General features: G+C 67.3%; 65 protein-coding genes and 2 tRNA genes (2 of these 67 cut by a window edge). 34 read left to right on the forward strand and 33 right to left on the reverse strand.

The window, feature by feature from the left end:
• Window positions 1-251: the 5' portion of a cupin domain-containing protein gene (locus ASE00_RS15585; protein ID WP_056382601.1), read on the reverse strand. The gene continues 145 nt to the left of window position 1, outside the view; 251 of the gene's 396 nt are visible here — the first part of the coding sequence; the start codon lies at window positions 249-251; its stop codon lies off the left edge, out of view.
• 47 nt (window positions 252-298) lie between these two features.
• On the reverse strand, window positions 299-631 hold the full coding sequence (locus ASE00_RS15590; RefSeq protein WP_056381989.1) for a TraR/DksA family transcriptional regulator: 333 nt from the start codon (window positions 629-631) through the stop codon (window positions 299-301).
• Window positions 632-935: 304 nt separating this feature from the next.
• Here ASE00_RS15590 and ASE00_RS15595 point away from each other — a divergent pair, with 304 nt between their 5' ends.
• Genes ASE00_RS15595 through ASE00_RS15620 form a run of 6 tightly spaced genes read left to right on the forward strand, consistent with a single transcriptional unit; the run spans window position 936 to window position 6,436 of the window.
• A complete protein-coding gene (locus tag ASE00_RS15595; protein WP_056381990.1) occupies window positions 936-1,973 on the forward strand; it encodes a zinc-dependent alcohol dehydrogenase family protein in 1,038 nt (345 codons plus the stop codon).
• Window positions 1,970-2,647, forward strand: coding sequence for a hypothetical protein (locus tag ASE00_RS15600; RefSeq protein ID WP_200957947.1), 678 nt, complete (start codon window positions 1,970-1,972; stop codon window positions 2,645-2,647). The genes ASE00_RS15595 and ASE00_RS15600 overlap by 4 nt, the downstream gene beginning before the upstream one ends.
• Before the next feature lie 28 nt (window positions 2,648-2,675).
• Entirely contained in the window at window positions 2,676-3,473 is a 798-nt protein-coding gene (locus ASE00_RS15605) for a universal stress protein (RefSeq protein ID WP_056382603.1), read from the forward strand.
• Window positions 3,474-3,495: 22 nt separating this feature from the next.
• The gene (locus ASE00_RS15610) at window positions 3,496-4,500 is read left to right on the forward strand and encodes an efflux RND transporter periplasmic adaptor subunit (protein WP_056381993.1); all 1,005 of its coding nucleotides are present in this window, start codon (window positions 3,496-3,498) and stop codon (window positions 4,498-4,500) included.
• Window positions 4,497-5,747, forward strand: a complete 1,251-nt coding sequence (locus ASE00_RS15615) for an ABC transporter permease (protein ID WP_056381994.1) — start codon at window positions 4,497-4,499, stop codon at window positions 5,745-5,747. The genes ASE00_RS15610 and ASE00_RS15615 overlap by 4 nt, the downstream gene beginning before the upstream one ends.
• Window positions 5,744-6,436, forward strand: a complete 693-nt coding sequence (locus ASE00_RS15620; protein ID WP_056381996.1) for an ABC transporter ATP-binding protein — start codon at window positions 5,744-5,746, stop codon at window positions 6,434-6,436. Before ASE00_RS15615 ends, ASE00_RS15620 begins: the two co-directional genes overlap by 4 nt.
• 37 nt (window positions 6,437-6,473) lie before the next feature.
• On the opposite strand, the gene ASE00_RS15625 is transcribed toward ASE00_RS15620, so the two are convergent.
• On the reverse strand, window positions 6,474-7,301 hold the full coding sequence (locus ASE00_RS15625; RefSeq protein WP_056381998.1) for a universal stress protein: 828 nt from the start codon (window positions 7,299-7,301) through the stop codon (window positions 6,474-6,476).
• Between the two features lie 94 nt (window positions 7,302-7,395).
• Complete coding sequence (locus ASE00_RS15630) at window positions 7,396-8,385, reverse strand: zinc-dependent alcohol dehydrogenase family protein (protein WP_056382000.1); 990 nt, start codon at window positions 8,383-8,385, stop codon at window positions 7,396-7,398.
• Window positions 8,386-8,462: 77 nt separating this feature from the next.
• On the opposite strand from ASE00_RS15630, the gene ASE00_RS15635 reads away from it, so the two are divergent.
• Window positions 8,463-9,002, forward strand: a complete 540-nt coding sequence (locus tag ASE00_RS15635) for a potassium channel family protein (protein WP_321164034.1) — start codon at window positions 8,463-8,465, stop codon at window positions 9,000-9,002.
• On the opposite strand, the gene ASE00_RS15640 is transcribed toward ASE00_RS15635, so the two are convergent.
• From ASE00_RS15640 to hemN, 3 genes are read right to left on the reverse strand one after another with little or no spacing between them, the layout of a single operon-like run.
• A complete protein-coding gene (locus ASE00_RS15640) occupies window positions 8,999-9,391 on the reverse strand; it encodes a group II truncated hemoglobin (protein WP_056382004.1) in 393 nt (130 codons plus the stop codon). The genes ASE00_RS15635 and ASE00_RS15640 overlap by 4 nt on opposite strands.
• A gap of 57 nt (window positions 9,392-9,448) precedes the next feature.
• Window positions 9,449-9,688 (reverse strand): hypothetical protein, encoded by a 240-nt coding sequence (locus ASE00_RS23760; RefSeq protein WP_056382005.1) that lies wholly within the window; start codon window positions 9,686-9,688, stop codon window positions 9,449-9,451.
• Window positions 9,678-10,997, reverse strand: coding sequence for an oxygen-independent coproporphyrinogen III oxidase (hemN, locus tag ASE00_RS15650; RefSeq protein WP_056382007.1), 1,320 nt, complete (start codon window positions 10,995-10,997; stop codon window positions 9,678-9,680). The genes ASE00_RS23760 and hemN overlap by 11 nt, the downstream gene beginning before the upstream one ends.
• Window positions 10,998-11,125: 128 nt before the next feature.
• On the opposite strand from hemN, the gene ASE00_RS15655 reads away from it, so the two are divergent.
• Together ASE00_RS15655 and ASE00_RS15660 are read left to right on the forward strand one after the other, a co-directional pair.
• Window positions 11,126-11,782, forward strand: coding sequence for an OmpW/AlkL family protein (locus ASE00_RS15655; protein ID WP_056382009.1), 657 nt, complete (start codon window positions 11,126-11,128; stop codon window positions 11,780-11,782).
• An 86-nt stretch (window positions 11,783-11,868) separates the two neighbouring features.
• Window positions 11,869-12,324 carry an SRPBCC family protein gene (locus ASE00_RS15660; RefSeq protein ID WP_056382011.1) on the forward strand — a complete coding sequence of 152 codons (456 nt, stop codon included), beginning with the start codon at window positions 11,869-11,871 and terminating at the stop codon, window positions 12,322-12,324.
• A gap of 72 nt (window positions 12,325-12,396) precedes the next feature.
• Here the strand turns inward: ASE00_RS15660 and ccoS are convergent, their stop codons facing one another.
• The 9 genes from ccoS to ASE00_RS15700 all read right to left on the reverse strand — a co-directional run bounded on the left by ccoS (window position 12,397) and on the right by ASE00_RS15700 (window position 20,776).
• Window positions 12,397-12,558, reverse strand: a complete 162-nt coding sequence (gene ccoS, locus ASE00_RS15665) for a cbb3-type cytochrome oxidase assembly protein CcoS (RefSeq protein ID WP_056382606.1) — start codon at window positions 12,556-12,558, stop codon at window positions 12,397-12,399.
• Window positions 12,555-14,675, reverse strand: a complete 2,121-nt coding sequence (locus ASE00_RS15670) for a heavy metal translocating P-type ATPase (RefSeq protein ID WP_056382013.1) — start codon at window positions 14,673-14,675, stop codon at window positions 12,555-12,557. Before ASE00_RS15670 ends, ccoS begins: the two co-directional genes overlap by 4 nt.
• Window positions 14,672-15,115 (reverse strand): FixH family protein, encoded by a 444-nt coding sequence (locus ASE00_RS15675; protein ID WP_056382015.1) that lies wholly within the window; start codon window positions 15,113-15,115, stop codon window positions 14,672-14,674. The genes ASE00_RS15670 and ASE00_RS15675 overlap by 4 nt, the downstream gene beginning before the upstream one ends.
• Window positions 15,112-16,557, reverse strand: a complete 1,446-nt coding sequence (gene ccoG / locus ASE00_RS15680) for a cytochrome c oxidase accessory protein CcoG (protein ID WP_056382018.1) — start codon at window positions 16,555-16,557, stop codon at window positions 15,112-15,114. The genes ASE00_RS15675 and ccoG overlap by 4 nt, the downstream gene beginning before the upstream one ends.
• A 2-nt stretch (window positions 16,558-16,559) precedes the next feature.
• The gene (ccoP, locus tag ASE00_RS15685) at window positions 16,560-17,429 is read right to left on the reverse strand and encodes a cytochrome-c oxidase, cbb3-type subunit III (RefSeq protein WP_056382020.1); all 870 of its coding nucleotides are present in this window, start codon (window positions 17,427-17,429) and stop codon (window positions 16,560-16,562) included.
• Window positions 17,422-17,586, reverse strand: a complete 165-nt coding sequence (locus ASE00_RS23065; RefSeq protein ID WP_082594746.1) for a cbb3-type cytochrome oxidase subunit 3 — start codon at window positions 17,584-17,586, stop codon at window positions 17,422-17,424. The genes ccoP and ASE00_RS23065 overlap by 8 nt, the downstream gene beginning before the upstream one ends.
• Window positions 17,583-18,317: a cytochrome-c oxidase, cbb3-type subunit II gene (gene ccoO, locus ASE00_RS15690; protein ID WP_056382022.1), complete on the reverse strand. Its 735-nt coding sequence runs from the start codon at window positions 18,315-18,317 to the stop codon at window positions 17,583-17,585. The genes ASE00_RS23065 and ccoO overlap by 4 nt, the downstream gene beginning before the upstream one ends.
• 12 nt (window positions 18,318-18,329) lie before the next feature.
• Window positions 18,330-19,979 carry a cytochrome-c oxidase, cbb3-type subunit I gene (ccoN, locus tag ASE00_RS15695; RefSeq protein WP_056382608.1) on the reverse strand — a complete coding sequence of 550 codons (1,650 nt, stop codon included), beginning with the start codon at window positions 19,977-19,979 and terminating at the stop codon, window positions 18,330-18,332.
• A gap of 77 nt (window positions 19,980-20,056) precedes the next feature.
• Window positions 20,057-20,776 carry a Crp/Fnr family transcriptional regulator gene (locus ASE00_RS15700; RefSeq protein WP_056382024.1) on the reverse strand — a complete coding sequence of 240 codons (720 nt, stop codon included), beginning with the start codon at window positions 20,774-20,776 and terminating at the stop codon, window positions 20,057-20,059.
• A 255-nt stretch (window positions 20,777-21,031) separates the two neighbouring features.
• On the opposite strand from ASE00_RS15700, the gene ASE00_RS15705 reads away from it, so the two are divergent.
• Window positions 21,032-21,928, forward strand: a complete 897-nt coding sequence (locus ASE00_RS15705; protein WP_056382026.1) for a ribose-phosphate diphosphokinase — start codon at window positions 21,032-21,034, stop codon at window positions 21,926-21,928.
• 10 nt (window positions 21,929-21,938) lie between these two features.
• On the opposite strand, the gene ASE00_RS15710 is transcribed toward ASE00_RS15705, so the two are convergent.
• Window positions 21,939-23,840, reverse strand: a complete 1,902-nt coding sequence (locus ASE00_RS15710) for a methyl-accepting chemotaxis protein (protein WP_056382027.1) — start codon at window positions 23,838-23,840, stop codon at window positions 21,939-21,941.
• A gap of 199 nt (window positions 23,841-24,039) precedes the next feature.
• Window positions 24,040-24,116 (reverse strand) — tRNA-Pro (locus tag ASE00_RS15715).
• Between the two features lie 136 nt (window positions 24,117-24,252).
• On the opposite strand from ASE00_RS15715, the gene yajC reads away from it, so the two are divergent.
• The 5 genes from yajC (at window position 24,253) to ASE00_RS15740 (ending at window position 27,884) form a co-directional block, all read left to right on the forward strand.
• Window positions 24,253-24,594, forward strand: a complete 342-nt coding sequence (gene yajC, locus ASE00_RS15720; protein ID WP_056382030.1) for a preprotein translocase subunit YajC — start codon at window positions 24,253-24,255, stop codon at window positions 24,592-24,594.
• 8 nt (window positions 24,595-24,602) lie between these two features.
• Window positions 24,603-26,198 carry a protein translocase subunit SecD gene (gene secD / locus ASE00_RS15725; protein ID WP_056382031.1) on the forward strand — a complete coding sequence of 532 codons (1,596 nt, stop codon included), beginning with the start codon at window positions 24,603-24,605 and terminating at the stop codon, window positions 26,196-26,198.
• A gap of 13 nt (window positions 26,199-26,211) precedes the next feature.
• Window positions 26,212-27,177 (forward strand): protein translocase subunit SecF, encoded by a 966-nt coding sequence (gene secF / locus ASE00_RS15730; protein ID WP_056382033.1) that lies wholly within the window; start codon window positions 26,212-26,214, stop codon window positions 27,175-27,177.
• Between the two features lie 5 nt (window positions 27,178-27,182).
• Window positions 27,183-27,572 carry an MTH938/NDUFAF3 family protein gene (locus tag ASE00_RS15735; RefSeq protein ID WP_056382034.1) on the forward strand — a complete coding sequence of 130 codons (390 nt, stop codon included), beginning with the start codon at window positions 27,183-27,185 and terminating at the stop codon, window positions 27,570-27,572.
• 123 nt (window positions 27,573-27,695) lie between these two features.
• A complete protein-coding gene (locus ASE00_RS15740; protein ID WP_056382036.1) occupies window positions 27,696-27,884 on the forward strand; it encodes a hypothetical protein in 189 nt (62 codons plus the stop codon).
• Between the two features lie 34 nt (window positions 27,885-27,918).
• Here the strand turns inward: ASE00_RS15740 and ASE00_RS15745 are convergent, their stop codons facing one another.
• From ASE00_RS15745 to infA, 6 genes are all read right to left on the reverse strand, one after another.
• On the reverse strand, window positions 27,919-28,362 hold the full coding sequence (locus tag ASE00_RS15745; protein WP_056382038.1) for a GFA family protein: 444 nt from the start codon (window positions 28,360-28,362) through the stop codon (window positions 27,919-27,921).
• A 119-nt stretch (window positions 28,363-28,481) separates the two neighbouring features.
• Window positions 28,482-28,557 (reverse strand) — tRNA-Phe (locus ASE00_RS15750).
• A gap of 66 nt (window positions 28,558-28,623) precedes the next feature.
• Window positions 28,624-28,797 carry a DNA gyrase inhibitor YacG gene (locus ASE00_RS23070; protein ID WP_235538707.1) on the reverse strand — a complete coding sequence of 58 codons (174 nt, stop codon included), beginning with the start codon at window positions 28,795-28,797 and terminating at the stop codon, window positions 28,624-28,626.
• Window positions 28,775-29,776 (reverse strand): hypothetical protein, encoded by a 1,002-nt coding sequence (locus ASE00_RS15755; RefSeq protein WP_056382040.1) that lies wholly within the window; start codon window positions 29,774-29,776, stop codon window positions 28,775-28,777. Before ASE00_RS15755 ends, ASE00_RS23070 begins: the two co-directional genes overlap by 23 nt.
• On the reverse strand, window positions 29,769-30,353 hold the full coding sequence (locus ASE00_RS15760) for a Maf family protein (protein ID WP_056382042.1): 585 nt from the start codon (window positions 30,351-30,353) through the stop codon (window positions 29,769-29,771). The genes ASE00_RS15755 and ASE00_RS15760 overlap by 8 nt, the downstream gene beginning before the upstream one ends.
• Window positions 30,354-30,378: 25 nt before the next feature.
• Window positions 30,379-30,597 carry a translation initiation factor IF-1 gene (infA, locus tag ASE00_RS15765; RefSeq protein ID WP_010162480.1) on the reverse strand — a complete coding sequence of 73 codons (219 nt, stop codon included), beginning with the start codon at window positions 30,595-30,597 and terminating at the stop codon, window positions 30,379-30,381.
• 162 nt (window positions 30,598-30,759) lie between these two features.
• Between infA and ASE00_RS15770 the strand changes: the two genes are divergently transcribed.
• Entirely contained in the window at window positions 30,760-31,248 is a 489-nt protein-coding gene (locus ASE00_RS15770; RefSeq protein ID WP_056382043.1) for a flavin reductase family protein, read from the forward strand.
• 66 nt (window positions 31,249-31,314) lie between these two features.
• Here the strand turns inward: ASE00_RS15770 and ASE00_RS15775 are convergent, their stop codons facing one another.
• On the reverse strand, window positions 31,315-31,905 hold the full coding sequence (locus ASE00_RS15775) for a peptidylprolyl isomerase (protein WP_056382045.1): 591 nt from the start codon (window positions 31,903-31,905) through the stop codon (window positions 31,315-31,317).
• Between the two features lie 111 nt (window positions 31,906-32,016).
• On the opposite strand from ASE00_RS15775, the gene ASE00_RS15780 reads away from it, so the two are divergent.
• Together ASE00_RS15780 and ASE00_RS15785 are read left to right on the forward strand one after the other, a co-directional pair.
• Window positions 32,017-33,672, forward strand: coding sequence for a tetratricopeptide repeat protein (locus ASE00_RS15780; protein WP_056382610.1), 1,656 nt, complete (start codon window positions 32,017-32,019; stop codon window positions 33,670-33,672).
• Complete coding sequence (locus ASE00_RS15785; RefSeq protein WP_056382048.1) at window positions 33,669-34,505, forward strand: 4-(cytidine 5'-diphospho)-2-C-methyl-D-erythritol kinase; 837 nt, start codon at window positions 33,669-33,671, stop codon at window positions 34,503-34,505. Before ASE00_RS15780 ends, ASE00_RS15785 begins: the two co-directional genes overlap by 4 nt.
• A 125-nt stretch (window positions 34,506-34,630) precedes the next feature.
• Here the strand turns inward: ASE00_RS15785 and ASE00_RS15790 are convergent, their stop codons facing one another.
• A complete protein-coding gene (locus ASE00_RS15790) occupies window positions 34,631-34,996 on the reverse strand; it encodes a hypothetical protein (protein WP_200957948.1) in 366 nt (121 codons plus the stop codon).
• A gap of 84 nt (window positions 34,997-35,080) precedes the next feature.
• On the opposite strand from ASE00_RS15790, the gene ASE00_RS15795 reads away from it, so the two are divergent.
• Window positions 35,081-35,347, forward strand: coding sequence for a hypothetical protein (locus ASE00_RS15795; protein ID WP_056382050.1), 267 nt, complete (start codon window positions 35,081-35,083; stop codon window positions 35,345-35,347).
• Window position 35,348: 1 nt separating this feature from the next.
• Here ASE00_RS15795 and sigJ read toward each other — a convergent pair whose 3' ends face one another.
• The 3 genes from sigJ to ASE00_RS15810 form a co-directional block, all read right to left on the reverse strand.
• Complete coding sequence (sigJ, locus tag ASE00_RS15800) at window positions 35,349-36,227, reverse strand: RNA polymerase sigma factor SigJ (RefSeq protein WP_056382052.1); 879 nt, start codon at window positions 36,225-36,227, stop codon at window positions 35,349-35,351.
• A gap of 1 nt (window position 36,228) precedes the next feature.
• A complete protein-coding gene (locus ASE00_RS15805; RefSeq protein WP_082594807.1) occupies window positions 36,229-36,660 on the reverse strand; it encodes a carboxymuconolactone decarboxylase family protein in 432 nt (143 codons plus the stop codon).
• 426 nt (window positions 36,661-37,086) lie between these two features.
• Window positions 37,087-38,736 carry an electron transfer flavoprotein-ubiquinone oxidoreductase gene (locus ASE00_RS15810; protein WP_056382056.1) on the reverse strand — a complete coding sequence of 550 codons (1,650 nt, stop codon included), beginning with the start codon at window positions 38,734-38,736 and terminating at the stop codon, window positions 37,087-37,089.
• Between the two features lie 108 nt (window positions 38,737-38,844).
• On the opposite strand from ASE00_RS15810, the gene ASE00_RS15815 reads away from it, so the two are divergent.
• From ASE00_RS15815 to moaB, 3 genes are all read left to right on the forward strand, one after another.
• Entirely contained in the window at window positions 38,845-39,612 is a 768-nt protein-coding gene (locus ASE00_RS15815; RefSeq protein WP_056382057.1) for a uracil-DNA glycosylase family protein, read from the forward strand.
• The gene (locus ASE00_RS15820; RefSeq protein WP_056382059.1) at window positions 39,612-41,378 is read left to right on the forward strand and encodes a lytic transglycosylase domain-containing protein; all 1,767 of its coding nucleotides are present in this window, start codon (window positions 39,612-39,614) and stop codon (window positions 41,376-41,378) included. Before ASE00_RS15815 ends, ASE00_RS15820 begins: the two co-directional genes overlap by 1 nt.
• Before the next feature lie 126 nt (window positions 41,379-41,504).
• Window positions 41,505-42,032, forward strand: a complete 528-nt coding sequence (moaB, locus tag ASE00_RS15825; RefSeq protein WP_056382061.1) for a molybdenum cofactor biosynthesis protein B — start codon at window positions 41,505-41,507, stop codon at window positions 42,030-42,032.
• Window positions 42,033-42,257: 225 nt separating this feature from the next.
• Here the strand turns inward: moaB and ASE00_RS15830 are convergent, their stop codons facing one another.
• The 4 genes from ASE00_RS15830 to radA form a co-directional block, all read right to left on the reverse strand.
• The gene (locus tag ASE00_RS15830) at window positions 42,258-42,809 is read right to left on the reverse strand and encodes a hemerythrin domain-containing protein (protein ID WP_056382063.1); all 552 of its coding nucleotides are present in this window, start codon (window positions 42,807-42,809) and stop codon (window positions 42,258-42,260) included.
• Window positions 42,810-42,889: 80 nt separating this feature from the next.
• On the reverse strand, window positions 42,890-43,978 hold the full coding sequence (locus ASE00_RS15835; protein ID WP_056382065.1) for a PA0069 family radical SAM protein: 1,089 nt from the start codon (window positions 43,976-43,978) through the stop codon (window positions 42,890-42,892).
• Window positions 43,979-44,113: 135 nt separating this feature from the next.
• Entirely contained in the window at window positions 44,114-44,674 is a 561-nt protein-coding gene (locus ASE00_RS15840) for a CvpA family protein (protein ID WP_056382067.1), read from the reverse strand.
• Window positions 44,675-44,811: 137 nt separating this feature from the next.
• Window positions 44,812-46,179: a DNA repair protein RadA gene (gene radA, locus ASE00_RS15845; protein WP_056382068.1), complete on the reverse strand. Its 1,368-nt coding sequence runs from the start codon at window positions 46,177-46,179 to the stop codon at window positions 44,812-44,814.
• Window positions 46,180-46,220: 41 nt separating this feature from the next.
• Here radA and ASE00_RS15850 point away from each other — a divergent pair, with 41 nt between their 5' ends.
• The 12 genes from ASE00_RS15850 to ASE00_RS15900 all read left to right on the forward strand — a co-directional run.
• Window positions 46,221-46,406, forward strand: a complete 186-nt coding sequence (locus ASE00_RS15850; RefSeq protein ID WP_056382070.1) for a hypothetical protein — start codon at window positions 46,221-46,223, stop codon at window positions 46,404-46,406.
• Between the two features lie 52 nt (window positions 46,407-46,458).
• Window positions 46,459-48,804: a patatin-like protein gene (locus ASE00_RS15855; RefSeq protein WP_056382072.1), complete on the forward strand. Its 2,346-nt coding sequence runs from the start codon at window positions 46,459-46,461 to the stop codon at window positions 48,802-48,804.
• 166 nt (window positions 48,805-48,970) lie between these two features.
• The gene (locus ASE00_RS15860) at window positions 48,971-49,309 is read left to right on the forward strand and encodes a YciI family protein (RefSeq protein ID WP_056382614.1); all 339 of its coding nucleotides are present in this window, start codon (window positions 48,971-48,973) and stop codon (window positions 49,307-49,309) included.
• Window positions 49,310-49,375: 66 nt separating this feature from the next.
• Window positions 49,376-49,663, forward strand: a complete 288-nt coding sequence (locus tag ASE00_RS15865; RefSeq protein WP_082594808.1) for a UvrB/UvrC motif-containing protein — start codon at window positions 49,376-49,378, stop codon at window positions 49,661-49,663.
• A gap of 20 nt (window positions 49,664-49,683) precedes the next feature.
• Window positions 49,684-49,956: a DUF3253 domain-containing protein gene (locus ASE00_RS15870; protein ID WP_056382075.1), complete on the forward strand. Its 273-nt coding sequence runs from the start codon at window positions 49,684-49,686 to the stop codon at window positions 49,954-49,956.
• Window positions 49,957-49,987: 31 nt separating this feature from the next.
• A complete protein-coding gene (locus ASE00_RS15875; protein ID WP_056382077.1) occupies window positions 49,988-50,293 on the forward strand; it encodes a lipopolysaccharide assembly protein LapA domain-containing protein in 306 nt (101 codons plus the stop codon).
• A complete protein-coding gene (pyrF, locus tag ASE00_RS15880; RefSeq protein ID WP_056382079.1) occupies window positions 50,290-50,970 on the forward strand; it encodes an orotidine-5'-phosphate decarboxylase in 681 nt (226 codons plus the stop codon). The genes ASE00_RS15875 and pyrF overlap by 4 nt, the downstream gene beginning before the upstream one ends.
• A 147-nt stretch (window positions 50,971-51,117) precedes the next feature.
• The gene (locus ASE00_RS23880) at window positions 51,118-51,285 is read left to right on the forward strand and encodes a DUF5818 domain-containing protein (RefSeq protein ID WP_200957949.1); all 168 of its coding nucleotides are present in this window, start codon (window positions 51,118-51,120) and stop codon (window positions 51,283-51,285) included.
• Window positions 51,286-51,347: 62 nt separating this feature from the next.
• Window positions 51,348-51,626 (forward strand): type II toxin-antitoxin system ParD family antitoxin, encoded by a 279-nt coding sequence (locus ASE00_RS15885; RefSeq protein WP_056382080.1) that lies wholly within the window; start codon window positions 51,348-51,350, stop codon window positions 51,624-51,626.
• A complete protein-coding gene (locus ASE00_RS15890) occupies window positions 51,623-51,919 on the forward strand; it encodes a type II toxin-antitoxin system RelE/ParE family toxin (RefSeq protein WP_056382083.1) in 297 nt (98 codons plus the stop codon). The genes ASE00_RS15885 and ASE00_RS15890 overlap by 4 nt, the downstream gene beginning before the upstream one ends.
• Before the next feature lie 181 nt (window positions 51,920-52,100).
• Complete coding sequence (locus ASE00_RS15895) at window positions 52,101-53,114, forward strand: sulfate ABC transporter substrate-binding protein (RefSeq protein WP_056382084.1); 1,014 nt, start codon at window positions 52,101-52,103, stop codon at window positions 53,112-53,114.
• 233 nt (window positions 53,115-53,347) lie between these two features.
• Window positions 53,348-53,408: the 5' end (the start) of a porin gene (locus ASE00_RS15900; RefSeq protein WP_056382086.1), read on the forward strand. Its footprint extends 1,475 nt past the window's final position; only the first 61 of its 1,536 coding nucleotides appear in the window; it begins with the start codon at window positions 53,348-53,350; its stop codon lies off the right edge, out of view.

Consider the following 53,408-nt stretch of genomic DNA (forward strand, 5'->3'; position numbering starts at 1 on the left):
TGCGCGCCCTGCGGAACGACGATGCCGTCGTCCGCCTTCACATTGTTGCACAGGCCATCGATCCAGACCTCGCCCTCACCGTCCTCGATCCGAAAGAACTGGTCGCGATCGGAATGGACTTCCTCGCCGATCTCCTCGCCCGCCGGGATCGTCATCAACACGAGTTGCAAATTGTGGCCGGTGTAAAGCACGCGGCGGAAGTCGTCGTTTTCCAAGGTGAGGCGCTCGATATTTTCCACGAAACCCTTCATGATGTTCATTCTCCTGCGGACGGCCGGCGTGAGGGGACAATGCTCTGTCAGGACGATGCGTTGCTCTGCGCGCATTCGATGCACAGCGCCGCCGCCGGCTGGGCTTCGAGGCGCGCCGCGCCGATCTCCGCGCCGCAGCCGGCACATAGGCCATAGTCATCCGTTTCGAGCCGCAGCAGCGCCCGCTGGATCGCGGCGATCTCCTCGCCCAGCATAGCGTCGACCGCGCTCAGGGCCTCGTCGTCCTCCAGATCGATCGCCTGCTCGGCGCTGTCCTGCTCGAGCGGATGCTGGAGATCCCGCTCGATCGCTTCGCTCCGCGCCTGGAGCTCGATGAGCCGCGACCGGAGTAGTGTCGCGATATCGTCATGGTCGCGCATGTCCTGTGGTCCTCCCGCTAATGATGCGGGAAGCGATAGGGCGGGCCGGACCGGCTCCCTATGGGGAAGAATACGGATGGGGAACGAGGAGCCCTGTTCCGCTTGCCCTTGCTGGTCGCACGCCCGCCACCCGGAGCGATTTCCAGGCAGATGGAAATATCGGCCGGCTCGGACATCGCGTCCGCCTTTTTCGAGCCTCCGAGCCGTCGCGTGTCGGGGAATCTACGAATGTTCGCCGCCGGGGCCGCGGGCCATCACGCCGCCATTCGGCCTCAGGGCCATCTGACATCGATGGAGCAGCGCGATGAAGGCGCTCGTTTATCACGGCCCTGGGCTGAAGAGCCTCGACGACCACGCCAGGCCAGACATCACGGCGCCCGGCGACGCCATCGTCAGGATCACGCATACCACGATCTGCGGGACCGACCTCCATATCCTCAAGGGAGACGTGCCGACCTGCACGCCCGGACGCATCCTCGGCCATGAGGGCGTCGGCATCGTCGAGAGCGTCGGGGCCGGCGTATCTTCCTTCCGTCCCGGAGATCATGTGCTGATCTCGTGTATCTCCTCCTGCGGCCGCTGCGAAGCGTGCCGGCGCGGCATGTATTCCCATTGCGAGACCGGCGGATGGATTCTGGGCAATGTGATCGACGGGACCCAGGCCGAATATGTCCGGATCCCGCATGCCGACACCAGCCTGTACCGCATACCCGCCGGCGCCGACGAGGAAGCGCTCGTCATGCTGAGCGACATTCTGCCCACCGGGTTCGAATGCGGCGTGCTCAACGGCAAGGTGGAGCCCGGCGCCAGCGTGGCGATCGTCGGGTCGGGCCCGATCGGCCTGGCCGCGCTGCTCACCGCCCAATTTTATTCCCCGGCGCGGATCGTCATGATCGACATCGACGATAATCGCCTCGACGTCGCGGCACGGTTCGGCGCGACCGACATCGTCAACAGCGGCCGGGAGGATGCCGCCGCCGCGGTGCGCGCGCTCACCGATGGACGCGGCGTCGATACCGCGATCGAGGCGGTCGGCATCCCGGCGACCTTCGAGCTTTGCCAGGACCTCGTCGCGGCGGGCGGCATCATCGCCAATGTCGGCGTGCACGGCCACAAGGCGGACCTGCACCTCGAACGGCTCTGGTCGCAAAACATCGCCATCACGACGCGGCTGGTGGATACCGCTACCACGCCGATGCTGCTGAAGACGGTCATGGCCGGCAAGGTCGATCCCCAGCGGCTGATCACCCACCGCTTCTCGCTCGCCGCGATCTTCGAGGCATATGATATCTTCAGCCGCGCCGCCGAAACCAACGCGCTCAAGGTTCTCATCACGCCATGACCCAACGCCTCGAAGCGCTGGCGGCGGAAATCGTCCGGCTGCAGGGCGAGCTCGATCGCGAGATCGAGCAGCGGCGCAAGGCCCTGGGCTGGTCGCTCAAGGGGCGCTTCACCGCTTTCGAGCAAGGACTGGTCGCGGAGCAGCGCAAGCTCCGCACGGGTCTGGCTTCCTATCTCCGCCGCTCCTCGGCCGGCGCGATACTGACCGCGCCGCTGATCTATTCGATGATCGTCCCGCTCATCCTGATCGACCTGTGGACGAGCCTCTATCAGGCCGTCTGTTTCCGGGCCTATGGTATCGTCCGCGTCCGGCGGTCGGACTTCATCGCTCTCGATCGCGGCGGGCTCGCCTATCTTAACGGCATCGAGGCGCTCAACTGCCTCTATTGCAGTTATGGCAACGGCGTCATCGCCTATGTCCGCGAGGTATCGAGCCGCACCGAGCAATATTGGTGCCCGATCAAGCATGCGGTGCGGATCAGCGCGCCCCACGATCGGTATCGCGCCTTCCTCGAATATGGCGATGCGGAAGGCTATCGCTCCCGGCTCGATGCTTTCCGCGCCGCGCTCCGCGACGATTCCGGTCAGGATCCCGGCGAGCCCTCGGCGCCCGGCGTCACGATGGCACCGGCATCCGTATCATCACGCATTTCTGGCGAACCAGGCGCCCCCTAGCCTGCGTGCGACCATGATGGAGGTAGCGATGAAGAATATCTTGTTGCTCGTTCACGACGATGCCGGCCAGGAAGCCCGGCTCCAGGCAGCGCTTGATCTCACCCGCGCGCTCGACGGCCATATGCACTGCATCGATGTGGTCGCGATGCCGGCCATCGTCGGCGACTATTACAGCGGCGCGGCCGATGCGATGCTGCTCGCCGATGAGCGCGACCGCGAGAGCGCGAACAAGGAAGCTCTGACCGCCCGGCTGGCACATGAGGACGTCCGATGGACCTGGTCCGACACGACCGGGGCCATCGCGGAAAGCATCGTCGCGGCCGCGACCATGGCGGACATCATCGTGCTCAACCGCCAACTGGACACTTTCCCCTATCCGGACATGCACGACATCGCGAGCCAGGTCGTCATGCGCACGCGCAAACCGGTGCTGGCGGTGCCCGACACCCTCGACCGGCTGAAACTCGATCGCGCGCTGATCGCGTGGGACGGTCGGGCCTCGTCGGTGGCGGCGATGCGCGCTTGCGTACCGCTGCTCGCGCTGGCCAGCGAGGTGGAGATATTCACGGCGGGCGATGGCGGCGGGGACGCCGAGCCGGCCGAGGCCGCCGAATATCTTTCGCGCCACGCCATTCATGCCACGATCCGCTCTACTGATGACGGCTTCCATAGCGTCGACCGGCTGATCGCCGAAGAGGCCGCACGCTGGCGCGCGGACTATGTCATCATGGGGGCCTACAGCCATGGCCGCCTGATGGAGAGCTTCGGCGGCGTGACCAAACGCATGCTGTCGAACAGCAAGTTGCCCCTGGTGCTCGGCCACTGACGAGACGCCGCGGAGGGCGGACATGCAAAGACGGTCCGTCCTGCTCGGGCTTACAATCGGCCTCGGGGTCGTGCTGGCGTGCACGACCCTGTGGTGGTGGCGCGATCGGCCGCTCGCCGTGCGCCTTGTCACGCCGGGGCGCGGACCGGCGGCCGAACTCGTCTATGCGACCGGCTTCATCGAGCCCGTCGCACCGGTCTCGATCTCATCGCGGCTGACCGCGCCGGTGGCCCGCGTGCTGGCCGATGAGGGCGACCGGGTGCACCGGGGAGATCCGCTCCTGATCCTCGACGACCGCGAACTGCGCGGCAGTCTCGCCGAGATCAAGGCGGAGAGCACGGGGGCGACCCTGGCCGAAGCCCGCGCGACGACGCTCTACCGCCAGGGCTGGGTGACCCGCGCTGCTCTCGACCTCGCCGTCGCCAATGGCCGCGCGGCGCGCGCCGCCACCGATAGCGCCCGTGCCCGCCTCGACCATGCCGTGATCCGCGCCTCGATCGACGGCATCGTGACCCGGCGCGACGTCGAGCCTGGCGATCTCGCCACACCCGGCCAGGTCCTGATGACGATCGGCGATCCCTCGCGCGTCCGCATCACCGCCACCGTCGACGAGCGCGACATAGGCCGGGTCGCGCCCGGGCAGAGCGCCTGGCTGTCGAACGACAGCTGGGGCGGGCGGCAGCGGCGCGCACGCGTTACGACGATCACGCCCGGCGGCGATCCCACCCAGCGCGCCTTCCGCGTGCGGCTGTCGCCCGACGGCGGCGCGCTGCCGATCGGCATGACGGTGGAGGTCAACATCGTCACCCGTCAAAGCGACAACGCCCTGCTGCTGCCCGCAAGCGCGCTCGCCGGATCGATCGCCTGGATATCCGAGGCCGGACGCGCGAGGCCACGCCGGCTGCGTCTCGGCATCGTCGGATCGGACAAGGTCGAAATCCTCGGCGGGCTCGCCGCCACCGACCGGGTGGTGGACCGTCCCCCCGCCGGCCTTGCCGAGGGACGGCGTCTGCGGGCGGCGCCATGAGCGGCCGCGCCGCGCTGCTCTTCGGCATCGCCACGCGCCATCTTCTCGGCCGCCGCCGGCAGACGATCGTCGCGATCGTCGGCGTCGCTGTCGGCGTCGGCTTCTTTCTTGCGGTCTCCGCGATGATGATGGGCAGCCAGCGCGACTTCATCGACCGGCTGATAGACGCCGCGCCGCATATCGTCATTTCAGACGAGCTGCGATCACCTCCTGCCCAGCCCGGAACCGTGGTCTACCGTGGCGGTGCGGTTGTGCTGCGCGGATACAAGACGCGCAACGAAGCCCGCGGGCTGCGCGGATGGCGGCTCATCCTCGACGTCGCCAGCCTCACCCCCGGCACGATCGCCTCACCCAGCCTGACCGGCGGCGTCACGCTTAGGCTGGGCGGGCGCCAGGAGGCCCTTGCCATCGTCGGGGTCGAGCCCGGCCTGGAGACGCGCGTCAGCACGATCAGCGACCGGCTCCGGGTGGGCCGCCTGTCCGATCTGGAAACGGTGCAGGGCGGCCTGATCATCGGCGAGGAGCTTGCGACGCGGCTGGGGCTCAATCCCGGCGACGTCATCGCCGCGACATCGCCGACCGGCCGCACGCGTACGCTCCGGATCGTCGGCCTCTTCAAACGCGGCCAGGCGGGGCTGACCGACCAGGCCGGCTATATGCTGTTGCGGGAGGCGCAGTCGCTGCTGGGCCGGCCCTTCATCGTCAATCGCATCGGCGTGCGCCTGGCCGATCCCAACCAGGCCGACCGCCTCGCGCGGGACCTGGAACAACGCTTCGGCTACAAGGCGGAGAGCTGGCAGGCGCGCTCGGCCGACCTGCTGTCGCTGCTCGTTACCCGCAACGTCATCATGTACAGCGTGGTCGGCGCCATCCTCCTCGTCGCCAGCTTCGGCATCTATACCGCGGTATCGAACAGCGTCATCGACAAGCGGCGCGACATCGCCATCCTGCGCGCCATCGGCCTCTCCGCGGCGGATCTCCAGCTGCTGTTCGTCACCGAAGGCCTCCTGCTGGCGATCACCGGCGTGTTGCTGGGCTGGCTGCTCGGCTATGGGTTGATGGAAGTGCTGGGATCGCTGCGCTTCCCGATCGCCGACGAAGCGGAAACCCTGCCGCTCGACCGGGGCATCCGGCAATATATGATCGCTGCGGCCGCGTCGCTGCTCGCGGGCGCGGTCGCGGCCTGGCTTCCGGCGCGCAAGAGCGCACGGGTCGATCCGGTCGACATATTGCGGGGCGCAATATGATAGCGCTCGAGGCGGATCGTCTCGGCCGATCCCTTCCCGGCTCTCCGCCGGTGACGCTGGTCTCCGATGCCTCGCTGCGGATCGAGCGCGGCAAGTTCACGACGATCGTCGGCCCCTCGGGATGCGGCAAATCGTCGCTGCTCTATCTGCTCGGGCTGATCGACAGGCCGAGCAGCGGCGCGCTTCGGATCGACGGCGTCGACGTGGAGGGCCTGGACGGCGACGCGCGGGCGCGCATGCGCCTGGAACGGTTCGGCTTCGTGTTCCAGTTCCATTTCCTGCTGCCCGAATTCACCGCGCTCGAAAATGTCCTGCTGCCGATCCACCGGCTGGGCATGCTCGACGCCCGCGAGGCGGACCGCCGTGCACGATCGCTGCTGCAACTGACCGGTCTCGCAGGGAAAGAGAGCAAGACGCCCGACAAACTGTCGGGCGGAGAGCGTCAGCGTGTCGCCATCGCCCGCGCGCTCGCCAACGACCCGGTCATCATCCTCGGCGACGAGCCGACCGGCAATCTCGACAGCCAGAACTCCGCCCGGGTGGTCGCGATGCTGCAATCGCTTGCGCACGAACAGGAGCGCGCGGTCGTCTGCGTCACCCACGACCCCCGCATCGCCGAGGCGTCCGACGTTCGCATCGCGATGCTCGACGGACGGATCGTCTCGATCGACGAATCGGGCGCGCAATAGCACCCGGGCGGCGCCGCCCGATCGCAGAAGCCGGATATCAGTGCGACAGCAGCACCGGCAGCGGCGGCGCGGCGATGACGCTCCGCGTTGCCCCGCCGAGCACGAACTCGCGCATCCGAGAATGACCGAAGCCGCCCATGACGAGAATGTCGGCGGCGCGCTGGTCGGCATGGGCGAGGAGGTCCGCGCCCACATCGTCGCCTTGCAGCGGCGCAAGGATCTTGCTCGCTTCGATCCCGTGCCGGCGCAGATGGTGCACCACGGCGCGCAGCGCGATATCCTCAGGTAGCGGCTTCTCTCCGGTGATCGTGACGACTTCCACCGAACGCGCGCGCCGGCACAGCGGAATCGCATCCGCCAGCGCCCGGGCGGCGGCGCGCGATCCATCCCAGGCGATCAGGACATTGTCCCAGCGATTGGCCTGGCGGCGCGGCATCAGCAGCACGGGGCGTCCGCTATCGAATATCAGCGCCTGGATCATCCATTGCTCGTCGGGATGCCCGTAGATCGGCAGCAGCGCGCCATCGAACAGCCGCGCATGGCGGGCGACCGGCCCGGGATCGGCGATATTAAAGCTATGCAAACGAACGAGACGGTGAGGATCGTCCGATCCGATCATCTTTCGGAACCGGGCGGCGAGCACGTTCGCCTCCGCCTCGCTCCGCGCATTTTCGGCGGCGATCGCCGCATCGGCTCCGACGAGCCGCCGGGAAAGCGCATTGGAACGGTCGGGGACGACGATGGTCGTCAGCACCCCGCTCACCTCGGCATCGAGATGCGCCGCGAACGACCCCGCCGCCGACATCGCCCAATCGGGCGTCGACGCCGGATTGCTGAATGCCGCCAGCATCATGTCTTTGACCATCAGCCGCCTCCTGGATGCCGTTCCGTGTCATCGGGCCGAGACTGACTCCCGCGACGGGCAGCGGCAATGCGTAGCTTTACCAAGGCCGATCGACCTAGGGCACCAGCACCGCCGCGCCATCGATCGCGCCATCGCGCACCGCCGCGATCGCCGCATTGGCTTCGTCGAGCGGAAAGACATGGGTGACCGCTTTCACGCGCATCGCGGCGATCGCCGCGAAAAAGGTCAGGCCGTCGTCGCGCGTCAGATTGGCGACCGAGAGGATCGAGCGCTCGCCCCAGAGATCGGCATAGGGAAATGCCGGAATGTCGGTCATGTGGATCCCGGCGCAGACCACGCGCCCGCCCTTGGCGACCGCCTTCAGCGCCAGCGGGACGAGCGCGCCGACCGGCGCGAAGATGAGCGCCGCGTCGAGCGGCGCGGGAGGCGCTTCATCCGAGCCGCCCGCCCAATGGCAGCCGAGCGCGCGTGCGAACGCCTGCCCCCTGGCGTCGCCCGGCCGGGTGAAGGCATGGACCTCACGCCCCTGGGCCAGCGCGACCTGCGCCAGCAGATGCGCCGCGGCGCCGAAACCGTAGAGTCCGATGCGCCGCCCCTGCCCCGCCAGCCGCAAGGCGCGCCAGCCGATGAGCCCGGCGCACAGCAGCGGCGCGGCGGCGACATCGTCGATCTCCGGCGGGATCGCGAAACAGTAGCGCGCGTCGGCGAGGCAGTGGCTCGCATAGCCCCCATCCACCGTGCATCCGGTGAATGACGGCGCGTCGCACAGATTTTCGCGGCCGCTCCGGCAGAAGCCGCACTGGCCGCAGGTGCCGCCAAGCCACGGCACGCCCACCCGGTCGCCCGGTGCAAGGCCGGACACCTCCCCACCCACCGACATTATCCGGCCGACGATCTCATGCCCCGGAATGATCGGGTAACGCGCCGGGATGTCGCCGTCGCACAGGTGCAGGTCGGTGCGGCACACCCCGCACGCGGCGACCGCGATCAGCACCTGATGCGGTCCCGGCGCCGGCAGGGCTTCGTCACAGGGTTCGAGCGGCACGCCCGGCCGGGCCAGGCGCATCACATGGCGCTGCTGCATATCGGCCTCGCTGATCCTTTTCCGGGCAAGGAAAACATCCCACAGGTGGGGCCGGGCTGCACGACGATAAATGCGTAATGTCCGCAGCGATCGGTCCGCCGCTCTACGTAGACTACACAGTTGGTCGTGCCGGCCCGGCCATCGACATTCGCGCCATGACCCTGTCCAGCCAGCTCGCGCTCGCCTCGCTCATCGTCGCGGCGATGGTGCTCTTCCACCTGAGCGGCCTCGCCGCGCTGCTGGCGCTGCTCCGCCGCCACCGGCGCGCCCGCTCCGCCGCCCGGGACATGGCGGTTTCGGTCATGGTCGTGATGACCGTCGCGTTCGGCCTGTTCGCGCTGCACACGATCGAGATCTGGGGCTGGGCGGCGGTCTATCGCGGCCTCGCGATCCTCGACGGCTGGGAAGAGGCGCTCTACTTCTCCACCACCACCTATGTCACGATCGGCTATGGCGATGTCGTCCTGCCGCATGGCAGCCGGGTCCTCGGCGCGATCGAAGGCGCGAACGGCATCATCCTGCTGGGCTGGTCGACCGCCTTCTTCTTCAACATCGTGGATCGGATGAAGCTGCTCGAGCGGCAGCTGGAGGATGATGTCCAGCGGAGCCGCGGCTAGCGCGCCATCGCGCCCGCCATGCGGGCGAATGCCTCGTTGAGCCGGCCCGCCAGGGTCGCGTCGACCTCGCAGTCGGCCATCGCGCGGGCCATCGCCGCGCACCACTGCTCCGCGCCGTCGCGATCGATCTTCAGCGCGCCATGCGCAGACATCATGCACTTGCCAGGATTCTGATCGAACCAGGTCCGCGGGCCGCCGCTCCAGCCCGACAGGAAGCCCGCCAGCGATGCGCGCATCGGCGCGAGGTCGGGCTCATGCATCGCGCGCAGCGTGGCGAACGCGGGATCGGAATCCATCAGATCGTAGAAACGGTTCACGAAGCGCGCGATACCGTCGGCACCGCCGAGCACTTCATAAGGTGAGGCCACGACTGACTGGGGTTCATTCATGGGATAACCTCTCGAGAGTTGCGGGCGCGCAAGCAGTGCCGCTGCGGGCCCGATCCGTCATGACTCGTCGCCGAGGAGCACGCCTTTGCGGACCAAACAGGCGGCGTGGCAGCCGCCGGGATAGGTAGGCTGGTCCTCCCCGGGTCGCGGCGCGCGCCTGAGCGGGATAGTCACCACCACGCCCGAACCGCACATAATGCTGCGCAGCATGGGCGACGCCGCCACCGGCGGATGACCGAACAGGGCCAGCGCCGCGAGCGCGGGCACGGCGCCGGCGCGGAGCAGTCTAGACCGCATGGCTGAACTGCCCTGTGCTGCACGAGCGGTAACGGTCGAAGCAACTCGCCACGGCGCGCGCATAGGGCAGCCCCGCAGGCAGCAGGCGGACGCTGGTCGGCCCGCACAGGATCAGGCCTCTGTCGGCGAAGGGGGCGAGCGCATGGCGCGCGCGGGACATTCTTGCCTGGCTCATCCGCGCTTCTCCCTGGCAGAGAAGCTGTTCGATCACCCGGCCCCGCCAGCGGTCGTCCTCCGGCCGCTCGACGCCGCGCCGCCCCGCGAGCTGATCCGCGCCGACGAGCATGCGGTAGCGGCCCGCCATCTTCTCATTCTGCACGATCAGGCCCGGAAACTGGCTGATCGCGCTCGCGCCCAGGCCGATCAGAATCTCCGATGGATCGTCGGTGAAGCCTTGGAAGTTGCGATGCAGACGGCCCTGAAGCGCCGCGACCGCCATCGGGTCGCGCGGCAGGGCGAAATGATCGAATCCCACCGGGCGATAGCCTGCGCCGGTCAGCATCCTATGGCCATGCGCCGCCTGCTCGAACCGCTGGCGATGGCCAGGCAGCGCATCGGCGTTGATCCGCCGCTGGCGGGGCAGCAGCGCTGGCAGGTGCGCATAGCCGAACAGCGCGATCCGGTCGGGCGCGAGCCGCACCGCCTCGACGAGAGTGGCGTCGAGATCGGCGGGCTGCTGGTGCGGCAGGCCGTACATCAGATCGAAATTGAGCGATTCGATCCCCGCGGCGCGCAGCCGGACGACGGCATCCTCGATCATCGCGAGCGGCTGGACGCGCCCGATGGCCTGCTGGATATGCGGCGCGCAGGTCTGGATGCCCAGGCTCGCCCGCGTGACGCGCGCGTCGCGCAACACGCCAAACCAGCAATCGTCGAGCGAGCGCGGATCGAGCTCGATCGAAATCTCCGCGCCCCCGGCGTCGAGCTCGGTCACGATCCGGTCGAGCAGCCGGACGAAGGCGAGCGGCGCGATCGCGTTGGGGCTGCCGCCGCCGAAGGCGATCCGCCTTATCCGCCCGCGGCCGCCGAGGTGGCGCGAGACGAGATGGATCTCGTCGTCGAGTGCCTCGAGATAGGCCGAGACGCGTCCGCCGCGATTGGCCGCGCCGGTGTTGCACCCGCAATACCAGCATATCTCCCGGCAATAGGGGATATGGACGTAGAGCGAGACATCCGCGTCCTGGGGAATCGCCTCGAGCGCCTCGGCCTGCGCGGCCGCGCCCACCATGTCGGAGAATTCGGCGGCGGTCGGGTAGCTCGTATAGCGCGGCACCGGCCGCTCGAGCAGATCGGGATGATAGGGCCACATGCCATATCTGTGGGCTGAAACCAGGCCCCGATCCTTGACCCAGGTCAAGCGAATCCTTGGCCCGCGTCAATTCGCCGCCCCCGCCCGCCGCCTAGAAGCGGGCATCGAAACGATGAAAGGGATTTGCGATGTACGGTAAGATGATGATCGCGCTGATGGCGGCGACAGCCATGGCGGCGCCGGCCTGCGCGGCCCAGGGCGATGTCCTGGTCCGCTTTCGCGGCATCATGGTCGCGCCGAACGAGAGCTCGGGCGGAATCAACCCCACCTTCCCCGGCGAGAAGGTCAAGGTCAGCAACAGTGTCATGCCAGAGGTGGACTTCACCTATATGCTGACGCCGAACGTCGGCGCCGAACTGATCCTCGCCACCACCAAGCACAAGGCGAGCGGACGGACCGGCACCACCGGGACGATCGGCAAGCTCGCCTCCACCTGGGTGCTGCCGCCCACGCTGACCCTGCAATATCATTTCGCGCCGGACGCTAAATTGCGCCCCTATGTCGGCGCCGGGGTGAATTACACGATCTTCTATTCGGAAAAGGCCTCCAAGGGTCTGGAGGCTGCGGTCGGGCCGACCGGCGTACGCATGAAGTCCAGCTTTGGCTATGCCCTGCAGGCCGGCGTGGACGTGCCGCTGAGCGACCGGACCTTCGTCAACCTCGACGTCAAATATATCGACATCGACACGGTGACCCGGCTGCGGACCACCGCGATCGGCACGCAGCGGGTCAAGGTCCATCTCGATCCGCTCGTCGTCGGCGTCGGCTTCGGCGTGCGTTTCTGAATGGGCCGCCCGAGCCCCGGGTCGCGGCGACCGCGCCCCGGGGCTCGGTCCTAAAATCATAAACTTTTCTAGGAGCGGAGACGATTATGTACAGCTTGTCCTATTCGATCGCGGTTAATCCGAGGGGCGCGTCACCGGTGCTGACGCGCGACCAGGTGTGGCGGGGGCTGGAGATGAAGGCCGCAAACGCGCTGCCCTTCGTCAACGGCATGTCGCAATGCGACGTGCTGGAGCGCACCGACGACACGATCACCCGCGAAGTCACCTTCCTCGGTTCGACGCACAGGGAGTTCATCACCCTGTTCGCGCCGGTCAAGGTGCAGTTCGAGCGGATGGACGGCACCGGCTGGATCGACAATGTGATCAGCGAGTCCGAGGACGGCCTTTTGCTGACCTTCACATTCGGCGTCACCTTCCCCGGCGTCGAGCCGGGCACGCCGCAAGAAGCGGCGCATGGCGACACGATGCGCGGCGCCTATATCGGCGCGGTCGGCGCGACGCTCGACCGCGTGCGCAAGATGGCGACGGCCGGCGAGATCTGAACCTTCCCCAGGCGATCACCCGACATGGAAGGCCGCGCCCCGGAGGTGCGGCCTTTCTGCCGCGCGTTCGGCTCAGGAGCCGATCGGGCCGCCGTCCTCGTCGTCGATCAGGATTCGTTCGCCCGCGCCTTCCAGATCGTCGAACTGGCCATGCGACAGCGACCAGATGAACGCGCCGAGGCCGCTCAGCCCCAGCAGCAATGCGATCGGGATAAGAAGGCCTATTCCGCTCATCGCGCGCACCTCGCCAGCCGGAGCGCGTTCGCCACCACGATGATCGATGAGGTGGACATCGCGATCGCCGCGATCAGCGGCGTCACCATTCCGAACAGCGCCAGCGGCACCGCCAGCACGTTGTAGCCGATCGCGAGCGCGAAATTCTGGCGAACGACGCGCATCGTGCGCCGCGCCGCCACGATCGCGATGGGCACCGGCAACAGGCTGTCGCCCATGAAGACGATGTCGGCGGCATTTTGGCCGACGTCGCTGGCCGAGGACGGCGCGATCGAGACATGTCCGGCGGCCAGCGCCGGGCCATCGTTGAGGCCGTCGCCGACCATCAGCACGCGATGCCCGGCACGGGACAGCCGCTGGATCGCCTTGAGCTTCTGATCGGGGGTCATGCCGACTATCGCCGGCGCAGGGACCATCGCCGCCACCGCGGCCACCGCCTCGCGGCGATCCCCGGAGAGAATAACGGGCTCCATTCCCATTCCCGCCAACCGCCCCACCGCCTGTTCGGCGTCGGGTCGCAGCCGGTCGGCGAAGCTCAGCAGATGCGGTGTCCGGCCATCGATCGCGAAGGCGCAGCCCAGCATCGCATCGCTGGTTGCCGCAGCGCCGACCCAGTCGGGACGCCCGAGCCGAACGCGCCGGCCGCCGGCCTGTCCTTCCATGCCCATGCCGGGAATTTCCCGCAGATCCTTTACCGGAGCCGCGTCCACGCCCGCATCGGCGAGCGCCCGCGCGAGGCTCCGCGACAGCGGATGGTTGCTCGCGCGCGCCAATGCCAGCGCCGCGCCGCGCTCTTCCGCGTCGAGCGCATCGACACTGACGACTTCGGGGCGGCCGAGCGTCAATGTTCCGGTCTTGTCGAGACAGACCCGGTCGGCCTCGGCCAGTCTTTCCAGGGCCGAACCGTCCTTGACGAGCAGCCCGCGCCGCATCAGCGCGCCCGAAGCGACCATCTGCGCGACCGGCACCGCCAGGCCCAGCGCGCAGGGACAGGTCACGATCAGCACCGCGACCGCGATGAGCAGCGACGCATGCCAGCCCGCGCCGGCGATCATCCAGCCGATGAACGACGCCGCCGCCAGGGTGTGCACCGCGGGCGCATAATAGCGCGCGGCCCGGTCTGCGATGCGCACATAACGCGATCGGCCCTGCCCCGCGGCCTCCATCAGACGCGCCATGCCCGCAATCGTGGTGTCGGGGCCCGTGGCGGTGACGCGCACCGTCAGCGGGCCGGTCAGGTTCAGCGATCCGGCGATGACCGCCGCGCCTTTCGCAACCGGCTCAGCGCGGCTCTCGCCGGTGATGAGCGAGCGGTCCACGGCGCTTTCGCCTTCGTCGATCAACCCGTCCGCGGCAAAGCGCTCGCCGGCGCTGACCAGCAGGGTCATGCCCGGCCTGATCTCCTCGGCCGTTCGCCATTCGCTGCCGCCGCCGGACAACAGGATGGTGCCGCCCGGCGCCATCTGCCGCATCAGCGCGCTCGCCCCGTCACGCGCGCGGTCGCGCATCGCGCTATCGAGGAAACGTCCGGCGAGCAGGAAGAAAATCAGGGAGACCGCACCATCGAAATAGGCGTGCGCGCCGCCGGTGATCGTCTCGAACAGGCTGAGGGCGGTCGCTAGCAGCACTCCGATCGAGATCGGCACGTCCATATTGGTGCGCCCATGGCGCAGCGCGCCCCACGCCGACCGGAAGAAGGGCTGCCCCGCATAGGCGACCGTCGGCATCGCTATCATCGCCGACAGCCAGTGGAACAGCTGGCGGGTCGCCCCCTCCGCCCCCGACCACACAGAAACCGACAGCAGCATGATGTTCATCGCCGCGAAGCCCGCGACGCCCAGCGCCTTGAGCAGCTGGCGGCTCTCGCGGCGATGGGCGAGGTTGTCGGCCTGAACGACGACCGGCTCGGCGGTGAAGCCGAGTGCGTCCAGCGCCGAACGCAGCGCGGGCACGTCGACATCGATGTCGTGATCGATCGCCACGCGCTTGGCGGTCAGATTGACCCGTGCGGCGCGCACGCCCGGCACGTGCGTCAGCCCGCGCTCGATCTTGGCGATGCACGCCGCGCAGCGCACGCCCGGCAGACTGAACTCGCTATGTTCGACGATCGCGCTCACGCCGGGACCTCCTCGACGAAGCTGCGAAGCTGCGCGCCGCGCCGCACATGCAGTTCGAGCCGCCAACGCCCTGTCGGCAGAGGCTCACGCGACCGGAATTGTCCGAGCGAAATCTGATCAAAATGCAGGCGTATGGCGGGCAGGCGGCCCAGCGGATGGATCGCCATCCCTTCGATCGTCGCGTCGTCGACGCCGGACAGAGTCAGATGGGCGCGGTCGCCGCGCCGCTCGGCGCGCACCTGCCAGCCAAGTGCCGCCTGCGCATCGGCCTCGGCGAGCCAGCGGTTGAACTTCTGACTGGCGACATAGCTGTTGTCGACGACGGTGCCGCCGAAGGTGCGGGTGGCGAGGGTCGCCATCACCATGTTGACGCTGACGACCACCGCGAAGAAGGCGACCGTCAGGCCGAGCATGTGGAAGCCGGTGAAACGACGGGTCATGGCTGCTTCTCCGGACGGTCGAACCGCGCCTCTTCCGCCGCCCGGTCGGGCGAGCCGTCGGTCGCGGCGACGGTGAAGTGGAAATCCTCGGTCGCGGGGCCATCGCCCGGCGCGCGGACATAGATGCGATGCTCCTCGACCCGATCCGGCGCGGCCGTCACGCTGAGCGTTCGCCCCGCCGCGCCAGCATCGCTGAGCGAATCCCACATCACGCCACGATCGAGCCCGTCCATCGTCAGCTGCAACGTCCGTGGCCGGGATTCCATATTGCGGATCTTGATCGTGTAGGCGTTGCGCACATCGCCGTCCGACAGCTGGACCCAGAGCGGGTTACGGTCGTGCGCCGTCGCGAGGTCGAGCCGCGTCCGCGCGCCGAGCGCGAAGATCATGGTCAAGCCGATCGCGCCCCAGATGCCGAAGTAGATCAAGGTGCGCGGGCGCAGCAGGCTGCGGATGACCGGCACCGGCGGCGCGCCGGCAGCCTCGGCCTTGCAATCCTCTAGCGTCGCATAGTCGATCAGGCCGCGTGGCCGCCCGACCTTGTCCATCACCTGATCGCAGGCGTCGATACACAGCGCGCAGGTGATGCAGGCGAACTGGGCGCCGTCGCGAATGTCGATCCCGACCGGGCAGACCTGGACGCATGCCTGGCAATCGATGCAGTCGCCGCTGTCCTCGCTGCGCTTCACGCCATGGCTGCGCGGTTCGCCGCGCCAGTCCTTGTAGGTGACGATCAGCGAGCGCTCGTCGAGCATCGCCCCCTGGATGCGCGGCCAGGGACACATGTAGAGACAAACCTGCTCGCGCATGAAGCCGCCGAACACATAGGTCGTCGCGGTCAGGATCGCGATCGTCGCATAGGCGACATAGGCCGCCTGTCCGGTCACCAGATCATGCGCCAGCGTCGGCGCGTCGGCGAAGTAGAAGACCCACGCGCCGCCGGTCACCAGTCCGACGAGCAACCAGCTGCCATGTTTGAGCAGCCGCCGGCCGATCTTGCCCGCGGTCCACGGCGCGCGCTTGAGCCGCAGTTGCGCGTTACGGTCGCCGTCGATCGCCCGTTCGATGTGCAGGAAGAGATCGGTCCACACCGTCTGTGGACAGGCATAGCCGCACCACGCCCGCCCCACCGTCGTCGTGACCAGGAACAGCCCGATCCCCGCCATCACCAGCAGGCCGGCGACATAGTAGAATTCGTGCGGCCAGATCTCGATCGAGAAGAAATAGAAGCGGCGATGGGCGAGATCGACCAGCACCGCCTGGTCGGGCGCATAGGGCCCGCGGTCCCAGCGCAGCCAGGGCGTCACATAATAGATCGCCAGCGTGACCGCCATCACCAGCCATTTCAACCGGCGGTAGAAGCCGTCGATCGCGCGCGGGAAGATGTCCGCACGTTTGGCGTACAGCTTGCGCGGCGCCGCTGGCAGGCCCGAGGGCGGCATGTTCACTCGCCGCCGCCCAGCGAATGCACATAGGCGGTCAGCATGTTGATCGTGGCCGGGTCGAGCATGTTCCCCCAGGCCGGCATCACGCCATAGCGTGCATTGGTGACCGTCGCGGTCAGCGTCTCGCGATCGCCGCCATAGAGCCAGATCGCGTCGGTCAGGTTCGGTGCGCCGAACTGCCGCATGCCCTTGGCGTCCGCGCCGTGGCAGACGGCGCAGTTGGCGGCATAGACCGCCGCGCCGCGCCGCGCCGATGCCCCGCCCTTTTCCTGATGCGAGACGAACCGGACATAGGACACCGCATCCTGGATCTCTTCGGGCTTGAGGATACCGTCGCGGCCGAACGCCGGCATCTGTGAGAGGCGCGTGGCGTCGTCACCCGGCTGGCGGATGCCATGCAGCAGCGTCTGATGGATATCGGCGCGGCTTCCGCCCCACAGCCAGTCGTCGTCGTTGAGGTTGGGATAGCCCTTCGTGCCGGCTGCGCCCGCACCATGGCACGCTGCGCAGTTGATCTTGAACGCGGCCCGCCCGCCCTCGACCGCCGCCTGCATCAACGGCGATTTCGCATCGAGCGTGGCTATGTCGACGCTGGCCAGCGCCGCGAGGGTCGAAGCGCGCGCCGCCTGGGCCCTGGCAGTCTCCTCGGCGAGCTGCTTATGGCTCGACCAGCCGAGCGTGCCTGCAGTCGCCCTTTCCAGCAGCGGAATCGCCGGATAGGCGATGCAATAGCCGATGGCGAAGACGATCGTCGCATAGAAGGTCCAAAGCCACCAGCGCGGCATGGGATTGTCGAGTTCCTGGATGCCGTCCCATTCATGGCCCATCGTGGGCACGCCGGTGGCTTCGTCGATCTTGGGTTCAGTCATCACGAGGATCCTCGTCGCGGAACGGGATTTGGGCGGCGTCTTCGTGGCGCGCGCGGGCCGAGGGCCGCAGCGCGAACCAGAGCGCCAGGAGGAAGATCAGCCCCAGGAACAACATGCCCCAGGTGTCGGCGGCGTGGCGGAGCAGGTCGTAGCTCATCGCGGCTTCTCCACCGCTTCGGCCGCCTTGGTGTCGACCAGGGTGCCAAGCATCTGCAGATAGGCGACGAGCGCATCCATCTCGGTCACCCGCTTGGGATCGCCGTCGAAGTCGCGCGCCTGCGCCTTGGGATAGCGCTTCTTCAGATCCGAGCTGTCGGCATCGGGGTCGGCCTGGGCGATCGCATCCTCGATCGCCTTGGCGATGTCGGCGTCGCTATAGGGCACGCCGACCCGCTGCATCGCGAGAAGATGCGCGTCGAGATGCTTCGCGTCGAGCTCACGATCCTTCAGGAAAGCGTAAGAGGGCATGATCGAGCCCGGCACCACGGCGCGGGGATCGACCAGGTGCTGGACATGCCACTCGTCCGAATAGCGGCCGCCGACGCGGGCGAGGTCCGGACCGGTCCGCTTCGACCCCCATTGGAAGGGGTGGTCGTACATGCTCTCCGCCGCCAGGCTGTAATGGCCATAGCGTTCGACCTCGTCGCGGAACGGGCGGATCATCTGGCTGTGGCAGTTATAGCAGCCTTCGCGAATGTATATGTTGCGGCCGGCGAGCTCGAGCGGCGTGTAGGGCCGCATCCCCCGGACCTTCTCGACCGTCGAGTCGATCCAGAAAAGCGGCGCGATCTCGACGATGCCGCCGATCGCGACGGTGATCAGCGAGAGGACGAGCAGCAGCGTGACGTTGCGTTCGATCTTGCCGTGATCGAATATCTTGGTGGCCATCGGGCGCGTCCTTCAAGCTGCCTGGGGCTGGAGCGGATGGTCCAGCGCCGGATTATGGGGAGTGGCGGCGAGCGCGGCTTCGTCGCGCAGGCGTCCACGGATCGTCTGGTAGACGTTCCACGCCATGATCACCGAGCCGCTGAGGTAGAGCAGGCCGCCGGCCGCGCGGATCAGATAATAGGGCTTCATCGCCATCACGACGTCGACGAAGGCGTAGACCAGATAGCCGTTCTGCCCATATTCGCGCCACATCAGGCCCTGCATGATACCCGCGACCCACATCGACGAGACGTAGAGGACGATGCCAAGCGTCGCGGTCCAGAAGTGCCAGTTCACCATCCGCAGCGAATAGAGCCGCTCACGGCCCCACAGGCGCGGCGTCAGGAAATAGATCGTCGCGAAGGTGATCATGCCGTTCCAGCCGAGCGCGCCGCTGTGGACATGACCGATCGTCCAGTCGGTATAGTGCGACAGCGAATTGACCGCCTTCACCGACATCATCGGGCCTTCGAAGGTGCTCATCCCGTAGAAGGCGAGCGCCAGCACCATCATCCGGATGATCGGGTCGGTGCGGACCTTGTCCCACGCGCCGTTGAGCGTCATCAGCCCGTTGATCATGCCGCCCCAGCTGGGCATCCACAGCATCACCGAGAACACCATGCCCAGCGTCTGCGCCCAATCGGGCAGCGCGGTGTAGTGTAGGTGGTGCGGGCCCGCCCAGATGTAGAGGAAGATCAGCGACCAGAAATGGACGATCGACAGCCGGTAGCTGTAGACCGGGCGCTCGGCTTGCTTCGGCACGAAATAATACATCATGCCGAGGAAGCCTGCGGTCAGGAAGAAGCCGACCGCATTATGGCCGTACCACCACTGGGTGAGCGCGTCCTGGACACCGGCGAAGGCCGAATAGCTCTTCGAGCCGACGAGGCTGACCGGGATCGTCAGGTTGTTGACGAGGTGCAGCATCGCGATGGTGATGATGAACGACAGGTAGAACCAGTTCGCCACATAGATATGTGGCTCGTTCCGCTTGACGATCGTGCCGAGGAATACCGCCAGATAGCTGACCCAGACGATCGTCAGCCAGATATCGGCATACCATTCGGGCTCGGCATATTCGCGGCCCTCGGTGATCCCGAGCAGATAGCCGGTGGCCGCCAGCACGATGAACAGCTGATATCCCCAGAATACGAAGTCGGCGAGCCTGGTGAAGGCCAGCCGTGCCCGGCAGGTGCGCTGCACCACGTAGAAGCTCGACGCGATCAGCGCATTGCCGCCGAAGGCGAAGATCACCGCGGACGTATGCAGCGGCCGCAGCCGGCCGAAACTGGTATATTCGATGCCGAGGTTGAGCTGCGGGAAGGCGAGCTGCAACGCGATATAGAGCCCGACCAGCAGCCCGGCCAGGCCCCAGAACACCGTCGCGATGACGCCGAGGCGGATGACGTCGTCATAATAGCCCGACGGTTTCGCGCGCGTGGCGAGGCCAGCCGCCGCGTCATAATCGGTCCGGACGAGCGTGACGGCCAGGCCGATCAGCGCCGCTGCGGCAAGGATCCACATCTGCGCCGCAAAGCCGGAATCGACCGCAAAGGCCGCGCCACCGACCGCGAGCAGCAGCGCGATCAGCCACCCGGCCGATTTCATCATCACTGTGTCCATCGTCATTCCCACCTGATAAAATCGGGGCCGCCATGCGCGGCATGGCGGCGCAATGCTTTGCGCCAGGTCAAAAATCCTCAGCCCGCCGCGATCCGCTCGAGCCCCGGCCGGTCGCGGAGCACCACCCGGCGTCCCCCGGGCAGGTCGATCAGCCCTTCGCGCTCGAAGCGGGTCATCGTCCGGCTCACCGTCTCGATCGCAAGGCCCAGCAGGTCGCCCATCTGCTGGCGGCTGAGCGGCAGCGAAATCGGCGCGCCGGGCGTGTCCCCCAGCCGGTCGATCATTTCGAGCAGGAGGCTCGCCACCCGTTCGGTCGCCGACATCCGGCCGAGCAACAGCATCCACCGCCGCGCCCGGTCGAGCTCGTCGAGCGTGCGCCGCAGCAGCGCGGCCTCGATCCCCGAATGCGCGCCGGCGAAATCGTCGAACGCGCCGCGGCGGAACACGCAGACGCGCGCCTCGGTCAGCGCGGTGACGCTGTGATGGCTGTCCTTGCCGAAGGGCCGGCCAATGAAATCGGATGGGAATACGATCCCGACGATCTGCTCGCGGCCATCGCCGGTGACCGTCGAGAGTTTGAGCATGCCCTCGAGCACATTGCCAACCAGGACCGACTCATCGCCTTCCCACAACAGGGTCTGTCCGGGCCGCAGATGAACCTTGCGCCCCATCCGGCTCAGCTCGTCCAGCCCCGGCACATCGAGCGAGCCACAGATCGCCGATGCGCGGACGGCGCAATCGGTGCAGCGTCCGCTTTCGGGCACCGCGCCCGGGCGAGAAGTCGCAAGCTGAAGCATCTACCGGCACCCCTTTCGAGGTCCCTGTCCAGGGGACCACCGGAGCGCTTTTCCCGGCTCTGCGGGCCAATCGATATACGCAGATGTACGAGGACCGGGCCGCGGAGATTGGCCTTTGGTCTAATAGGTAGCTTTCCCAATGGGGCGCGCCGGACCGGGTTTTTAGCCTTGGCGAATGAACCGACAGTATAGAGAAAATCAGGACGTCCGCCCCGGCGGCGCCGTTCCGCACATGGACAGGCCGGGGGACGGCGCATGACGATCGTCTGCGGCCTGCCGGGCAATGAAGCGATGGCGCAGCAACTCGCGACCATCCTGGAAGCCCAGCTGGGCCATATCGAGAGCCGGCGGTTTCCGGACGGCGAGAGCTATGTCCGCTTCGAGGAGGATGTCGATCGCAAGCATGTGGTGCTGGTCTGCACCCTCGCCCATCCGGACAGCCAGATCCTGCGCCTGCTGTTCGCCGCCGACGCCGCCCGCGATCTCGGCGCGCGGATGATCACGCTCGTCGCGCCCTACCTGGCCTATATGCGGCAGGACAGGCGCTTCCGCTCGGGAGAGGCGATCTCGTCGCGCAGCTTCGCGCGAGTGCTGAGCGGCAGCTTCGACCGGATCGTCACCGTTTCGCCGCACCTCCATCGTTACAAGGCGCTGAGCGATCTCTATCCGGTCGAGGCGCTGGCGCTCGATGCGGCCCCGCTGCTCGCCGCGTGGCTCGCCAGCCATGTCGCGCGGCCGCTGCTCGTCGGCCCCGACAGCGAGAGCGAACAATGGGTCGGCCGGGTCGCCCGCCTCGCGGGTGCGCCTTATGTCGTCGGGCGCAAGCTGCGCAGCGGGGATCGCGACGTGTCGGTCGAATTGCCGGGGCTGGACGCCTTTGCGGGCCGTCACGCAATCATCGTCGACGACGTGATCTCGTCAGGGGCGACCGTCGCGGCGACAGCGGGGCGACTCCGTGCGGCCGGGTTCGCCCGCATCGGCTGTCTTGCCGTCCACGGGCTGCAGAGCGGTCGGGACACCGCAACTTTGCTGGAGAAAGTCGATGCGCTCGTGACGACCGATTCGGTTGCGAACGATCATGGCGCGATCGGTCTGGCGCCGCTCATCGCGGAGGCCGTCGCCCAGTCGGCCGCCGCCAGCCTGGTCGTTTGACGCCGGGCGGTCAGGCTGCCCGCAGCTGGACGACGATCCGGTCGAGCTCGGCGTTGAGCCGGGTGGCATGATCGCGCACCCGCGCGCCGATCGACCGGGTGCCGTCGGCGCTGTCGCGCACCGCAGACAGCGACCGCGCGATCGTCTCTACCGAGGCATGGGTGTCGCCGGCATGCTGGCCGACCTGCTGGGTCATCTCGAGGATCGCGGCGGCGGTCGACTGCTGCTGCATCACCGCGCTGGCGGTGCTGTTGACCGTCAGGTTGAGGTTTTGGAGCAGGCCATGGACCTTCTCGACGAGCGAGGTCGTCGCCTTGGCGGCGGCCTCGACGCCGGCCACCCGCTCATGGATGTCGTTGGTGGTGCGGTGAGTCTGCGAGGCAAGGCCCTTCACCTCGCTCGCGACCACCGCGAAGCCCCGGCCCGCCTCGCCGGCGCGGGCGGCCTCGATCGTCGCGTTGAGCGCGAGCAGGTTCGACTGGGCGGCGATGTCCTCGATCAGCCGCGCCGCGGCCCCGATCGAATCGATCTGGAACAGCAGATCGCCATTGGCTTCGGTCGCCGCGCCCGATTCGGCGTCTGCCAGCCGCATCGCCTGCGCCATCCGCTCCGACTGCTGGTGGATATGCTGGGTCGCGCGCTCGAGCTCCTGGATATTGCCCTCGATCGTCTCGACCGCCGAGGCCGAGGCGGCGCTGCGCGTCTGCGCCAGCTCGGACGCCTTTTGCTGGGTCTCGACCGACGACAGCGTCACCGCGGCGCTGCGATCGAGTTCGTCGGCGCTCTCGACAAGCTGGGCGATCAGCGTGCCGATCGACGACGCCAGCCGGTCCGCCACGCCGTGCGAGATCGCGCTGAGCTGCTGGCGTTGCTGCGCCTGCTCCTCCGCTTCGGTCTGCGATATGAGCTGCAACCGGCGGTTGGCGTCCTCGGCCTGGATCAGCGCCTGTTCGGCGGCCTCGCGCGCTGCGCGGGCCTCGTCCAGCGCGGCCTCGCGCCCGGCCAGGCTTTCCTCGGCGAGCAGCGACTTGGTCTCGATCACCCGCTGGGTCGCGATCACCGATCGGATGATGGCCGCCGACAGCGCAAGGAACGCCACGCCCGCGACCACGATGATCCACATCAGGTCCCATAGCACGGCGGCGCCCGGCGAGACGCCGTGCCAGCGCAGATAGCCCAGCACATCGGCATCGGCGTCACGCAGGACCAGCGTCGAATCCTCGTCCCCGCCCGCGGTGCGGGACCAGGACAGGTCAGGGATCTGCAGCGTCCGGCTCCATTCGCGCAGCACGCGACGGTCAAGCGGCTTGATCAGGACGACATAGCGCAGCTCGCCTTGCGGCATGGCCGCGCCCTTGGTGAAGGGCAGGATCGCGGTCGCCGAGAAGATGGCGAGATTGCCGTCGCGCACCCCCGCCATCGTCACCGGGCCGGTCACCGCGCGGCGCGGCAATTTGTTCAGCAGCATCGGCAGCACGTCGGGCGCTTCCTGGTCGAGCCGCGGCGCGAAGCTGCCGTCGGGTTGCGCGGCGTACAACGTCCGGCCGCGGCCATCGATCACATAGAGCGGGATCGTGCCCTTGAAATTGGTGCTCAGCCATGCCTGGTCGACCCGGCCATAGACATGCGCGACCGCGTCGTCCCACCGCGCATAGTCCATCGTCGCGGCCGCGAGCGTGGCCTGTTCATAGGCAAGCGCATTGCGCACCATGCGCAGCTTCTCGTCCGCGGCATTGGCGTCCATCGCCATCGTCAACGACCCGAGCAGCGCGGCGGCGGTGACAACCGCGACCAGCATCAGCCCCAGGAACGAGAAGAGCGCGGACGGCATGCCGCCGATGACGGAGCGGACCCGCTCCACTTCGCGCTCCACGATGTCGCCGATCGGCGATGAGGATATGAAGGTGGACATGCTGCGCTCTATGCGCCGCGGCCCGTCACCAAAATCTTAACCATGACCGGTCTTTTTCATATCCGGCGGATTTCCGGGCAAGCGGAACCGCAACGGCATCGCCGGGCTAGCGGCCAATTCGCACGGGCGGCATTTTCCCGATGACATGTAAGATAGGGCTGACGGCCCGTGCGGCGCTGGGGGACTGCCGCAGATGTTCTGGTCGGGGCGACAGGATTCGAACCTGCGACCCCTTGACCCCCAGTCAAGTGCGCTACCAGGCTGCGCCACGCCCCGACCAAGGCTGCGCGCTTTAGGGTGGTCTTCCGCGCTTGGCAAGCGCCCGGTTGCACCTGCCATGCGGAACGTGATAGGCGCGCGCCACTCCGGGCCGCTTTCCAAGCCCGCACTCTTTTCCGGGATGCCTTGAACGATGTTCGCCTCACCCGCTTATGCCCAGGCCGCTGGCGCCGCTCCCGTTTCTGGCGGCGCCGCCGCCTTCATGCAGTTCGCGCCGCTGATCTTCATCTTCGTGATCTTCTATTTCCTGATGATCCGCCCGCAGCAGAAGAAGATGAAGGAACATCGCCTCGCGGTCGACGCGGTCCAGAAGAACGACCAGATCGTCACCGCGGGCGGCCTGATCGCCAAGGTGATCAAGGTCGACGCCAACGAGGTCGAGGCAGAGATCGCACCGAACGTCCGCGTGAAGATCGTCAAGGCCACCATCGCCGAGGTCCGTTCCGCGGGCTCGGGCAAGCCCGCGAACGACTGAGCCCCCAAATGCTAGACTTCCCCCGCTGGAAGATCATCTCGATCGTCGTCTCGCTGGCGATCGGCGTGCTGCTGTCCGTGCCGAGCTTCGTGCCGGCATCGATCACCGACCCCTTGGGGCTGACCAGCCTGCCGCGAGTCAATCTCGGTCTCGATCTCTCGGGCGGCAGCCATCTGATGCTGGAGGCCGACACCGCCGACCTCGCCAAGCAGAACATCATCAAGATGGAGGAGCAGGTCCGCACCGAAATGCGCCGCGCCGATCCGCCGATCGCGATCGGCGACATCTCGACGGCCGGCGGGCGGCTGTCCTTCTTCGTCCGCGACGGCAACCAGATCGACGCCGCGGTCGAGCGCATCCGCACCCTCACCCAGCCATCGGGGATGAGCGGCCAGCGCGACTGGAACGTGCAGGTGGTCGATTCGACCCGGATCGTCCTCACCCCCACCGATGCCGGGCTGCGCCAGGCGACCGACAGCGCGATGCAGGTCGCGACCGAAGTCGTCCGCAAGCGCATCGACGAAATGGGCACGCGCGAACCCAATATCGTCCGTCAGGGCAGCGACCGCATCCTCGTCCAGGTTCCGGGGCTTCAGGACCCGGCGGCGCTCAAGGCGCTGATCGGCCGCACCGCCAAGCTCGAATTCAAGCTGGTCGACCTGACCGCCGATCCGGCGGCAGTGACCCAGGGCCGCGCGCCGGTGGGCAGCGAAGTCCTGCCCTATGCCGACAATCCCGGCGGCTTCATCGCGGTGAAGCGCCGCGCGATGCTGACCGGCGACGAGCTGATCGACGCCAAGCTCAGCTATAACCAGCAGACCAACGAGCCGGTCGTCTCGATCACCTTCAACAGCGAAGGCGGCCGCAAATTCGCCCGCGTGACGCAGGAGAATGTCGGCAAGCCCTTCGCGATGATCCTCGACGGCAAGGTGCTGTCGGCGCCGAACATCAACGAGCCGATCCTTGGCGGCCAAGCGCAGATTTCAGGCCGCTTCACCACCGACAGCGCCAACCAGCTCGCCATCGCGCTGCGTTCGGGCAAGCTGCCGGTCGCGCTGAAGGTGGTCGAGGAGCGCACCGTCGGGCCCGAACTCGGCGCCGATTCGATCCGCGCCGGCACCCTCGCCAGTGCCATCGCGGTGATCGCGGTGATCGTCTTCATGCTGGTGACCTATGGGCGCTTCGGCGTCTATGCGAACCTCGCGGTGGTCATCAACGTGTTCGTCATCCTGGGCGTGATGGCGCTGCTCAACGCGACGCTCACCCTGCCCGGCATTGCCGGCTTCGTGCTGACGATCGGCGCGGCGGTCGACGCCAACGTGCTGATCAATGAACGCATGCGCGAGGAGCTGCGCCGCGGCCGTTCGATCACCCAGGCGGTCGAGCATGGCTATAAGGAAGCCAGCCGCACCATCTTCGAGGCGAACGTGACCCACGCCATCGCGGGCGGCATCATGTTTGTGCTGGGCTCGGCCCAGGTGAAGGGCTTTGCGGTCGTGCTGCTGATCGGCATCGCCACGTCGGTGTTCACCGCGGTCGTCTTCACCCGGATGCTCGTGTCGATCTGGCTGCGCCGGAACCGGCCCACCCACATCAATATCTGATCGGAACGGTCCCATGCGCCTGCTGAAACTGGTTCCCGACAACACCAATATCGGTTTCGTCCGGATCCGCGTCGCCTGCTTCATCGTCACCGCCCTGCTGACGATCGCGGCCCTCGGCCTCACCGCGACGCGCGGCCTCAACCTGGGTGTCGACTTCGTCGGCGGCCTGATGATCGAGGCGCAGTTCCCGGAAGCCCCGCCGCTCGGCAAGGTGCGCGCCACGATCGACGGGCTCGGCGTGGGCACCAGCTCGCTCCAGCAGTTCGGCGATCCGCGCACCGTGTCGATCCGCCTGCCGGTCGAGGAAGGGGCCGATCAGGGCGCGACCAACGCGATCGTCGGCAAGGTCTCCACCGCGCTCAAGCAACAATATCCCGGCATCCGTTTCACCCGCACCGACACCGTCTCGGGCAAGGTTTCGGGCGAGCTGATCCGCAACGGCATCCTCGCGGTGGTGCTGGCGGTGCTCGGCATCGCGGTCTTCTCCTGGCTGCGCTACGAATGGCAGTTCGGCGTCTCGACCTTCGTCGCGATCGTCCATGACGTGATCATGACGCTCGGCTTCTTCGCGCTGACGCAGATGGAGTTCGATCTCAACATCGTCGCGGCGGTGCTGACGATCATCGGCTATTCGATCAACGACAAGATGGTGATCGACGACCGTATCCGCGAGAATATGCGAAAATTCCGCCAGATGGACATGAAGGCGCTGATCGATCTGTCGGTCAACGAGACGCTGCCGCGCACCGTCATGACCTCGATCACCATCGCCCTCGCGCTGCTGTCGCTGCTGCTGTTCGGCGGCCATGTGCTGCGCGGCTTCTCGGCGGCGATGCTGCTCGGCGTCGTGGTCGGCACCTATTCGTCGATCTACGTTTCTTCCTCGCTGCTGATCACGCTGGGCCTCGAACCGCAGCGCTTCGGCAACAAGCCAGAGACGGCGCGTCCGGACGCCGAGCGGATCGGCCCGAAGGCCTGACCGTCATGGTCAGCTTCGATCGCGAGGAGGCCCCCGGCGGGCCGACGATTCGTGGCTTTTCGGGCACCGCCTTCCGCGTCGAGGACCGGATCGTACCCGGCGGCCTGTGGCTGACCCCGGACAATGCGCTCGACTGGAGCCCGCCCGCACTCGAGGCGCTGGCGCTGGGCGACGTCGCCGGTCTGCTCGCGATCCAGCCGCCGCCGGAATTCCTGCTGCTCGGGGTCGGCCCGGCGATGCGGCGCCCCACCCCCGCTTTCGTCAACGCGGTCGAGGCGCTCGGCTTCGGGGTGGAGGCGATGGACAGCCGCGCCGCCGCCCGCGCCTGGAACGTGCTGCGCGGTGAGGACCGCTGGGTGGTCGCGGCGCTGATGCCGCTCATATCTTCGTCGTAAGACTTCGGTCTAAGCCCCCCGTAATACTACGTTGGACCTTCCGATAATTGTCCGAATCGCCCGGAAAGCCTAGCCATGCTTCATGGTTAACGGCATCCGCCGGACCGAAGAGGGACGTTTCAAATGATCGGCTATCGCGTCTACATCATGGATTGCAACGGCATCCATATCGAGGATGTGGCGGCGATCATGGCCGACGGCGATGCCGATGCGATCCGCACCGCCACCCAGCGCCGCGACCGGCAGCCCTGGGAATTGTGGCAGGGCGGCCGTATGGTCGAAAAGAGCACGGGCCTGAAACTCGCGGCGTAGGGGCGAGAGCACGGGCACCCCGCTCCTTCTCCGGTCACGCACGGCCATCTCCCCCGAAGGCGTCTCCCCCCGCGCAGACCTCGCCATCTTCACGATCCCGGGCATATTGAACCACAGCAAGCGGCTTGAGCCAGGGCTGGCGGCGGATCGTCCAGCTTTCATATTGCGGCGGAAACATTCCCGCGCGGTCGAACTGGGTCGAGCACAACTCGACGGCGTCGTTCGTCAAGCTCGCTACGCGCGACCCGCATGCGGTACAGAAACAGCGGCTATAGGCGGCCGTGCTATGCCACGTGCGTAGCGGCCCGGTCAGCCTCACCTGATCGCGGCAAAAAACCACGAACGGAAAGAACGGGCCGCCATGGGCTCTTTGGCAGGTCAGGCAATGGCACAGCCCGGATCGAAGCGCCTTCCCCACCACGACGAAACGCACCGCACCGCAGGCGCAACCGCCCTCGCTGACCTCTGACTCATCCATCGGTCGACCCTCCTCGTCGACCGGTCAACGCACAATCTGGATCCGTGATCCTGCACCGCCAGAGGCGCAACAGCGCCACCGGGAGCGGCCGGCAAGCTGGACGACGCTAATCAGGAAAATGGTGCCCAGGGACGGGGTCGAACCGCCGACACTGCGATTTTCAGTCGCATGCTCTACCAACTGAGCTACCTGGGCACGATAGCGTTGGAGGCGTGCCTATAGAGGGGGGTTGCGCGGTCTGTCCAGCCCGCTTTTGCCAAATTATTCTGCGTCGGGATCGGCGGCCGGATCGGCGGGCGGCCCGGGGATGCGATAGCCCTCGTCGAGCCATTTCAAAAGGTCGCGGTCACGGCAGCCCTGGCTGCAGAACGGCGTGTGCTGGGCGGCTTCGGGCTTGCCGCACAGGGGGCATTTAGGGATTTTTTGCATCGGCATGTCCCGCCGATATGGCGAGCCCGGCGTCGGCGCGCAAGGCGATCGGTGCGCCGGTGCGGCGGGCGAGTTCGGCGCGCCAGTCTTCACGCCGCTCGATCAGCGCGATCACGGCGGGCGCGGCGGTCAGCGTCCGTGTCCCAGCTCCAGGCGTGCGCTCGGCGCGGCGCAGCAGCGCGCGCGCCGCCGCGCCCGCCGGATCGCCCTGCACCCGTTCGGGCAGTGATGGCGCCGCCCGGCGCCGGACGATCTGGAGGAAACCGAAGCCATTCACCGCGGTCCGCTCGAACGGCGGGGGCAGGATCGCGTCGACCGCATCGGCCGCCGCCTGCCGCGCCGCCTTGCTGCCCGCGGTCGGCAGGTCGATGCCGATCGATCCGGTGATGCCATGGCGCAGGATCATCCGCGCCGCCGCCGCCGCCCCGGCCACCGCCAGCGCCGCGGGCTCGAGCCAGCCGTCGACGTCGATCAGGCTCATTGCGGGCGTCAGCGACAGCCGCAGTCCGCCGCCCTCGAAATCGGCCTGACCGGTCGCGGCTTCCTCGATCAGTTCGGACCAGCCGGCGGCCTCCAGCGCGTCGGGCTGATGCGCCTGCAAAAGCCGGACCGATTCGCCGCTCGCCCGGATGCGATCGATCAGCGCCGGCGCGTCGGCGGCCACCGCATCCGCCGCCGCCCGCCGCGCGATCGCCAGCTTGGCGCGCCCTGGCTCGGGCAGCGCGGCGCGGTGGATCTCGACGAGCAGCCGCGCTCCCTCCGATACGCCGCCCGGTACCGGCTCGATCAACGCCTCCTCGCCGCTGTCGAGCGTCACGATCGCGCGCCGTCCGGGAATCACAATCCGGCTGAGCCGGGCAGAGGCGATCGTGCCCGCCCGCACCCCGTCGTCATCGGCCTCGATCGCTGCGGCGACGATCATGCCGTCCTCGATCAGCGCGGCGCGCGTCTCGCCGATACCGGCTTCATAGAGCCATTCACGCATGACATTCCGGCAGCAGCCCCGCCGCCACGAGCAGCGCGCGGGTCTCGAACAGCGGCAGGCCCATCACCCCCGAATGGCTGCCCGACAGCATCCGCACCCAGCTCTCGGCATAGCCCTGGATCGCATAGCCCCCCGCCTTGCCGCGCCATTCGCCGCTCTCGACATAGGCGGCGATCTCGGCCTCGGTCAGGCGTTTGAAGGCGACGATGCTGGTCGACAGCCGGTGCCGCGCCATGCCTTGCGGATCGATCAGCGTCACCGCCGAATGGACGCGGTGGCGGCGGCCCGACAGCAGATGCAGGCAGGCACGCGCCTCGGCGGCATCCTCGGTCTTGGGCAATATCCGGCGGCCTGCGGCGACCACCGTGTCCGCGCCCAGCACCGCCTTGCCCGGGTGGCGCGCGGCGACCAGCGCAGCCTTTGCGGCCGCGACACGCGCAGCATAAGGCGCCGGGCTTTCGCCCTTCAGCACCGTCTCGTCGATGTCGGCGGGGTCGATCGCGGCGGGGGTGATCCCCAGCCGGCCGATCAGTTCGGCCCGGCGCGGACTGCCCGATGCGAGGATGAGCGGGGTCAAGGGCGCGTCACCCGTCCACCCGGACTTATTTGAAACGATAGGTGATGCGACCCTTGGTCAGATCATAGGGCGTCAGCTCGACGAGCACTTCGTCGCCGACCAGCACGCGAATGCGGTTCTTGCGCATCTTGCCGGCGGTATGACCCAGGATTTCATGGTCATTTTCCAGCTTCACCCGGAACATGGCGTTGGGCAGAAGTTCCACCACCTGTCCGCGCATTTCCAGCAACTCTTCTTTTGCCAAACTGCCGCCTCACACATCTCGATGTCTTGAATCGCGCCGCCATACGCGCTTGACCGCAAAAAGAAAAGCGCGGTTGGGACAAGCAAAGATGCACAGCGAAGAGATTGCGCAGATCGCTCCATTTCTCTAGCGGCTACCGCACGGACAAAGGGAGATATCAGGGTGAGCGAAGAAGAGATCCGGGACGGCTTCCGCCACGCCATGCGCCGCCTCGCGACGACGATCGCCCTGATCACCGCGGGCCGCGACGAGAATTGCACCGGCATGGCCGCCACCGCGGTGATGTCGGTGACCGCCGATCCGCCGACCCTGCTGATCGCGGTCAACCGCAGCGCGAGCATCCACCCGGTGCTGTCCGCGTCGCAGCGCTATTGCGTCAACCTGCTGGCCGAGCGGCATCAGGAACTGGTCGGCATCTTCAGCGGCAAGAAGAAGGGGCTCGAGCGTTTCGAAGGCGGCGGCTGGACCCCGGGCGCGGACGGTGTCCTCGTCCTCGACGATGCGCTCGCCAGCCTGATGTGCCGGGTCACGCAGACGATCGACGTCGGCACCCACACCCTGTTCGTCGGCGAGGTGGAGAATGTCGTCAATCATGACGAGATCAGCCCGCTCGTCTGGGTCGACGGCAGCTTCGCCAACGCGGCGCGCTGACTAATACGACTTTCAGTATGTGAGCACCGGAGGCGGAGAAATCCGCGTTCGCCGCCCTGGGCCGATTCAGTCCACCCGCCGCGCCTCGATGATCTTCACCGGCGCCTTGATGAGCTGATCCTTCATCGCTCCCGATCCGCCGGGCCAGGTTTTCGCGGCCATGATCCGCTTCACCACCGGCATGCCCGACACGACCTTGCCGAAGGCGGCATAGCCCGCATTGTCGCCGGGCGCGCCGGGGTGGGCGTCCATCGCCGGGGACGGGCCGACCAAGATGAAGAAGTCGCCCATCGCGGTTCCCGGCTCGCGCCGCGCCATCGATATCGTGCCGTCGACATGGCGCAGGCCGGTCTTGGTCGTCGGCTCATGCGCGATCGGCACCAGCGAGCGGAACGCCGAGCGGCGGATGCCGCCCTGAATCAGGCCGACCGCGCGATTCCTCTTGGCGGGCGCGGCGCGGTAGAAGCTCGTCCCGTCGAACTTCTTCTGGTCGACATAAGCGAGGAAATTCTTCGCGGTGATCGGCGCATGGCGCACGTCGACCGCGACGACGATCGTCCCCTCGCTGGTCTTCAGCGCGACCTTCACCTTCGACGGCGCGGCGGCCGCGGGGACGGACAGGACGAGGGCGGCGAGGAGAAAGGCTTGGCGAATCATCCGCGCATCCTACCGCGGCGGATCATCTTCGCCAGAGCCCCGCAGGCCGCAAAGGCTTGGTCACCCGCCGATATTCTGCGATAAGCGCGCGGTTCGAAGGTGGAGCACGGCGTGCGGCGGAAAATAGCAGTTTTGGCAACGGCGCTGGTCGCCACCCTGCCCGGCTTGGGCCAGGCGGCGGTCAGCGACAGCTCGTCGGAAATGCGCCAATATGTCCGCGCCCGCCTCGCCGACGCCGCGGGCATGCCCGACGCCGCCGCGAGCAGCTACGCCAGGCTGCTGCAGGCCTCGCCGCAGGACAAGCGGCTCGCGCTGCGCACCTATCGCCAGGCGCTGACCGCGGGCAATTTCAAGCTCGCCAGCCTTGCCGCGCAGCAGCTCGACCGGCTGTCGGCGCTGCCGCCCGACGCGGTGCTGATGCTGCTCGCCGACGCCGTCACCGCGAAGGACTGGACCCGCGCCTCGGCGCTGGTCGGCCGAATCGAGCGCGAACAGGTCTTCGCCTTCCTGGCGCCGGTCATGCATGGCTGGGTGGCGCTCGGCCAGCGCAAGGACGATCCCGCCCGGCTGGTCGCGCCTTCGGCGGGATCGCAGCTCGCCAATGCCTATGCCCGCGATCATTTCGTGCTTATCGCGCTCGCTGCCGGGCGCACCGACGTGCTCGACGACCTGCGCCGCCTGATCGCCGCCAATGACGCACGCGCCGTCCGGCTCCAGCTCGCCGCCGCCGCCCTGCTGATCCGCCGCGGCGATACCGCCAACGCCACGCAGCTGCTCCAGGGCCGCGCGCCCGAGCTGGAAACCGCGCGCGCCGCGATCGCCGCCGGACGCCCGATCATCGGCGCGATCGACACTCCCGCGCTCGGCCTTTCGGAGCTTCTCGCGCAGCTGGCGATCGACGTGAAGGGCAATGACGGCCGCTCGCCGGTCTCGCTCCAGCTGGCGCGCCTCGCCAATTATCTCGCCCCCGACAACGCCGCCGCGACGATCGCCACTGCCGATCTGCTCGCCTCCAACGGCTATCATGAAGCGGCGCTGGCGCTGCTTGCGAAGATTCCCGCCGACAATCCCCTGTCCGAGGCGAGCCGCCAGCAGCGCAGCGGCATCCTCCTCGCCAAGGGTGATAAGGAAGCCGCGCTCGCCGACGCCGGGAAGGTCGCCGCGCGGCCCGACGCGGGTCCGTCCGCCTTCGTCGATCTGGGCGGCATATTGTCCGATCTCAACCGGCCGGCCGAAGCAGCCGCCGCCTATCAAAAGGCGATCGATCTCGACAATGCAGCGGGGCGGCCCAGCTGGATCCACATGTTCCTCAAGGCCGGTGCGCTCGACCGCGCCGGGGACTGGACCGCGTCGAAGGCGCTGCTGCTCCAGGCCAATGCGCTGGCGCCGAACCAGGCGATCATCCTCAACTATATCGGCTATGGCATGCTCGACCGGGGCGAGAATCTTGCCGAGGCGCAGGCCTATATCGAGCGCGCCAGCGGCCTCGACCCGAGCGACGCCGCGATCGCCGATTCGCTCGGCTGGCTCTATTACAAGCGCGGCAACTATGCCGGCGCGATCGCCGCGCTCGAACGCGCGGTGTCCGCCGATCCGGGCCAGTCGGTGATGAACGAGCATCTCGGCGACGCCTATTGGGCGGCCGGACGGCGGATAGAGGCGCGCTATGCCTGGCGCGCCGCGCTGGTCCAGGCCGAGAAGGCCGATGCCGAACGGATCAACCGCAAGCTGGCCGATGGCGTGAGCGACAGCCTGACCGCCAAGTGACCGCCGCCACCGCCTACGCCAAGATCAACCTCGCCCTCCACGTCCGCCGGCGGCGGGCCGACGGCTATCACGACATCGAGACGATCTTCGCCTTCGCCGAGCATGGCGACCTGATCGCCGCCACGCCTGGCGCGGCGCGGCTGACCCTCACCGGCCCCTTCGCCGGCGCCCTGGCCGGGGAGGACCCGGAGGATAATCTGGTGATGCGCGCCGCGCGTCGCCTCGCCACGCTGGCCGGAAGGGAGCCGCCCGCCATCACGCTCGACAAGCGATTGCCGGTCGCCGCGGGGATCGGTGGCGGATCCGCCGACGCCGCGGCGGTGCTGCGGCTGCTGTGCGGGGATTTCGCCATCGCGCCCGGCGATCCGCGCGTCGCCGCGCTCGCCGCCGATCTCGGTGCGGACGTGCCCGCCTGCCTCGCCTCGGTCACGCTGCGCGGCGATGGCCGCGGCGACGCGCTGCTCGCGGTCGAGACGGGTGCGCTCACCGGCGCGCCTCTCCTGCTGGTCAACCCGCGCGTCGCGCTGGCGACTGGCCCGGTGTTCAAGGCCTGGGACGGCGTCGATCGCGGCCCCCTTTCGGACGGCGACCCGCTCATCGCCGCACGGGCGGGGCGCAACGACCTCGAGCCCCCGGCCCGCGCGCTCTGCCCGGTGATCGGCGATGTGGTGGCGGCGCTGGCCGCGCAGCCGGGAGTGATCCTGGCGCGGATGTCGGGCTCGGGCGCGACCTGCTTCGCGCTGTTCGAAACGATGGCGGCGCGCGATATTGCGGATCGCGCCATCGCCACCGCCCAGCCGGACTGGTGGCGAATGGCCTCTACGCTGCGCTAAATCTTAAAACCGCTCATCCTGAGGAGCCACTGAGCCTGCCGAAGTGGCGTCTCGAAGGACCGTCCTTCGATGCGGTCTTCGCCGTCGCTCAGCCCTTACTCAGGATGAGCGGTTAGGGAGAGAACTCAACCGACCTTCGCGACCGTCACGCCCTCATATTTGGCGTCGCTTGGATCATAGAGCGGCTGGACCGTGAAATTGTCCGCGGTCAGCGACAGATTGTTCAGCCCGGCCAGCTTGAAGGTGCCCAGTTTCAGTTCGGCGGGCACCTTGCCGTCGCGCAGCAGCACCACGCCGTCGACATGCAGGTCGTCATGCTTGGTGTAGAGGATGTGCGGCGCGATCGTCATGTTGGTGCGGTTGTACACCGCGACGATGCACAGCTTGCGGCGGACCGCCTGGGCGATCAGCTCGCCTTCGGGCGACAGCGCCGGTCCGGCGGTGGGCGCCGCAACGCGGCCGAGCGACAATGTCTTGCGCGGAGTGGACATAGGACGCGCGCATATCCGTGCGCAGGCGACAGCGCAAGCGCGCGGTTCAGCCTATGGCAAGCCGCGCCCCTCTACCGCCCCGGCATGACCCGCCCGTTGCTCATCCTCGCGTTGCTCGCCGTCACGCCCGCCTTCGCCCAGCCCGAAGATGCCGAGCACCGCGCCGACCGGCTCCGGACGATCGAACTCAACAAGCGCGCCCAGGCCGTCGTCGACCGCCGCGATCGCGGCAATGCCGATGTCCGCGCGCAGAATCGCCGCGCGATGGAACGCTATGAACGCGAGCGCGCCGAATGGCGCGAACGCGTCGCCGCCTGCCGCGCGGGCGACTGGGACGCCTGCGAACGCTGATCTACTGTATCGTCACCGGGTCCATCCGCGCCAGCTTGTCGGGGTTGCGCATGATGAAGATGTCGCTGAGCCGCCCCTCCCCGTCATAGCCGAAGGAGATCGCCGCCACGGGCCGCCCGGCTTCGGTCAGAATGATCCCCCGGCCCCCGTTTATCTCGGCATCGGCCCATTGATAGCCCGCCCACCAGACGCCCACCTTGCGCAGGAAAGCGAGAACATGGCGATGGCCGGCAAGCGTTCTCAACGCCGACCGCACTTTGCCGCCGCCATCGGCGGTCAGCCGGATGTCGCTCGACAACAGGGCGGTGAGGCTATCCGGAGATCCGCTCGACACCGCCGCCTTGAACGCGTCGAGCAGGCGCTCCTGCGTCTCGGCCGGCGTGCGGTGGCGCACCTTGTCCTGGTCGATATTCGCTTTCGCCCGCGACACCAGCTTGCGGCAGGCGGGCTCCTCCATCTCCAGCGTCGCGGCGATCTCGTCATAGGGCCGGTCGAATATCTCATGGAGCAGATAGGCGGCGCGCTCCTTCGGCGTGAGCCGTTCGAGCATGAGCAGGAAGGCCGAGCCCAGCGACGCCGCCAGATCGGCGTCGCCTTCGTCGGGGCCGGTCGCCATGTGGATCGGCTCGGGCAGCCACGCGCCGACATAGTCGACCCGCGTGCGGTGCGCCGCGCGCAGCAGATCGAGGCAGCGGCGCGTGCAGATCGTCGTCAGCCACGCCACCGGATTGTCGATCGCGTCGCGCCGGACGGCGCTCCATTTGACGAAACAGTCCTGCACCGCATCTTCGGCATCGGCCCGCGAACCGAGGATGCGATAGGCCAGGCCCAGCAGCCGGGGCCGCTGGCGCTCGAACAGGGCGGCGTCCTGCCCGTCCATGTCAGTGCCGCGACACGCCGATGCGGTTCCACGCGTTGATCATCGCGATGATCGCGGAGAGCGCGGCCACCTGCTCCTCGGAGAAATGCTCGCGCAGCCGGGCGCGCAGCGCGCCGAGATCGGCATGGTGATCGAGCACGGTCAGCGCCTCCGTCCAGGCCAGCGCCGCCCGCTCGCGGTCGCTGAAGTCCTTAACCTGATCCCAGACGATGACCCGATCAAGCCGCTCGCTCGTCTCGCCATCCTCGCGCGCCTCGCGCGTGTGCATCTGCACGCAAAAGCCGCAGCGGTTGATCTGCGACGCGCGCAGCACGACCAGATGGCGCAGCTGCGGCTCGATGCCATGATTGTTCACCGCCGTCTGCGCCTCGTAAAGCGCCTTCACGACGTCGGGGAGTTCCTGCTCATAACGGGGGGCAGCGGTCGGGTTCATGTTCGTCTCCATCCTTAGTGGTACGGATGTGACGATCGGGCGGCGGGGGTTGTGACGCGGCAAGAAAAATAATCGTCATGCCGAGCTCGGGCGTGTCATCAGTTGACATTTGAATGCGTGAGAAATGGCGAATTTTAGCCGTGATGCTGAACTTGTTTCAGCATCCACTCCTCCACGGGAGCGCCGGAGCAGGTGGCATGGTGGACCCTGAAACAAGTTCAGGGTGACGGTAACCTGTTGGGGCCAATTGATGACACACCCTCGTTTCGGCATCCACCAGGAGCCTTGGAGCATGCCCGGAGGCTCGCGCGGCGACGCTCGATCTAGCCAGAAGCGCTCTCGGGCGGCCCGGTGGATGCTGAAACAGCTTCAGCATGACAGCCCGGAAAGAAACGGGCCGGAGTTACCCCCGGCCCGCTTATCGCATCACATATTCGGGTAGTTCGGCCCGCCGCCCCCTTCGGGGGTCACCCAGTTGATGTTCTGGGTCGGATCCTTGATGTCGCAGGTTTTGCAGTGGACGCAGTTCTGCGCGTTGATCTGCAGCTTCGGCGTCCCTTCCTCGCGGCCGACGATCTCGTACACCCCCGCCGGGCAATAACGCTGCTCGGGCGCGTCATACCAGGGCAGGTTGATGTCGATCGGGACGCTCGGGTCCTTGAGCTGGAGGTGGACCGGCTGGTCCTCCTCATGGTTGGTGTTCGACAGGAACACCGACGACAGCCGGTCGAAGCTGATCACGCCGTCGGGCTTGGGATAGGCGATTTTCGGCGCTATATCCTGGCGCCACATCCCCTCATTATCCTTGTGATGTTTGAGGGTGAAGGGCAGGCCGATGCCAAGGTTGCGCATCCACATGTCCACGCCCGCCAGCAGCGTGCCCGCAAACGGGCCGAACTTCGCGATGAACGGCTCGGCGTTCTTTACGATCTTCAGCTCCTTGGCGATCCAGCTGTCGTTGAGCGCCGCCGGATAGGCCGCCAGCTCGTCGCCCTCGCGCTCGGCACCGATCGCCTCGAACGCGGCTTCGGCGGCGAGCATGCCGGACTTCATCGCGGTGTGGCTGCCCTTGATGCGCGGCACGTTGACGAAGCCCGCCGAGCAGCCGATCAGCGCGCCGCCCGGGAAGACCAGCTTGGGGATCGCCTGCCAGCCGCCCTCGTTGATCGCCCGCGCGCCATAGGAGATGCGGCGGCCGCCTTCGAGGATCTCGCGGATCTTCGGGTGCTGCTTCCAGCGCTGGAATTCTTCGAACGGATAGAGGTGCGGGTTCTTGTAACCGAGCCCGACGACGAAGCCGAGCGCCACCTGCCCATTGGCCTGATGATAGAGGAAGCCGCCGCCGACCTCGTCGGTGAGCGGCCAGCCCTGGGTGTGGATCACCCGGCCCGGGACATGCTTGTCGGGATCGATGTCCCACAATTCCTTGATGCCGATCGCATAGGTCTGCGGCTCGCAATCGGCTTCCAGGTCGAACTTGCTCTTGAGCATCTTCGACAGATGGCCGCGCACGCCCTCGGCGAAGAAGGTGTACTTCGCGTGGAGTTCCATGCCCGGCTGGTAATCGGCCTTATGCTCGCCTTCGCGGCTCACACCCATGTCGCCGGTCGCGACGCCCTTCACTGATCCGTCGTCATTGTAGAGGATCTCGGCGGCGGCGAACCCCGGGAAGATCTCGACCCCCAGATTTTCGGCCTGCCCTGCGAGCCAGCGGCACAGATTGCCGAGCGACAGCGTGTAGGTGCCCTTATTGTGCATGAAGCCGGGCATCGCGATGTGCGGCATCGAGAATTGCCGCTTCTCGGTCAGAACCCAGTGATGGTTCTCGGTCACCGGCACCGTCAGCGGGCTGTCGAGCTCCTTCCAGTTGGGCAGCAGCTCGTCGAGCGCGATCGGATCGACCACCGCGCCGGACAGGATGTGCGCGCCGACCTCGGAGCCCTTTTCGAGGACGCAGACGCCGATCTCGCGGCCGCTTTCGATCGCAAGCTGTTTCAGCCGAATCGCGGCGGCCAGCCCGGCGGGGCCCGCCCCGACGATCACGACGTCGTAAGCCATGGAATCGCGCGTCGACATGTCCCGTCCTCGTCCCTTGCTTCAAATCACCGCGTCAAAAAAACGTCACGCCCTAAAGCCGCTGCCCCCAGATTGACTGGTTCGTCAACCCATTCCTTTAGTCGGCGCATGGAGTTGGGGGGAAATATCAGCTATGCCAGTCTTGTCACATGGTGGCAGGACGCGGGCCTCGACGTGCTCGTCGATGAGACCCCGCGTAACTGGCTGGCCACGGCGCAGCCGGTAGCGCAGCCACCCGCCGCCGTTCACGTCGCCACCTCCCCCGCCCCGCCGGTCCAGGAACGCGCACCCCAGCCCGATCGTCCGGTCCGCGCGCCCGCGAAGCCGTCGCTCCCCGACGATCTGCCCGGCTTCCACGCCTGGCTCGCCAGCAGCGAGAAGCTGTCGATACCGCTCGCCGCCCGCGTGGCCCCGGCCGGCGATCCGGCCTCGGGGGTCATGGCGCTGGTCGATCTGCCCGAAGCCGACGACCATGTCTCGGGCAGGCTGCTCTCGGGCCCCGCGGGGCAGCTGTTCGACAAGATGATCGCGGCGATGGAGCGCAATCGCGACAGCCTCTACCTCGCCTCGATGTCGCCCGGTCGCCCGACCGGCGACTATGTCGACAAGGCGTCGGGCGCGCTGTTCGGCCAGCTGGCGCGTCATCACGCAGCACTCGCCAAGCCGCGGGTGCTGCTGCTGATGGGCGAACAGCCGTCGCGTGCCTTCCTCAACATGGGCTTCGTCGAGGCGCGCGGCCGCGTCCATGACGTCAAGCTCGCCGGTGGCGCCGTCCAGGCCATCGCCACCTTCCACCCCCGCACGCTGCTGCAATATCCCGAGCAGAAGCGCCGCGCCTGGGAAGATCTGCAACTGCTCATGAAAGCGCTTGGTTGATGCGTTCGTTGCTTCTCGCCGGCCTGCTGGCCGCCACCCCCTTCGCCGCATCGGCGCAGACCGCGGTAACCATTCCCGCCGCCGCTGCAGGCATCGCCGCGGCACCGCAGCTTCCGCTCGTCTCGGGTCTGACCGTTGATCAGCGCAGCAAATATCGCGGCATTTTCACGGCTATTCATAACGCCGACTGGGCTACCGCGCGCGCAGGCCTTGATGCGATGCCGGGCGGACCGCTCAATGACGTCGCCGAAGCCGAGCTGATCCTGGCCAAGGGGTCGCCCAAGGCGCCCGATGACGCGCTCGTCAGCCTGCTCACCAGCGCTTCGGATCTGCCGCAGGCGCCCGAACTGGCCGCACTCGCGGCGCGCCGCGGCCTCACCACCGGCGCGCTCCCCGTGATCCGCGACCTCGTCCGCTTCGCGGGCCCCTCGAAGCGCCAGTCGGCGCGCGCGCAGCGCAACGATCGCGCCGCCGCCGCGCTCGCGCAGGTCGCGGGGCCGCTGGTGCGGAACGACCAGCCGAGCGAGGCTGAGGCGCTCGTCACCGCGCGGCTCGGCGACCTCTCGCCCGAGGCGCAGGCCGAATGGCTCCAGCGCGTCGCCTGGGCCTATTATCTGTCGGGCGACGACGCCAATGCCCGCCGCGTCGCCGATCGCGCCCGCGACGGCGTGGGCGACTGGGCTGTTCAGGCGAGCTGGGTCGCCGGGCTCGCCGCCTGGCGGCAGAAGGACTGCGCCAATGCGGGTCTGGCCTTCGAACAGGTCTCCACCCGCGCCCGCGATCCGGAGATGATCGCCGCCGGCCTCTATTGGGCGAGCCGCGCCGACATGGCCTGTGCGCACCCCGAACGGGTCGAGCCGCGGCTGCGTTCGGCGGCGCGGATGAAGGAAAGCTTCTATGGCCTGATCGCGCAGGCGGCGCTGGGCCTGACCGACGACGGCGGGTCGGGCGTCAAGCTCACCGCGAACGACTGGTCGGCGATCGGCGCGATCCCCAATGTCCGCCGCGCGACGGCGCTCGCCGAGATCGGCGAAACCGTGCTGGCCGAACAGATGCTGCGCCATCAGGCGCGGATCGGGCTCAGCCGGGACCATGAATCGCTGGTCCACCTCGCCGCGCGCCTCAACCTGCCCGCCGCGCAGATATGGCTCGCCCAGAATGGACCGTTGGGCACCCGGCTCTCCGCATCGGCCCGCTATCCGATGCCCGGGTGGACGCCGCCCTCGGGCTGGCGCGTCGACAAGGCGCTGATCTTCGCCCATGCGCTTCAGGAATCGCAGTTCCGCACCGACGCCGCCAGCCCGGCCGGTGCGCGCGGCGTCATGCAGCTGATGCCCGCCACCGCGCAGATGGTTGCGCGCCATCAAGGCCGCACCCTCGATCCCTCATCGCTGTCGCAGCCTGCGACCAGCATCGATCTTGGCCAGGCCTATCTGCGGGAGCTGGGCGATATGAGCTCGACCGGCGGGCTGCTGCCCAAGGTCATCGCCGCCTATAATGCCGGGCCGAGCTCGGTAGCCAACTGGAACGCGCGCGGCCGCAACCTCGCAGATCCGCTGCTGTTCATCGAATCGATTCCCTTCACCGAGACCCGCGCCTATGTCGCGATCGTGCTGCGCAATTACTGGATGTACCAGCGCCAGACGGGGGTGAAGCCCGCCAGCCTGATCGCGATCAGCCAGGGCCTGTGGCCACGCTTTCCGGGCCTTCCCGGCCGCGACGCGATCCGCATGACCTCGCTTGGCGCGCCTGCGGCGGCGGATTGAATCTTTCCTTTTCGTCATCCCGGGCTTGACCCGGGATCCCGCTTTTCCTTTCTGCGTCGGAGTAAAAAGCTGGCCCCCGGATCAAGTCCGGGGTGACCGCGCAAGATGAGCGGAACAGGACCGGACATGCCGATCAAGGAAGACCTCCCCTTTCACCCCGTCCGCATAGCGGTCCTCACCGTGTCGGACAGCCGCGATCTCGCGCAGGACAAATCCGGCGACACGCTGGTCGCGCGCATCGAAGCCGCGGGTCATATCGTCGCCGACCGGGCAATCGTGAGAGACGACGTCGAGCTGATCACTGCCCGTCTCCATGGCTGGATCGACGATCCAGAGGTCGATTGCGTGATCACCACCGGCGGCACCGGCGTCACCGGACGCGACGTCACGCCCGAGGCGCTCGGCCGGGTCTGGGACAAGGAAATACCGGGATTCGGTGAGCTGTTTCGCTGGCTGAGCTACGCCAAGATCGGCACCTCGACGATCCAGTCGCGCGCAACCGCCTGTGTTGCGCGCGGCACCTATATCTTCGCACTTCCCGGCTCCACCGGCGCGGTCAAGGACGGCTGGGACGACATTCTCGTCTACCAACTCGACAGCCGCCACATGCCCTGCAACTTCGTCGAACTGATGCCTCGGTTGACGGAGAAATAGCCCGGCATTACACCCATCCGTCATCCCGGACTTGATCCGGGATCCCGCTTTCTTGTCGACTTCAGAAGAAAAAGCGGGACCCCGGATCAAGTCCGGGGTGACGCCAGTTTCTACCGGATCTCGGGCCGCTTCAGCGGCCCGCAAGCGCGAACGCGCGCCCGAGCTTATGCGAGGAAAGCCAAGCAGGGCGGATGCCCTGCGCCCGGCGCTTGAGGGCTAAACAAATCACGCGATCTTCAATCCCTCCTGGTTCATCGCCTTGGTAAGATCGGCATTTTCCTCGTCGCTCAGCAACCCGCGCAGCTTGGGGAATATCTTCTCCTCCTCCTCGCGCATATGTTGCTCGATCATCGTGCGGAAATCGGCGACCTTGGGCAGGAACTGCGGATGGTCGGTCGCCATCGCACTGAGCTCGAACAGATATTGCTTCACATAGCCATGGTCGTTGTTGAGGTGATCGGCCTCGGCGACCTGACCATGGGTGCGCAGCGCCGCATAGACCGCATTTTCCTCCTCGATCGCATGCTTGGCCAGCGCGTGTTTCAACTGAGTGAGCAGGATCGAGCGCCGGGTCTTGTGCTTGTCCTCGGTCTTCTCGATCTGGTCGAAGATCGCGAGCGTCGCCTGATGCTCGGCGGCGAGCGCCGCGTCCCATTCGCCGGCCATCATCGTCGGCGCCTGGACGAAGATCTTGCGGACCGCATTCGCGGCGAGGCCCGCGGTCAATCCTGCTGCCGCACCGATCGCGAAGCTGCGCGTGGTCTTTTCCTCCAACATGGCAATTCTCCTGCTGTCTGGCTTCGCCTCCCAACGAAGCAGGCCCCGCCCGGTTGCGGAAACGGAGGTGAAACAACAGTTCAGAACAAGGTGAGCTGGTCCGTCGGAACGCGGAACAGGTCGGTGCGCGCGTGAAAGCGCTCGACGTTCAGGCCATGTTTGCGGCAGGCCAGCCTGAAGCGCGCCTGCAGCGCCGCCGCATAGGCGCCCTTCGGCTTGAAGCGGTCGAAGAAGTCCCCATTGTTGTCGCGCCCGCCGCGCATCGCACCGATCATCGCCATCACCTTGGCCGCGCGGTCGGGATAGTGCACCGCCAGCCATTCGCGGAACAGCGGGGCTACCTCATGCGGCAGTCGAACGACGATCGAGAAGGCCGACTTCGCGCCGGCTTCCGCCCCCGCCGCGACGATCGCCTCTATCTCATGGTCGTTGATCGCGGGAACGATCGGCGAGACACTGATCGATGTCCGCACCCCCGCCTGTACCAGCCCCGCGATCGCGCCGATCCGCCGCGCGGGCGCGGAGGCGCGCGGCTCCATCCGCCGCGACAGCGCGGGATCGAGCGTCGTCACCGACATCATCACCGCGGTCAGCCCCTTCGCCGCCATCGGCCCGAGCAGATCGAGATCGCGCAATATCCGCGCCGACTTGGTGGTGATCACCACCGGGTGGTCATGCTCCGCCAGCACCTCCAATATCTCGCGGGTGATCAGGTAGCGCTCCTCGATCGGCTGATAGGGATCGGTGTTGGTGCCGATCGCGATCGGCTCGCAGCGATAGCTTGGCTTGGCGAGCTCCTTGCGCAGCAGCGCCGCCGCGCTCGGCTTGGCGAACAGCTTCGTCTCGAAATCGAGCCCCGGCGAAAGGTTTTGAAAGGCATGGGTCGGCCGGGCGAAGCAGTAGATGCAGCCATGCTCGCAACCGCGATAGGCATTGATCGAGCGGTCGAAGGCGATGTCGGGCGACTGGTTGCGGGTGATGATCGTGCGCGGCGTCTCGATCGTCACCTCGGTCCGCAGCGGCGGCCCCTCGCCATCCACGCCCTCGCGTGCGTCGAGCCAGTCGCCATCGCTCTCGCGCGCCTTGTCGTCGAAGCGCGCGCTCAACCCGCCATTGGTCGCGCCGCGCCCCTTGATCGGGGGCGGCAAGGGTCGTGGAGACTCGGCCATGACCGGAACATATCAGGAACAAAAATCAACACAACTGTCATTCCCGCGCAGGCGGGAATCCATATTCTCAAAGGCTCGAACCTCTTGCGGTTCGGAGGTTATGGATCCCCGCATCCGCGGGGATGACGAAGAAGGTTAGCGCTTCTCACTCTTCGCCGTTTCAGCCTTGGGCGCGTCGCCCACAAGCCCGCCCGCCTTGCGCCGGTTGCCGACCCAGTCGACGATCGACCGCCCGGTGGCGTTCAACAGCGGGTGGGTGCGTGAGTTGCGCATCCAGCCCGGGCGCTCGGCGGCCTGGCCATAGAGCGTGTCATAGCCGAGATTGATCAGCAGATAGCCGAGCGTGACGATGATCAGTCCCTTGAGCGCGCCGAAGCCAAAGCCCAGCACGCGGTCGAGCGGCCCCAGCACCGAGGTCCGCGTCCGCCGTCCGATCGACGCGGCGATCAGCTTGCCGCCCGCATAGACGATCAAAAAGAGCAGCGCGAAAGCGAGGACGCTCGCCCCGCTGCTGCTGCCGACGATCCCGGTCAGCATCTTGGTGGCGGGTGCGTGGAGCAGTTTGAGCGCGAGGATCGCCGCGACCCAGGAGAAGAGCGAGATGATTTCGGTGATGAATCCGCGGATCAAACCGAATATCGCGCCGCCGAAGATCGCCAGCAGCACGATGATGTCGAGGCCGGTCAGTCCGGTCATAATTACCCTATCCGCTCATCCTGAGGAGCCACTGAGCCTGGCGAAGTGGCATCTCGAAGGACCCTTCGAGACGGGCTTCGACTACGCTCAGCCCTCCTCAGGCTGAGCGGGTCTCTAATGTCTCAACGCGTGTCCTGCTACCGCCGCCCAAGGATATGGTCAACGAGCGCGCCCAGCGTCGAGAATCCCTCGACGCGCATCCCCGCCTGCTTCTCTTCCTTGCCGCTCGGGCCCCACGCCTTGCCGAATCCCAGCTTCGCCGCTTCCTTCAGCCGCAGATTGGCATGCGCCACCGGGCGGATCTCACCTGACAGCGCGACCTCGCCATAGGCGATGGCATCGGTCGGCACCGGGCGCTCGGCGAGCGCCGAGACCAGCGCCGCCGCCACCGCGACGTCCGCCGCCGGGTCGGACACGCGATAGCCGCCCGCGATGTTCAGATAGACCTCGGCGGTCGAGAAGCTCAGCCCGCACCGTGCCTCGAGCACCGCAAGGATCATCGCCAGCCGCCCCGAATCCCAGCCGACCACCGCGCGCCGTGGCGTCGCCCCGCTCTGCAAGCGCACGGTCAGCGCCTGGATCTCGACCAGCACCGGCCGCGTCCCCTCGATCGCGGGGAAGACAGTCGCCCCGCTCATCCCCTCGCCGCGCGCGGTCAGGAACAGCGCGCTGGGATTCGCCACCTCGTCGAGCCCTTCCTCGGCCATCGCGAACACGCCGATCTCGTCGGTCCCGCCGAAGCGGTTCTTCACCGCGCGCAGAATGCGATACTGGTGGCTGCGCTCGCCCTCGAAGCTCAGCACCGTGTCGACCATATGCTCGAGCACGCGCGGGCCCGCGATGGACCCGTCCTTGGTGACATGGCCGACGAGCACCAGCGCCGCGCCGCTCTCCTTGGCGAAGCGGATCAGCTCCTGCGCCGACGCGCGCACCTGGCTCACCGTCCCCGGCGCCCCCTCGATCAGGTCGCTGTGCATGGTCTGGATCGAGTCGATCACCAGCAATCCCGGCCGCGCCTTCTCCATCGTCGTCAATATGTCGCGCACCGACGTTGCCGAAGCGAGCTGCACCGGCGCATTGCCCAGCCCCAGCCGCCGCGCGCGCAGGCGCACCTGATCGGCGGCCTCCTCGCCCGAAATATAGGCGACCGGCTGCCCCGCCAGCGCCATCCGCGCCGCCGCCTGCAACAGCAAGGTCGACTTGCCGATCCCGGGATCGCCACCGATCAGCGTCGCCGACCCCGGCACCAGCCCGCCGCCCAGCGCCCGGTCGAACTCGGCGATCCCGGTCGACCAGCGCTTCGGAAGGGGAATGTCGGCATCGAGCCCGACCATCGCGATCGCCCGCCCGCCGCTGCGCAGATTATGCTTGGCCGAGAAGACGGTGACGTTCGACGCCTCCTCGACCATCGTGTTCCATTCGGAACAGTCGGCGCACTGCCCCTGCCAGCGCGTCGCGACGCTGCCGCAGGCCTGACATACATAGCGTTTCTGCGCCTTCGCCATCTCGTCCCTTCGCGCGCTTGCCCTATGAACAAAAGGGGTACATGATCATATCCATCATGACAAGCGATCCCGACGACGAAGCCCGCGCCCGCGCCCACCTCGCGAAGCTGCTCACCACCGCGCCACCGCGCGTCGAGGACGAAACCACCCGCCGCAACCGCTATGCCTGGCACCGTGCCAGCGAGCAGGAGCGCCGCCGCCTGCTCAAGGATTGCGGCTGGTTGTGACAGCCCAACGCCCTCCCTTGGCAGGGCGGGACGAATGCGGCACACACCCGATATGCGGGAGAAGGAACTACGGCTCGCGCTGGTCTGCTATGGCGGAGTCAGCCTTGCCGTCTACATGCACGGGATCAGCAAGGAGCTGTGGCGTCTCGCCCGCGCCAGCCGCGCCTTTCACGACGGCGATCCCGCCGCTCCGGGCAGCGAAGCGATCTACCGCAGGCTGCTCGAACGGATCGAGGCCGATCATGGCGTCAAGCTGCGCGTCCTGATCGACGTGATCGCCGGGGCCAGCGCGGGCGGGATGAACGGGCTGTTCCTCGGCCACGCCATCTCGACCGGCCAGTCGCTCGAACCGCTGACCGACCTGTGGCTCGACCGCGCCGATGTCGATGTGCTGCTCGACCCCGATGCGCGGCCGCTGTCGCGCTTCTCGAAACTCTGGGCGCTGCCCTTCGCCTGGATGCTCGCGCGGCGGCGCGGCGGCGCGGTCGAGCGGACCGTCGCGGCGGAGACGCGGGCGGAGGTGCGGCGCAAGCTGTCGGGCTTCGTCCGCGCCCGCTGGTTCCATCCGCCGTTCGGCGGCGTGACCTTCACCAACCTGATCCTCGACGCCTTCGACGCGATGGCCGCCGCGCCCGCCGGCCCGCCGCTGCTGCCCGAGCGCCAGCCGCTCGACGTGTCGGTGACGGTTACTGATTTCCACGGCTACAACCAGCGGCTGCGCCTCCACAGTCCGGCGATGGCCGAGGAGCGCGAGCATCGCCTGACCATCGCCTTCACCGACCGGGGGATCGACGGGCGCGCGCTGGCCGACGCGGCCGAACTCACCTTTGCCGCGCGCGCCACCGCCAGCTTCCCCGGCGCCTTCCCTGCCTTCAACGTCGCCGAGCTCGACAAGGTCCTGAAAGCGCGCGACCGGGCCTGGCCGGGGCGCGAGACCTTCCTCGACCGCATCTTCCCCCGCGCAGCGGCCAGCGGCAGCCCCGAGGATCTTGTCCTTATCGACGGATCGGTGCTCGCCAACGCCCCCTTTCGCCCGGCGATCGACGCGCTGCGCAACCGTCCGGCGCGGCGCGAGGTCGACCGCCGCTTCGTCTATCTCGATCCGACCGCCAATATCCACGCGCCGCCCGAACGGACCCGCGACGGCATGGTCCGCCTGCCCGGCTTCTTCACGACAATCTTCGGGGCGATGTCGACCATCCCGCGCGAACAGCCGATCCGCGACAATCTGGAGGTGATCGAGCAACGCTCGGTCCGCATCGCCCAGACCAGGCGGATCATCGATGCGATCCGGCCCGAGGTGAACGCTGCGGTGGAGAGCGCCATGGAGCGGCAATTGCTGCTCTATCGCCCCAGCCCCGAACGCATCGGCGCCTGGCGGACCCGCGCGCACGAACAGGCGGCGAAGCGCGCGGGCTTCACCTATGCGGCCTATGGCCAGCTCAAGCTGACGACCATCGCCGAGGAACTGACCTCGACGATCGCGCTGCTCGCCAACATTGAGGACGCCGCCGAGCGCCACGTCGTTCGCGGCCTGATCGGCGCGCATCTGCGCAGCCTCGGCTTCGAGGAGCCCGACGCGCTGAGCGCGAGCGGCACCAGCGACGCGCTGGTCGATTTCCTGCGCCAGCACGACCTGGGTTTTCGCATCCGCCGCCTGCGCTTCCTCGCCGACCGGCTGACCGAGATGGAGACGGGCGGCGGCGGCAGCGACGAGGCCGCGCTGCAGGCGGCGCGCGACGCGATCTACGGCTCGCTCGCGCCCTTCCTCGATCTCCAGATGCGCGACCATTATGAACGCCCGGTGGTCGCCGCCGCGCAGCATTTCGCCGAGGATCCGGAGACCGCAATCGCCGCGATCGGCGCGACCCGCAACCTCGCCGCGCTCGACCTCGCCACCGACCGCGCGATCGCGGCGGTGCTGCCCCGCCTCTCGAAGGGCGATCGCCGCACCCTGCTGCTCGCCTATCTCGGCTTCAGCTTCTACGATCTCGCCACCCTGTCGCTGATGCGGGTCCAGGGCGCACAGGAATTCCACGCGATCCAGGTCGACCGCATCTCGCCCGACGACTGCGGCTCGATCCGCGCGGGCGGGGCCGCGGCGACCCTCAAGGGCATCGAGTTCAACCTGTTCGGCGCCTTCTTCAGCCGCGCCTATCGCGAGAACGACTATCTCTGGGGCCGCCTCCACGGTGCCGAGCGGATGGTCGACATCCTTGTCTCCACCCTTCCCTCGGGCGAGACGATCGCCGCGGCCGATATCGTTGGGATCAAGCGCACCCTGTTCCGCGCCGTGCTCGATGAGGAGCGCGGACGGCTCAAGACCATCCCCGACCAGATCGCGACGATCGAACGGGAAGTCTCGCGCATCGGCGCGCCGTCCGGAAGCGCGACGTAAACCTAAGCCGGCCCGCCCCAATATCGTCATCCCGGACGTGATCCGGGATCCAGCTTCTTTCCTTTGGACGATCAAGAAAAGCGGGATCCCGGATCACGTCCGGTATGACGGATTCAAATGCGACAGCGGTGTTGCCCCCAACCCGCCTTCGACGCATCATCGCGGCATGACCAAATATCTCATCTCCTTCCCGAGCGACGCCATGCAGGTCAGCGCCGAGGACCTCCCCGCCGTCGGCGACGCCGCCCGCGCAGTGATCGAGGAGGCGAAGGCCGCTGGCGTCTATGTCTTCGCCGGCGGGATCCACGAACAGGTCGGCCCCGTTCTGGTCTCCGCCGACGGATCGCTGTCCCCGGGAGGCCATCCCGGCAGCCACCTTGACGGCGGCTTCACCGTCCTCGAACTGCCCACGCGCGAGGACGCCCTATCATGGGCGCGCAGGATCGCCGTCGCCTGCCGCTGCGCGCAGGAACTCCGCGAGTTCATGTACGATCCGGCGAGTTGAAAGGCAGCGTGCGCAACGCCAACATTCCCGTGCCGACGAAATTGCCGTTCGTGCGTTGAGGTGCATGTGAAAGAAACCATCGCGACCCTGACCGAGAAGATGGAAGCGGCAGCCAAGGCACTCGATTTCGAAGAGGCCCGGCGCTGCCGCGACAGGATCAACCTGATGCGCGGTGGCGCAACCTCGGCCGAAGCTGGCGAGGCCGATACTTCAGGCCTCACCCGGCAGCAGCCGGGTGCGATGGGTCTGGGCACCAGCCAGCAGCGCATGACGCCCCCGCCCGGATGGAAGCCACCCGCCAAGCCTGATCTGATGACGACCGGACATGGGCGGCGCGGCCCACGCCGCTCCTAGCGCCGCTCCGGAACCGCGCGATGACAGAACAGGCCGATGGCTCGTGCGATGCGACAGAGGCGATAATGACATTGCTCGCCGCCCGCGCGGCGGATGCCACGATCTGCCCCAGCGAAGTGGCGAGGGCGCTCGCGGCGGATTGGCGCGCCGCAATGCCGAGGGTTCACGCGGCGGTCGATCGGCTCGTGGACGGCAAACATGTGCGGTTGAGCTGGAAAGGCTCGCTTATGGCGGCGCGGGACGGCCCCTATCGGATAGGCCGCAGCACAAAACCAGACACGCCGCCGACTTGACCCCGCCGCACCGCTGGAGGACAAGCGGCCCATGCATTTCCTCAAGACCTTGTTCTGGGTGATCCTGGCCGTGATCGCGGTGATCTTCTCGCTGCGCAACTGGCAGCCGGTGCCGATCAACCTGTGGGCCGGGCTCACCGCCGATGTGAAGCTCCCGCTGCTGCTCGTCATCGGCGTCCTGATCGGCTTCCTGCCGACCTACGCCGTCCACCGCACCAAGCTGTGGCGGCTCAAGCGGCGGATCGACAGTCTCGAGCGCAACGCGCAACTGACCGCGAGCCCGGTCTCCGCCCCCGAACCCATCTCGCCCAACCCATCGACGGAATCCCCCTTGTGACGCGCAGCCCGATCTATGTCGCCATCGACACACCCGACATCGCGCGGGCGAAGGAAATCGTGTCGCGCGTCCGCAACCATGTCGGCGGGATCAAGCTGGGACTCGAGTTCTTCTCGGCCCACGGCCAGGCCGGAGTGCGCGAAATGGCCGCGCTCGACCTGCCGGTCTTCCTCGATCTCAAGCTCCACGACATCCCCAACACCGTCGCCAAGGCGGTGCAGGCGCTCAACGGCCTGAAGCCCGCGATCCTCACCGTCCATGCGGCAGGCGGCCTGGCGATGATGGAGGACGCCAAGGCAGCGGCGCCAGCGGGCACGAAGGTCGTCGCGGTGACCGTGCTGACCAGCCTCGATGGCGACGATCTCGCCTCGATCGGTGTCGCGCCTGACACCCACGCCCAGGTCGAACGCCTGACCCTGCTCGCGAAGCAGGCCGGGCTCGACGGCGTCGTCTGCTCGGGCAATGAGGTGAAGGCCGCCAAGAAGCTGTGGCCGCAGGGCTTCTTCGTCGTTCCCGGCATCCGCCCGCCCAGCCCCAACGGCCATGGCGACCAGAAGCGGGTGATGACCCCGCGCCAGGCGCTCGATCAGGGCGCGTCGATCCTCGTCATCGGCCGCCCGATCACCCAGGCCGAAGACCCTGATCAGGCCGCCCGCGCGATCGAGGCCACACTCTGAGCGCACGAAAACGGCGCCAGGCCGGTTTGAACAGCCTCCCCGCTCATCCTGAGGAGCCACTGAGCTTGTCGAAGTGGCATCTCGAAGGACGGTCCGGATTGTTCGATACGGGAGGACAGCATAAACGCCAGGATCGATGAAACCGGCATGCTCCTGCGCGACGGCGGCGGATTCGTCCTCAAGCGCGACGCGGGCGGCTATTATCGCCTCGACCTTCACCGCACACCGGTCGATCTCGTGGAAAAACGCGTGCGGCTGATCGGCATTCTGATCAGCCCCGATCATGTCGATGCGGACGGGGTGCAGCCCGTTTGACGCTGTCCGGCGTTGAAAATAATGGCAGTTTTTGCCATTATAGGGGCGAAGGAGTCCGGCATATGGCGTCGATGAATATTTCCCTGCCCGATCCGATGCGGGATTACGTGCAGAGTCGGATCGACAATGGCCAATATGCCAGCGTCAGCGACTATGTGCGCGATCTCATTCGCCGGGATCAGAATGTGATCGCCGACGAGGCTCGCTGGCTGCAGGACCTTGATGCTTCGATCGAAGAAAGCGTTGCGGAAATGCGGGCGGGCGGCGGTCACGATCTCGACGAGGTCTGTGATGCCGCCATTGCCAACATTCGAAAAGCGGCCGGCAGAACGCGCCAATGAAGGTCACGCTGTCCACGCAGGCTCTGCGGGACATGGAAGCCATCCGTCACTATATCGAGCAGGACAATCCAAAGCGAGCGATCAGCTTTGTGGATGAACTCCGCCATGTTGCAAAACGCATCGGCGATGCTCCTGACGCCTTTCCCCTGGTCCCGCGTTACGAAGCTCATGGCATCAGGCGTCGGTCCTACAAGGGATATGGGCTTCTCTATTCGTCTCTGCCAGATCGCATTTTTGTGCACCGGATTTTGGGGCCCGGCCAGGATCACGACCGGGCCCTCAAGCTCGGCTGAGCTGGGCAGCGCAGGCAAGACCCTTCGGTCGAACCTTCCCATCTCGCCGGGAACCCCGCCGCATGCCACCTGTTCGGCCCGAGGGGTGGCGCAACATCATCTCTACTATTTCGATAGATTTTCTTTCTTCTCTTTCGATCTGGTAGAGATATGGTCGCCCCAACAGATCAAGGGGACAACAATGAACAAGCGTTTGACCATCTTCGCGGCCCTCGCCGCTTCGCTCGCGACGGTCTCGACCGCGGTCGTCTCGGCTGCGCCCGTCCAGCTGCTGAACGTGTCCTATGACCCGACCCGCGAACTCTATGTCGCAATCAACGCCGCCTTCGCCAAATCATGGAAGGCGCAAACGGGTCAGGACGTCGCGATCCGCCAGAGCCATGGCGGTTCGGGCAAGCAGGCCCGCTCGGTGATCGACGGCCTCCCCGCCGACGTCGTCACGCTGGCGCTCGCCTATGACATCGACGAGATCTCGTCGAAGGGCAAGCTGCTGCCGGCCAACTGGCAAGCCCGCCTGCCCAACAACAGCGCGCCCTATTATTCGACGATCGTCTTCCTCGTCCGCAAGGGCAATCCGAAGAACATCCGCGACTGGGACGATCTGGTGAAGCCGGGCGTCAAGGTCATCACCCCGAACCCGAAGACCTCGGGCGGCGCGCGCTGGAACTATCTGGCGGGCTGGGGCTATGCCCAGCGCAAGTACGGCACCACCGCCGCGGCGCGCGACTATCTGGTCAAGCTGTTCCGCAACGTGCCGGTGCTCGACAGCGGTGCGCGCGGCGCCACCACCACCTTCGTCCAGCGCGGCCAGGGCGACGTCCTGCTCGCCTGGGAGAATGAGGCCTTCCTCGCGGTCAACCAGCTCGGCAAGGGCAAGTTCGACATCGTCGTGCCGTCGGTCTCGATCCTGGCCGAGCCGCCGGTCGCGGTGGTCGATGCCAATGTCGACAAGAAGGGCACCCGCAAGGCGGCGGAAGCCTATCTGCGCTTCCTCTACACGCCGGCGGCGCAACAGATCATCGGCCGCAACTATTATCGCCCCCGCAACCCGCAGGTCGCGGCCCAGTTCAAGGGGCAGTTCCCCAACGTGTCGCTATTCACCATCAAGAATTTCGGCGGCTGGTCGAAGGCGCAGGCGGTCCACTTCAACGATGGCGGCCTGTTCGACCAGATCCTCGAAGACGCCAAGAAGTAATCCGGTTCCCCCGGGGAGGGGAGAGCGAGTGCCCACTTCGCTCTCCCCAATCAGTAGAACAGCTAAAAAAACCAAGGGCGTGTCATCAATTGGCTCGGGGCGAGCCGAAAATGGTGTTTTTCGAGAACCGGCGCGCAGCGTACTGACGTACATGAGCACCGGAAGCGCAGAAAAGCGCCATTTGCAGGCCGGCTTGGGCCAATTGGTGACACGCTCCAACAGGGAGTTTCTCCATGCGCTCTTTCCTGCTGGGCGGCGTCGCCGCCCTCGCGCTCCTGCCTGCGCCGCTTCTGG

Origin of the sequence: Sphingomonas sp. Root710, from assembly GCF_001429065.1 — a bacterium.
Taxonomy (GTDB): Bacteria; Pseudomonadota; Alphaproteobacteria; order Sphingomonadales; family Sphingomonadaceae; genus Rhizorhabdus.

Bases quoted from the DNA above. Each gene is read 5' to 3' on its own strand.
- ASE00_RS15860 (WP_056382614.1), top strand. From the start codon at position 48,971: ATGACCAAATATCTCATCTCCTTCCCGAGCGACGCCATGCAGGTCAGC.
- ASE00_RS15755 (WP_056382040.1), bottom strand. From the start codon at position 29,776: ATGCGTGAATGGCTCTATGAAGCCGGTATCGGCGAGACGCGCGCCGCG.
- ASE00_RS15660 (WP_056382011.1), top strand. From the start codon at position 11,869: ATGTACAGCTTGTCCTATTCGATCGCGGTTAATCCGAGGGGCGCGTCA.
- sigJ (WP_056382052.1), bottom strand. From the start codon at position 36,227: ATGGACGGGCAGGACGCCGCCCTGTTCGAGCGCCAGCGGCCCCGGCTG.
- ASE00_RS15830 (WP_056382063.1), bottom strand. From the start codon at position 42,809: ATGTTGGAGGAAAAGACCACGCGCAGCTTCGCGATCGGTGCGGCAGCA.
- ASE00_RS15735 (WP_056382034.1), top strand. From the start codon at position 27,183: ATGGTCAGCTTCGATCGCGAGGAGGCCCCCGGCGGGCCGACGATTCGT.
- ASE00_RS15620 (WP_056381996.1), top strand. From the start codon at position 5,744: ATGATAGCGCTCGAGGCGGATCGTCTCGGCCGATCCCTTCCCGGCTCT.
- ASE00_RS15885 (WP_056382080.1), top strand. From the start codon at position 51,348: ATGGCGTCGATGAATATTTCCCTGCCCGATCCGATGCGGGATTACGTG.
- ASE00_RS23070 (WP_235538707.1), bottom strand. From the start codon at position 28,797: ATGCCGATGCAAAAAATCCCTAAATGCCCCCTGTGCGGCAAGCCCGAA.
- ASE00_RS15615 (WP_056381994.1), top strand. From the start codon at position 4,497: ATGAGCGGCCGCGCCGCGCTGCTCTTCGGCATCGCCACGCGCCATCTT.
- ASE00_RS23880 (WP_200957949.1), top strand. From the start codon at position 51,118: ATGCTCCTGCGCGACGGCGGCGGATTCGTCCTCAAGCGCGACGCGGGC.
- ASE00_RS15775 (WP_056382045.1), bottom strand. From the start codon at position 31,905: ATGATTCGCCAAGCCTTTCTCCTCGCCGCCCTCGTCCTGTCCGTCCCC.
- ASE00_RS15895 (WP_056382084.1), top strand. From the start codon at position 52,101: ATGAACAAGCGTTTGACCATCTTCGCGGCCCTCGCCGCTTCGCTCGCG.
- ASE00_RS15820 (WP_056382059.1), top strand. From the start codon at position 39,612: ATGCGTTCGTTGCTTCTCGCCGGCCTGCTGGCCGCCACCCCCTTCGCC.
- ASE00_RS15855 (WP_056382072.1), top strand. From the start codon at position 46,459: ATGCGGGAGAAGGAACTACGGCTCGCGCTGGTCTGCTATGGCGGAGTC.
- ASE00_RS15705 (WP_056382026.1), top strand. From the start codon at position 21,032: ATGACGATCGTCTGCGGCCTGCCGGGCAATGAAGCGATGGCGCAGCAA.
- ASE00_RS15875 (WP_056382077.1), top strand. From the start codon at position 49,988: ATGCATTTCCTCAAGACCTTGTTCTGGGTGATCCTGGCCGTGATCGCG.
- ASE00_RS15810 (WP_056382056.1), bottom strand. From the start codon at position 38,736: ATGTCGACGCGCGATTCCATGGCTTACGACGTCGTGATCGTCGGGGCG.
- ASE00_RS15710 (WP_056382027.1), bottom strand. From the start codon at position 23,840: ATGTCCACCTTCATATCCTCATCGCCGATCGGCGACATCGTGGAGCGC.
- ASE00_RS15835 (WP_056382065.1), bottom strand. From the start codon at position 43,978: ATGGCCGAGTCTCCACGACCCTTGCCGCCCCCGATCAAGGGGCGCGGC.
- ASE00_RS15600 (WP_200957947.1), top strand. From the start codon at position 1,970: ATGACCCAACGCCTCGAAGCGCTGGCGGCGGAAATCGTCCGGCTGCAG.
- ASE00_RS15805 (WP_082594807.1), bottom strand. From the start codon at position 36,660: ATGAACCCGACCGCTGCCCCCCGTTATGAGCAGGAACTCCCCGACGTC.
- radA (WP_056382068.1), bottom strand. From the start codon at position 46,179: ATGGCGAAGGCGCAGAAACGCTATGTATGTCAGGCCTGCGGCAGCGTC.
- ASE00_RS15635 (WP_321164034.1), top strand. From the start codon at position 8,463: ATGTCCGCAGCGATCGGTCCGCCGCTCTACGTAGACTACACAGTTGGT.
- yajC (WP_056382030.1), top strand. From the start codon at position 24,253: ATGTTCGCCTCACCCGCTTATGCCCAGGCCGCTGGCGCCGCTCCCGTT.
- ccoO (WP_056382022.1), bottom strand. From the start codon at position 18,317: ATGGCCACCAAGATATTCGATCACGGCAAGATCGAACGCAACGTCACG.
- ASE00_RS15605 (WP_056382603.1), top strand. From the start codon at position 2,676: ATGAAGAATATCTTGTTGCTCGTTCACGACGATGCCGGCCAGGAAGCC.
- ASE00_RS15850 (WP_056382070.1), top strand. From the start codon at position 46,221: ATGATCATATCCATCATGACAAGCGATCCCGACGACGAAGCCCGCGCC.
- ASE00_RS15745 (WP_056382038.1), bottom strand. From the start codon at position 28,362: ATGGATGAGTCAGAGGTCAGCGAGGGCGGTTGCGCCTGCGGTGCGGTG.
- secD (WP_056382031.1), top strand. From the start codon at position 24,603: ATGCTAGACTTCCCCCGCTGGAAGATCATCTCGATCGTCGTCTCGCTG.
- ASE00_RS15740 (WP_056382036.1), top strand. From the start codon at position 27,696: ATGATCGGCTATCGCGTCTACATCATGGATTGCAACGGCATCCATATC.
- ASE00_RS15625 (WP_056381998.1), bottom strand. From the start codon at position 7,301: ATGGTCAAAGACATGATGCTGGCGGCATTCAGCAATCCGGCGTCGACG.
- ASE00_RS15870 (WP_056382075.1), top strand. From the start codon at position 49,684: ATGACAGAACAGGCCGATGGCTCGTGCGATGCGACAGAGGCGATAATG.
- ASE00_RS15630 (WP_056382000.1), bottom strand. From the start codon at position 8,385: ATGCAGCAGCGCCATGTGATGCGCCTGGCCCGGCCGGGCGTGCCGCTC.
- ASE00_RS15700 (WP_056382024.1), bottom strand. From the start codon at position 20,776: ATGCTTCAGCTTGCGACTTCTCGCCCGGGCGCGGTGCCCGAAAGCGGA.
- ccoN (WP_056382608.1), bottom strand. From the start codon at position 19,979: ATGGACACAGTGATGATGAAATCGGCCGGGTGGCTGATCGCGCTGCTG.
- secF (WP_056382033.1), top strand. From the start codon at position 26,212: ATGCGCCTGCTGAAACTGGTTCCCGACAACACCAATATCGGTTTCGTC.
- ASE00_RS15675 (WP_056382015.1), bottom strand. From the start codon at position 15,115: ATGACCCGTCGTTTCACCGGCTTCCACATGCTCGGCCTGACGGTCGCC.
- ASE00_RS15640 (WP_056382004.1), bottom strand. From the start codon at position 9,391: ATGAATGAACCCCAGTCAGTCGTGGCCTCACCTTATGAAGTGCTCGGC.
- ASE00_RS15610 (WP_056381993.1), top strand. From the start codon at position 3,496: ATGCAAAGACGGTCCGTCCTGCTCGGGCTTACAATCGGCCTCGGGGTC.
- moaB (WP_056382061.1), top strand. From the start codon at position 41,505: ATGCCGATCAAGGAAGACCTCCCCTTTCACCCCGTCCGCATAGCGGTC.
- ASE00_RS15590 (WP_056381989.1), bottom strand. From the start codon at position 631: ATGCGCGACCATGACGATATCGCGACACTACTCCGGTCGCGGCTCATC.
- ccoS (WP_056382606.1), bottom strand. From the start codon at position 12,558: ATGAGCGGAATAGGCCTTCTTATCCCGATCGCATTGCTGCTGGGGCTG.
- ASE00_RS15655 (WP_056382009.1), top strand. From the start codon at position 11,126: ATGTACGGTAAGATGATGATCGCGCTGATGGCGGCGACAGCCATGGCG.
- ASE00_RS15840 (WP_056382067.1), bottom strand. From the start codon at position 44,674: ATGACCGGACTGACCGGCCTCGACATCATCGTGCTGCTGGCGATCTTC.
- ASE00_RS15595 (WP_056381990.1), top strand. From the start codon at position 936: ATGAAGGCGCTCGTTTATCACGGCCCTGGGCTGAAGAGCCTCGACGAC.
- ccoP (WP_056382020.1), bottom strand. From the start codon at position 17,429: ATGACTGAACCCAAGATCGACGAAGCCACCGGCGTGCCCACGATGGGC.
- ASE00_RS15815 (WP_056382057.1), top strand. From the start codon at position 38,845: ATGGAGTTGGGGGGAAATATCAGCTATGCCAGTCTTGTCACATGGTGG.
- ASE00_RS23760 (WP_056382005.1), bottom strand. From the start codon at position 9,688: ATGCGGTCTAGACTGCTCCGCGCCGGCGCCGTGCCCGCGCTCGCGGCG.
- hemN (WP_056382007.1), bottom strand. From the start codon at position 10,997: ATGTGGCCCTATCATCCCGATCTGCTCGAGCGGCCGGTGCCGCGCTAT.
- ASE00_RS23065 (WP_082594746.1), bottom strand. From the start codon at position 17,586: ATGAGCTACGACCTGCTCCGCCACGCCGCCGACACCTGGGGCATGTTG.
- ASE00_RS15890 (WP_056382083.1), top strand. From the start codon at position 51,623: ATGAAGGTCACGCTGTCCACGCAGGCTCTGCGGGACATGGAAGCCATC.
- ASE00_RS15790 (WP_200957948.1), bottom strand. From the start codon at position 34,996: ATGTCCACTCCGCGCAAGACATTGTCGCTCGGCCGCGTTGCGGCGCCC.
- ASE00_RS15795 (WP_056382050.1), top strand. From the start codon at position 35,081: ATGACCCGCCCGTTGCTCATCCTCGCGTTGCTCGCCGTCACGCCCGCC.
- ccoG (WP_056382018.1), bottom strand. From the start codon at position 16,557: ATGCCGCCCTCGGGCCTGCCAGCGGCGCCGCGCAAGCTGTACGCCAAA.